Source organism: Solihabitans fulvus, assembly GCF_008386585.1.
GTDB classification, from domain to species: domain Bacteria; phylum Actinomycetota; class Actinomycetes; order Mycobacteriales; family Pseudonocardiaceae; genus Solihabitans; species Solihabitans fulvus.
On record NZ_VUOB01000086.1, the window covers coordinates 1 to 57,671 of the forward strand.

The following is a 57,671-nucleotide window of genomic DNA, read 5'->3' on the forward strand; positions in this document are numbered from 1 at the left end:
CGCGCGATCATCGACGCCGCCGCACGACACAAAACCGTGCTCCTGCAAACAGTACCCAGCATGCTCGACATGATCCTCGACACCATCACGCCCCACGACCACACCACCCTCACCCACCTCCGCAACACCGTCTCCAGCGGAGAAGCCCTACACCCCAACACCATCACCCGCTACCACAACACCATGCCAGGCACCCTCCACAACACCTGGGGCGCCACCGAAGTCTCCATCGACTCCACCATCCACACCTGCACCCACCACGACACCACCGACACCGGACCCACCGCCATCGGAAAACCCTTCGACAACAACCAAATCCACATCCTCGACCACCACCTCAACCCCGTCCCCCTCGGCACCACCGGCAACCTCTACATCGCCGGCACCGGACTCGCCCGCGGCTACCTCCACAACCCCACCAAAACCGCACAAACCTTCCTACCCAACCCCTTCCAACCCGGCCAACGCATGTACAACACCGGCGACCAGGGCTACCAACGACCCGACGGCACCCTCAAATACACCGGCCGCAACGACCACCAAATCAAAATCCGCGGCATGCGCGTCGAACTCGGCGAAATCGACACCACACTCCACAACCACCCCACCATCAAAAACGCCATCACCACCCACCACCAAGCCCCCAACGGACTCAAGCGGCTCATCAGCTACGTCACCCCGGCCGACCTCGATGTCACGGTGTCGCCGGACGACGTCCGCGCCTACGTCGGTGACCACCTGCCCGACTACATGACGCCGTCGCTGGTGATCGTGCTCGACCGGCTTCCACTCAACGCCAACGGAAAGGTCGACCGACTGCGGCTCCCCGAGCCGACCGACCCCGGGGCGCTCACCGGAACGGAGTTCGTCGCGCCGACCGGGCCCGCGCAGCAGGCCGTCGTCGCGATCTGGGCCGATCTGCTCGGCACGAACCGCATCGGGGCCCAGGACAACTTCTTCCACCTCGGCGGGCACTCCCTGCTCGCCGCCAAGTTCACCGCGCGGGTGCGCAGCAGGTTCGGGGTCGAACTGCCGCTCCAGGTAGTTTTCACCAGCCCCACCGTGCGGGCGCTGGCCTCGGAGCTCGAGTCCCTGCTGGAGGCCAGGATCAGGGACCTGAGCGAGGACGAGGCCCTCGCACTGCTCCGTGAACTCGCCTGAGCGCGACCGACAAGGTAAGGATCCACACCGATGCGCCCACTGACCTCCGAGGAGATCAGGAAGTCCTTCGTCAACTGCACCAAGAGCGAGGTCCGCTCCATGGTGCTGCCCAACGAGTTCGACCGGACCAAGTGGGACGAGCTGGACTTCCTCGGCTGGCGCGACGGCAAGGCCCCCAATCGCGGCTATGTCGTGCTCGAACGCGACGACACCGTCCTTGGCATCGGACTCGCGGCGAACGTCTCCTCGCGCAGCCGCCTGAAGAAGAACATGTGCGCGTTCTGCGTAACCACCCAGGACCTGGCCAGCATCTCCCTGTTCGCGGCGCGCCGGGCCGGCACGCCAGGCCGACAGGGCAACACCGTCGGCACCTACGCCTGCGCGGACCTGCGCTGCTGCGGCTACGTCGCCGGCACGGCCTCGCCGTCGGTCCCGCAGCCACACGAAACGCTGACCACGGAGGAGCGAGCCGTCCGGATGATGACGAACCTCGGCCGGTTCGTCGACAAGGTCCTTGGCACGGCATGAGAGCTGAACCGATCACCGCGCTGCGGGTCGCGACCGTCGCCGCGCTGGCGGACGTACCGGCCACGGTCTGGAACCCGCTGGCCGAACAGGCCGGCCTCTACTCGTCGCACGAGTGGCTGCGAACCGTCGAGGCCGGCACCCGAGGGCACTGCCGGTATCTCCTCGCCTACGACGGCGCGACGGCGGTCGGCGCGCTGCCGGTCTACTTCATGGCCGAGGATGCCGACGAGCACTACACGTCCCGATCGGTGTTCCGGAACCTGCCGCCCGCGGTCGACGGCGCCCCGGACTGCCTGGCGGGCAGCCGAAGCGGCTACCGGAACGAGCCGCTCCTGGCCGCCGGGCTGTCCGAGGCGCGGCGGCGCGAGACCGTCGCGGCCCTGCTGGCCGCGCTGACCGACCTGGCGGCTGGGGAACGCAGCGCGCACGTCTCCTTCCTGTACCTCAACGACCGGGGACTTGACCTGGTCGCCGAGGGCAGTGGCGCGCGACCGATGCTCAGCTACAGCGGAGACGCGTGGCTCGATGCGACGGGCAGGGACTTCGAGGACCGGCTCGGCGGGCTCCCTGCGAAACAGCGTTGGACCATCCGCACCGAGATGAGGCGGTTCGCCGCGAGCGGCCTCCGGGTCACCGTCGAGGACCCGGCCGAGCACACCGAGGAGATCGTCGCTCTGCTCGGCAACCTGAGCGAGAAGTACGACAGGACCATGTCGGCGCGGGACGAGACCGCCGCACTCGAACGACAGCACGACGCGCTGCGCGGTCGGGGCCGGTTGTTCTCCTGCCGCAGCGGTGGCGACATGGTCGGCATGGCCCTGGCTTACGAATGGGGCGAGTGGCTCTACGTTCGGCTGGCCGGGTTCGACTACGACCGGCTGCCCGGCGCCGCCGAGTACTTCAACGTCGTCATCCACGAGCCGCTGCGGCACTGCTACGACAACGGCCTGCGGGGCCTGCACCTCGGAACGGCCTCCCACCAGGCGAAGGCGTTGCGCGGGGCGCGGATCGACCCGCTGGCGTCGGTGGTGCTCCCGGTGCACGGCGCACCGGTCGACGACGCCGCGCCCGACGCGGCCCGGCGGGGTGTGCGCAGGTACTGGGAGCAGCAGTTGGCCGCGATGCCTCGGCATTTCGACCGGGACCGGTGGGTTCCGCTGCTCGATCTCTGTTGGCCGCAGGAAGTCCAGGAGGGGCGCTCATGAGCGGTCGTGTCGTGGTCATCGTCGAGCCGTACTCGTCGGGGGCGATGCTCGCGCCGGCATTGCGGCAGGACGGCCTCTCGCCGGTCGCCGTGACACAGGCGAAGCTACCGCCCTACGCCGACACCTTCCGGCCGGCCGACTTCGACGAGCACCTCTGGTGGGATGCGGACGCCGACCGGGTGCTCGCCCGGCTGCGCGCGTTGGAGCCGGTCGCGGTGATTGCTGGCGCCGAGTCGGGCACGCGGCTCGGCGACCTGCTGGCCGCCGAGCTGACGCCCGGCCTCGCGAACACGCCGGACCTGTCGTCGGCGCGCCGCAACAAGGGCGACATGGTCGCGGCGGTCGCGGCGCACAGCCTGGCCACCATCGGCAGCCTGTGCACCCGCGACCCCGCCGAGGTCGAGCCGTGGCTGGACCTGACGGGGTTGCGCGGACGCGATCTCGTAGTCAAGCCCGCCGAGTCCTCCAGCACGGACGGCGTGATGTTCGTGCCGGGCGGCCGCGACTGGCGCGCGGCCGTCGACGCGCTGCTCGGCGCGGTCAACTGCTACGGGCAGGTCAACGAGGACGTGATCGTGCAGGAGTACGTGACCGGCACCGAGTACGCGGTCGACACGTTCTCCTTCGAGGGCCGGCACACCGTCAACGACATCGCGCGCTACCGCAAGGCGCACAACGGCGGGCACATCGCCGTGTACGAGAGCATGGAGTTCCTGCCGTTCGACGGGCCGGGCCACGCCGAGCTGGTCGAGTACGTGCGGCGGGTGCTCGACGCCGTCGGTGTCAGGTTCGGCGCGGCGCACACCGAGGTGATGCTCACCGACCGGGGCCCGCTGTTGATCGAGACGGCCGCACGGCTCGGCGGGGGCGGGCAGCCGTGGACCTGTCAACTGGCCACCGGCGACAACGCGATCGACCGCCTGGTCCGGTATCTCGGCGGTGATCGGGACATCAGGGCGGACTACCCGCTCGAGCAGAGCGTGCTGGTGGCGTACTTCATGGCGCGGACGTCGGGGCGGGTCGGCAACCTCGTCGCCCTCGACGCGATCCGCGACCTGGAGAGCTTCTGCCATCTCCAGGTCAACGTCCGGGACGGGGACCACATCGCGCAGACCGCGGACCTGTTCGACTCGCAGGGTTTCGGGACGGTCGTGCTCGGACACGAGGACCCCGGCCAGGTCAGGGCCGACTACGCCGAGCTGCGCCGGATCGAACGCGAGGTGATCATCGAAGCCCTCGCCGGATGAGTGGCCGTGCCCCGGCCGGGCACGGCCACTCATCGTGTTAGGAGCGCATCGTCAGGTGCGGGAACTCCACCGACGTCAGCATGACCCTGGCCCGGTGGACCGAGTTGAAGTCCTCGCCCCTGCCGATCTCCGCGAAGATCTCCCGGCCCGTCTTCGTCCCGTCGGCCGCGTCCCACACCGCCCGCACCTCCGGCTCCGGCGCCCACTTCTGGAACTCGAACACGTGGGAGTTCAGCTCGTACTCCCCGTCTCCGTTCAGCACGTGCCGCTGCCGGGTGGCCGTTGGCCGAGCCAGCACGCTGTCCAGGAAAATACGGTTACGGTCCGCCTCCGACACTCTTTCCCCGGCGGGACGCAGATAGAACCACAGCATTGGCGACGAGTTCATGTGCAGCAGGTTCACCACCTGCCAGCGGGCCCTGTCGTCCAGCGAGAAGAATTCACGCAGGAGTTTCTCGTCGGTCAGGTCTAGCGTCCACAGGAACTGGTTGCGTCCCCGGTCGAACTGATTCACCTTCGGCGCGTCCACGGTGAGTCCGCACTGCTCGGCCATCGCCCAGAGCGCGTCGACGTCATAGGACTGCTCGCAGGGATTCATCCAGCTGTCGACCCAGGACGCCTCCGGCCGGTTCGCCGAATCGCTCAGGTATGTGGAGAGCGTGCTCTCGACCTGAATGGAGTCGGCCAGTGAGCGGGCGAAGGAAAGCCGCTCGTGATGGTCCCGTTCCTCTCCTGGAAGGAGAATCCGCAGCGCCTCCTGGAACGCGCTCTTCTCTCTCCGATGAAACTTGTTGTAGACCATCAGCTCGAGCACGCCGTGGCTGCGGAGCGCGGCCGACAGCCGGGCGAGACACCGGACGGGGTCGGGGTTGTGATGGATCACCCCGGTGCAGATGACCAGGTCAAACGCCTGCGCGTAGTCGGCCTGCGCGATGCCCTGCTGCACCAGCCGCAGGTTCGTGACGCCGAGCTTCCTGGCGTTCTCGGCACAGATCGCCAGGGACTGTTCCGAGACGTCCGTGCCGAGCACGGACGCCTGCGGAAACTGTAGCGCGGTGATCAGCGCCTGATTGGTTCCGCAACCCGCGACCCAGATGTCATCAAATGTGGCCAGGTCGCGACGCCCGGTTTCCTGTCGGATCAGGTCGCCGTAGAAGTCCGGATCGCTGACAACATCGAAATACATCGGCCGCCACGGATACGGAAACGATCCGTAGAACGAGGACACGATGCTTTCATGCCGGTCCAGCTGCTGTTCTACCGCCATACGGTCACCCCTGCCGAATCTCGATCGCCAGCAATCCCCAGAATCACACAGCTGCCGTGATCGGAATTACGCCGGACGCGTCACATTCCAACCGCAAAACTAGCTCCACCCTGCGCGATCTGTCAACATCGACAAGCGAGCCGGTCTAGGGGAAGAAGCGACTCCTGAGCCACCGACAGAATATTCGCCGCAGGGCTTGACAACTGGTCGACGAAGACAGCGGTCCCAGGAATACCTGCCGTTCCGTGGTTCGACGGGTTCAGTCCCGAACGGACAGTCCCACCTCGGCGGCCAGCTGCACGGCGATCGAGACGGCCTGTTCGGTGGTGATCAGCGCGCCGTGCAGCCGCGCGAGGCCGCGTGCGTCGGCCAGCCGCGAGGTGCGCAGGTCGCAGTCCTTCGCCCGCGTCGCCTCGAACTGCGCGCCGGTCAGGTCGCAGCCATCGAACAACACCGAGGACAGGTCGCCGGAGATCGTCGCGTCCTTGAAGGAGCAGCCGACGAACGCGACCGTGCCCCGCACGCGGTCGAAGTCGATCGTCGCGTAGTCGAACTGGCAGTCCTCGGCGTAGAGGTCGGCGGCGAGCTCGAAGGAGGCGCGCAGCCCGATCGCCCTGCACCGCACCAGTTCCACCGTCCGCGCGGTGAGACGCGTGACCGCCGCGTTGGACAGGTCGACGGCGGTGAGCACCGCATCGGACACGGTCAACGGGCCGAGCCGCGCGTCGGCCAGGTCGACCTGTTCCAGCATCGAGTCGGTCACCGAGCCGCGCCCTGCGGCCCCGGCGCTGTCGCCGGTCACCCGCGCGAGGTCGACGTCGAACTCGCCGGCGAAGTCGGCGGCCTCCGCCACCAGCTCGTCGGGGTCGATCGAGGGCCGCCGGACGGTGCGGCCGTTTCCCAGCTCTCGGAACTGCACGGGCCGAACCCTAGGCGATCGCCACGACAACGGCTTAGAGTTACCGACCGTCTGGACGGTCGGGAGGGAAGCCATGCGGGATCGAATACTGGACACCACCGAGGAACTGCTGGTCCGGGAGGGCGTGAACGCCATCCGGCTGGACGCGGTCGCCGCGAAGGCCGGCGTCAGCAAGGGCGGACTGCTGCACCACTTCGGCACGCGGCAGGCGCTCATCGAGGGGGTGGTGCTGCGACTGGTCGACGCGTTCGAGGCGTACCTGCCGCCGCGAAGCTCGCCGCCGGGCGCGTTCACCCGCGCCTGGCTGGACGCCACGATCCCGGCGACCGACGTGCCCGCGGACGGCCAGGGCGACCGGGTCGCGGTCGCGCTGCTGGCCGCCCTCTCCGGCGGCCCGGAGATGCTGACGCTGCTCCGCGGCCACTACCTGGTCTGGCAGGACCGGCTGGCGAACGACGGCCTCGACCCGGCGGCGGCCACCCTGGTGCGGCTCGCCGTCGACGGCTGGTGGCTGGCGCGGGTCACCGACCTCGCGCCGCCTGCCGGCGACCTGCACGTCCGGATCCGGGCCAGCCTCGACCAACTCGCCAGGACGGAGAACGACTGATGGACCGGCTGATGCGCGGCACGAAGGTCGCGATGCTCGTGACCGACGTCGGCTTCCTGGTGTACTGGGCCAGCACGATTGCCGGGCTGATCCCGCCCGAGTTGGCGTACAAGGACTACACCAACCCGATCCTGAGCGACTGGAACTTCTCGTTCCTCGTCCTCGACGTGGCCGCGAGCGTCACCGGGCTGCTGAGCCTGCGCCGGCCGGAGACCGGCCGCGCGCTGATGCTGGTGTCGCTCACCCTCACCAGCGTGGCCGGGCTCCAGGCCATCGCGTTCTGGACGCTGCGCGGGGACTTCGAGCTCACCTGGTGGCTGCCCAACCTCGCGCTGCTGTTGTTCCCGCTGCCCGCGATCCTCGTGCTGACCCGTTCGGTCAGGCCCGACCCGGCGCCGACACCGCCTCGACGGCCTGTTCCTCGCCCGGTTCGTCGCGGATTCCTGCGATGCCAAGGCGATTGAGCAGCGGTCCGGTGAGCATCGTGGTGACGACCGTCATCACCACCAGCATCGCGAACAGGTCGGGCAGGATCACGCCGAGACTCAGCCCGAGGTTCAGCACCACCAACTCGGTGAGGCCACGGCAGTTCATCATCGCGGCCAACCCGAGGGAGGACCGCCAGTCGTTGCCCAGCAGCCGCGCCGGCACCGCGGTGCCGAAGAACTTGCCGAAGATCGCCACCGCGACGATCAGCCCGCACACGCCCCAGCCCGCCGCGCCACCGAGGCCGCCGATGTGGGTCTTGAGCCCCACGGTGGCGAAGAACAGCGGCAGCATCACCCAGCCGGTGAAGCCCTGGATGCGGTGCGCCACCTCGTGCACCATGATCGCGTCGCGCGGCATGATCAGCCCGGCGATGAACGCCCCGAAGATCGGGTGCACGCCGATCCGCTCGGTGGCCAGCGCCGACACCAGTACGGTCGTCACCACCACGATCATCACGGCCTCGCGGCGGCCCGCGGCGGCCAGCGAACGCAACAGCCGCGCCAGCGGCGCGCGCACCACGAACTGCACGAACAGTCCGAAAAGGACGGTCCACAGCACGATGAACAGGCTGCCGGACAGGGACTGGCTGCGCACCGAGGCGACCACCACGGCGAGCAGGCACCACGCTGTCACGTCGCCGATGCCGGCGGTGGTGAGGCCGAGCACGCCGAGCCGGTGCTTGGCCAGGCCGCGTTCCACCAGGATCCGCGCCAACACCGGGAAGGCGGTGATGCTCAACGCCAGCCCGCAGAACAACATGAACGGCACCGCGCCGATGTGCTGCGGCCGGTAGCGCGAACTCAGGGTGCTGGCGAGCACGACACCGAGCAGCATGGGCGCGGCGATGCAGGCGTGGCCGAGCACCACGGCCATCGGGCCGCTGCCGCGCAACCGGGCGATCGGCAGTTCGAGCCCGGTGAGGAACATGAAGAAGATGACGCCGAACTGGGCCAACATGTCCAACGACGACGCGATCGACGGCGTGAACAGCCAGTGCTCCAGTTGGGGGAACAGCAGTCCGAGCGCGGACGGGCCGAGCAGGATGCCGAGGACGATCTCACCGACCACCCTCGGCTGGCCCAACCGCTTGAAAAGGGATCCGGCGCCGTAGGCGGCGGCCACGATCACGGCGACCGCCAGCAGCAGCTTGTAGACCTCCGGCGGCGCGACCAGGGTGACGCCGGAGGTGGCGCCCTGACCGGCCGTGCCGGCGCCGAGGCGACCTTCCTCCATTCGGACCACCAGGACTACCGCGAAGGCAGGCACCACCGCGAAGGCCAGGTACGTCAGCAGAGTCCGATATCGCTTGAGCAGCACGATCTTCGTTCCCCCTTCCCGAAGACACCCGTCAGCCGGCCACCGGCTCGCGCGGCGACAGCACCGGCAACACACCCGGCATGATCTCCAGAGTGAGGGTCGTGTCCTCCCGTGTCCATACCTCTCCGTCGTGTTCGAAACACAGCGGGTGTCCGTCGGTGCGCTCGATGGTGACCGACCGTCCCTGCGCGTAGGTGATGCCCGGCGTGCCGACGTGCGTGCCGGACATGATGCGCACCGCCGCGTCCTGGCGGGCCTGGTCGGTGAGTCCGCCGTCGACGGCGCAGACGTCCAGCAGCCCGTCGTCCAGCACGGACCTCGGCAGCACCTCGAAGGTGCCGACGCGGTGCCGCGCGCCGCCGAGGGTGACCATCGTCGTCATGCCCTCGTGCAGCACCGCGCCGTCGAGCAGCACCCGGCCGGGGTAGTCGCTCGGCCCGCGCAGCCAGACCCGGCCGAGCGCCTCGTGGTAGCGCTGCCGGCCGTCCACGGTATCGCGGAGGGTGCGCGCCTCGGCGGTCACCTCGGCGATGAACCCGGCGGACGCGCCGAGCAGCACGATGCGGTCCTCCCCGACCACGCGCAGCAGGTCGAGGAACCGGATCCTGGTCGGCTCGCCGCCGAGCACGGCGGGAATCACCTCCTGCCACGGCCGGTCGCCCCAGATCGCGCGGTGGCAGGAGTTCCCGGTGCCGGCCGGCACGATGAGCAGGCTCGTCGCGCCCCTGCGCACCGGGTCCGCGCCGGCGAATCCCTCGGCTACCTCGCGGACGGTGCCGTCGCCGCCGAGCGCCACGATCACGTCGGGACGCTCGTTCTCGGGCAGCGCCAACGCGTCGGCGACGATGCGGGTCGCGTGACCGACCCGATCGGTCCTGGCGACCGCCACCTCGGCCACCGCCGCGCCGCACTGCTCCTCGGCGACGCGCAGCACGTCGGCCGCGACCTGTCCGGCCGCGGGATTGGCCACCAGCAGGCATCGCCTCGGCGGCGCCTCGATCGCCGTCATGTGGCGGCGGTCGCCTCCTCGGCGACCACCTCCACGCCGTCGAGCAGACCGCGCAGGATCATCACGATGTTGTTGCGCAGCGTGGCTTCTGCGACCGGGTCGAGCAGTTCGGCCAGCGACGGGATGCCGAGGTCGAACGTGGCGTCGAAGGTGACGACGGCGCCGTCACCGTCCGGCTCGACCAGCCAGCTGCCCTCGAACGTCTCGAAGTCCCCCTTGAGCTGCGCGAAGGTGATGGTCCTCGTGTCGTGGTCGAAGTAGTCCCGCTCGGTCCACTGGAGCAGGCCCTTGCGGAAGTACACCGTCCACTCGGACACCAGGCCGCCGTCCGGCTCCGGCGGGTAGATCTCCACGTCCCGCACCGCGTCGGTGAGTTCCGGGTACCTGGAGAAGTCGCTGATTCGCTGGTAGGCGTGAGCCGCGGTGAACTCGGTCGTGTTGGCCCGCACAATGACGCGTCGCACGATCTGTCAAACCCCCATGTCGTGTCGGTAACTGGTTAGGCGCGCCCGACCAGCGCGCGCAGCGCGCCGCGCAGGGCGCTGTCGAACTCGGCGAGCTCGTGGTCGGCGAGCACGGCGGGCGGCGTGAGCCGCACGACCTTCGCCGCGTTGAGCGAGTGGTTCACCAGCACGTTCCGGTCGAGCAGTTCGAGCACCAGCTCCCCAGGATCGGCCTGGTTGGCGAACTCCAGCCCGATCAGCAGGCCGCGCCCCCTGATGTCGGCGACCAGCCCCGGCGCCTCCTCCTCGCACGCCTTCCTGATGTCCGCGAGCAGCCGATCGCCGAGCAGAGCGGCGCGCTCCACCAGGCCCTCCTCGCGGATCGCCTCGATCGCGGCCACGGCGGCCGAGCAGGCAAGCGGCGAGCCACCGAAGGTCGAGGTGTGCAGGAACGGGTCGCGGCCGAACGGCGCGTACACCTCGGCCGTGGCGACCACGGCAGCCACCGGCACCACACCGCCACTGAGTCCCTTGCCCACCAACAGCATGTCCGGCAGGACACCCTCCTGCTCGATGCCCCACCACGAGCCGAGCCTGCCGAGGCCGGTCTGGATCTCGTCGGCGACGAACATCGCGCCGTGCTCCCCGCACAGCCGCGCGACGGCGGCCAGGTAGCCGGGTGGCGGCAGCACGACGCCGCCCTCTCCCTGCACCGGTTCCAGCACCACGCAGGCGCGCCCCTCGGCGGCGGCGAGCGCGGCGCGCATCGCCTCCAGGTCGCCGTAGGGCACGTGCGTCACGTCGGGCAGCAGCGGCCGGAACGGGTCCTGGTACAGCGGCTTCGCGGTGAGGCTGAGCGCGCCCATGGTCTTGCCGTGGAAGCCGTTGTGCGCGGAGATCAGCGCGGTCTTCCCGTGCGCCCTCGCCAGCTTCAGCGCGGTCTCGGTGGCCTCGGCCCCGGAGTTGACGAAGTGCACGAAATCGAGGCCTGCCGGGGTGACCGAGGACAGTGCCTCGGCCGCCAGCGCGGTCACCGGTTCGAGGAACACCCGTGTCGCCAACGGATGCAACTCCAGCTGGCGGCGAACGGCCTCGACCACCCCGGGGTGCCCGTGGCCGAGGATGAACACGCCGTAGCCGCCGAAGTCGAGGAACTCGCGGCCGTCGGCGGTGGTGATCCTCGTGCCGGCCGACGCGACCTCCACGATGTCGCCGAGCAGGTGGCCCAGCGTCGCGCGCCCGCTGCCCAGATGCCGGCGGTAGCGCTCGACGACGTCCTTGGAGTTGGTGGTGACGGGTTCGGCGGCGGTCGCCGTCATCAGGCCACCGCCTCGCTGTCCTGGGGAGCCGGCAGGCGCACGCCGTTGCGCTCGCACCAGTACTCCATCGACACCCGGTAGGACTCGAACAGCGGGCCGTGGTCGATGGACAGGCCCGGCCGGATCTCCTCCATGGTGGTCGGCAGCACGGCCTCGTTCTGGAACAGCAGCATGAGCTGGATGAACTGCTCGAACCTGACGCGCTGGCGCGGCGGGATGATCTCGTCGAGCAGCGGCATCAGCAGCCGGTTGACCGCCTCGGTCGGGATCATCCTCGGCCGGTGCACCGGCTTTCCCGACCGCTCGGCCAGTTCCTGGCACACGTCGACCATCTCGCCGAGGGTCACCGACGCCGCGCCCGCGGTCAGCCAGTACTCGCCGTGCGTCACACCGTCCCGGACCAGCGCGCCGAGCGCCCGCGCCGCCACGTCCTGCGGGATGAAGTCGATCAGCGATTCGGCCAGCGCGGGCAGGATCGGCACCGCATTCTTGATGATCATGCCGGACAGCTTGTGCAGTCCCTGGAACGCCAGGATGTGGCCGTCAACGGAGTCGCCGATCAGCACGGACGGCCGGACGATCGCGGCCGGCACGCCGCTGTCCCGCACCGCCTGCTCCGCCGCGACCTTCGACGCGATGTAGGCGGCGGGCCCGCCGGGCGCCTTGGGGTCGGCGTCCTCGTCATGTTCCGGCGGCCGCGCGACGAACGCCGTGCTCACGTAGTACAGCGGCGCGCCGGCCGCCTCCGCGAACTCCAGCATGTTCCTTGTGCCGCCGAGGTTGGTGGCGAAGATGCTCTCGCGGCTGGACCGCCAGTTCGTGGCGGCCCCGCAGTGCACCACCAGGTCGACCTCGGCGGCGAGGTCGCGCAGTTCCGCCGTGCCCAAGCCGAGACCGCTCTCGGCCAGCTTGCCGGGCAGCTCACGCACCCGTGGGTCGTCGAGCGCGGTGCGGTGTCGCAGGCAGACGAGGTCGAAGTCGGGTGCCAGGTCGTCGACGAGCGCGCGGCCCATCACGCCGCTGGCGCCGGTGAGCAGGATGGTCTGGCCGGTGCGTGTCATCTCGTTTCTCCCTTTCCCGGCCCGTCAGGCGATGGCCAGCGGTTGGCCGAGCAGGTAGCCGGCGAGTTGGTCGGCCATCTTGTTGCGGGCCGGTGGGTGGAAGCCGAGGCCGTTGACGGCCGTGGCCAGGTAGGCGACGTCGTCGGAGCTCATGAAGCCGAGTCCGCCGAGCAGTTCCACCGCGCGGGGCACGACGCGGCCGATCGTGTCCTGGACGGCGTACCGGACGAACAGGCAGTCGGCGAGCAGCTGCTGGTCGCGGCCGGCGGCGGGCATCTGCCGCGCGACGTTCTCCAAGCCGGCCATGGCGGCCTCCAGCTCGCCGACCAGGCGCATCCGGTCGGTGGCCGGCACTCCCGCCTTGCCGAGCAGGCGCTCGGCGAGGGCGCTGGCCGCGCCGAGGTAGCTGGCGGACATCAGCAGCTCGAACCACACGAACCCGGCGATCTGGAGTTCGTCGAGGCGCTGTCCCGGCGGCACTTCGGTGCGCACGACCAGCTCGTAGGGCACCAGGACGTCCTCGAGGGTGATCTGGTCGCTCTCCGCGCCGGCCAGCGCGAAGCTGCCCCAGAACGGCGTGATGGTGATGCCGGGGCTGTCGGCCGGGATCAGCACGACGGCCAACTGCTCGCCGGGCTCGTCCTTGCGCGGCACGATGACGCTCGCGGTGAGCATGTCCATGGACCTGGACAGGCTGCACGGCTTCTTGACGCCGCTGATCCGCAGGCCGGTGTCGGTGGCGACGGCGGTCATCGTGGGTTCCAGGATGCTGGCGTCGGTCCTGCCCTCGGCGAAGCCGGAGGCGAGCAGCTTCGAGGTGGTGGCGATACCCTCCATCAGCATCCACTCGAAGCCGTTGCTGATCTCGCTGAGCACGATCAGGCTCGCCATGGAGAAGTGGTGCATCGTCGTGGCGACCGCGAGGGACGGCGAGCGGGCGCCGATGGCGCGCTGCACGCGGACCGCGTCCAGCGCGCTCGCTCCCGCGCCCGAGTTGCGTTCGGGCACCAGCAGGCCCGGGCCACCGCACTGGCGGAACTGCTCGATACCGGGGCTGCCCGGCCGTTCCAGTTCGCTGAGCGGTATGTCCGCCAACGCCTTGTCCAGGCCAGGCAGGAACTTGTTCGAGGCAAGCCTCTCCCGTTCCAGGAATTGCATTCCACTTTCCCCCAGTATCGCTACGTCGGTCGGCACTACGGCGGCGGTGATTTCGCTGGTGCTCACACGGCGTTGGTCAGGCGCAGCAGGCGCCAGATCGCGCCGAGTTTCGGTCGCCCCTGGAAGGCGATGTACTCGGGCAGCACCGCGTGCGGCGCCCACTTCTCCTTGTACGCCAACTGTTGGCGCGCGGGATAGACCGCATCGCCGTGCTCGGCGAGCAGCCGCACGATGCGGCTGACGAACCGGCTGGCGGACGCGACCTCGTGCTCGGGGTCCAGGCTGGTGAACGGCGTGAAGCCGAAGTGCAGCCACGGACTCTTCTCACTCTGGAAGGCCTCGATCGCGGTGACGTTGATGGCCTCCATGACGCCGGGCGGCACCTCCGGCCTGCGCCGGCTCAGGTCGTGCAGCCAGCCGGGCGTGCTGCCGAAGACCGGCGAGTAGCTGATGTAGCCGACGGCGACACCCTCGATGCGCCCGACGAACAGCCGACGGCGCTCGGCGAGCGGTCCCGACCGCTCGCCGACGAGGAAGTGCAGTTCCTTGACGTGGCGGCCTTTCGAGCGCAGCCACTGCGCGTCGATCTCGGCGAGGCCGGGCTCCTCGTCGGTCCCGTCATGTTCGGTCACCTCGAGGCCGCTGCGCAACGCCCTGGAGACCTTGTTGCGCAGTCGGACAAACTTCTTGCCCCGCAAGGAGAACTTCTCCAGGTCAACCGCGTAGGACGCGCCCATCTGGTTGACCGTGAAGCCGTTCGCCGCGTAGATCTCGGCGTCGGAGCGTTGCAGTTGGACACCGACCACGCGCTGCCGCCGCTGTTTGGCGAACTCCAGGAACCGCGCGAGCAGCTCCGGATAGTCGTCGGGGGGCGCGAACGGGCCGCCGAACTGGAGCAGGTAGCGGCCGGCGGACTGGAAGGCAACGACACCGCGCAGGCCGGCGTCGGTGAAGAACTCGTTGTCGGAGTTCAGTGCGAGGAACGCGCTCGGGTTCTCCCCGAACGCCTCGATCGCCTCAACTGTTGACGGCACGGCGCTGCTCCTCAGAGTGCTCCTCCTTCGGACCTGCCTCCTTCGGACCCGCCGCGACAGCTGGCGCTGGCGGGGCCGTCCGGTACTGCTGCTCGAACTCGGCGAACGCCCGGTGCGTCACCGGTTCGAACTGGACGCCGAAGGGCTTGAGGGAGTTGCCGAACAGGCCCCGGTCGCCGAACAGGTGGATCGGCACCGCGATCAGCGCCCACTCCGGACCGAACAGCAGGACCCACAGGCCGACGAGGACCGCGTTGGTCACCAGGCTGTGCATGGTGTTGTAGGCGACGTAGTAGCCGCGCGAGATCTGCCCGTTCTTGCTGCGCCGGTAGGCGATCGCGCCGGGGATGTAGCCGATGAGGTCGATGATCAGGAAGAAGCCGATAAACACCGGCCAGCGGATCGCGCCGAGGTGCATGAGCGCCAGGACCACCGACACGACCAGCGCGACGAACCACTCCAGGCGCAACAGTTGGAACGTCGTGCGCGTCTCGAACCGATTGTGACCGTCCACGCCTTCCCCTCTCGGCAGCCGGCGGACGGGGTGCGCGCCGGGTCACTGGTATTTACGGACGACCCGGTCCCTACCCTCGCGCGGAAATCCGGCACCTCGCCGCGCAAGGGCGAAGCCCATGACGCCGGCGCTGCGCGGTGTCATGGGCTTCGGTGGAACGTCCCTCAGGCGAGGCCCATGTAGGCCATGCGGGTCTGCTGCATGTCCAGCGACCAGCCGAGCGCCTTCTCGATGCGCTCCTCCGGCGTGGTCTCCACCAGCCTGCGGCCGGGCCAGATCTCGTAGTCGCCGACCACGTCGGTGTGCTGGAGCAGCCCCTCCTGGAAGAGGGCCTCCCTGCGCAGCAACATGTCCAGCACGGGGACGGAGCCCCAGAGCTCCTGGCCGCGCGCGATCAGCTCGGCCAGCCGAGGCTTCTCGTCCGGCCGGTCCTTGAGGTAGTCGCGGACGACGCTGCTGCCGACGGTCAGGTGCCGGATCTCGTCGATGCCGGCGCCGCGCTCGATCTCCGCCGCGGCCGGGTCGAGCTTGCGCCACTTGCGTTCGGACAGTTCGGCCGCCGGCGCGAGGACGCCCTCGACGAGGACGGTCAGCACGATGACGCCGCCGACGAAGTCCTTGGCCTGCCGCACCGGCTCGGAGAACTCCTCCAGCGGCACCAGCACCTGCGCGATGTCCTTGCCCGAGGTCGCCTCGATGGTCGCGGCCAGGTCCCGTTCCGGCACGCCCAGTTCGACCAGGTGGCCGCGGAACACCCTGGAGTGCCGCGCCTCGTCGATCAGCTGCGTCGCGTAGAACTCCATCGTGTCCAGGTCGGGCGCGATCGCGACGAGGTCGGAGATCGCCCTGGTCGCCTTCTCCTCGGCGATCGACCGGAACCCGAGCTCGGAGATCAGCGCGTCGCGCAGCGGGCCGGGCTCGCGCATGTAGGCGGGGATCTGCGCCTCGGGCCGGTGCCCGCCGACCAGGCCCTGGAGGGTGCCCTGCGCCACCGAGGTGATCCAGTAGTCCAGGTTGCACTGCTGCGGAGTCAGGTCGAGCGTCATCGCCCCGTCGATCAGGTTGGGCGCGCTGTTCCAGTCCGCTTCCGGCGAGGTGGGTGCGGTCACGTCTCCTCTTTTCTGGTCGGCCGAGGGTGGATGGGGTTTGGCGAGTGCCGGGCTGGCCGGCCAGTCGCGCCGGGCGACCGGGTAGGCGTCGTCGTCCGCAACGGTCACCCGCTCGACGGAGGGAAGCACGCGGACCCGGCCGCGCGCCGCCAGCTCGCTCGGGCGGTCGATGCGCACCGGCAGCCTGCGCGGCGCCTGCACGGGAATCGCCGCCTCGGCGGCGCTCTCGGGAAGGTCGGCGGCGCGCCGGTAGATCTCACACAGGCGGGCCCGACCTCTGGTGAAAGCGCTCTCTGCGGACTTCAGCGAGATCTGGAGGAACCGCGCGGCCTCCGCGGTGCTCATCCCGGCCGCCCTGGCCAGCATGATCTGCCGCTCGCGCCCGCGAAGTTCCCTTGCCTGGTCGAGGATCCACGCGCCCATGTGGTGTTCGACGACCGTCTCCTCCGGACTCGGCAGCGACTCGACGCACAGCGTCGCCCGCTGGCGCAGCCGGATCTGTCGGTCGCGGTCGCGATGGTGGTCGACGCACAGTCGGAGCACCACCACGGTGAGGAACTGGCCGACCCGCTTCTCGTCGAGGTCGCGGAACAGCGCGGCGCGCAGGATCGTCTCCTGCACGCAGTCCTCGGCGTCGTGCTGATTGCCCAGCCGACTTCTGGCTAATCGGAGCAGTCGCTCGTAGTGCGGTAGGAGCAGCTGCCAGCGACATTCGGTGGTCTCGTCGAGCATGGACCGTTGCGCGGTGGCGGGGCCGCGTTGAAGGAGACAGGTGCCTTCGCCAGTAATGTATTCGAGCAACATTCCCCCAGAATTGTTGCCGGCGCGTGACCATATCTAGTTGAGGAGCATAACCGCAATACTGTCACGCCGAGTACAATCCTGGCAAAGAAAGTCCACAAGGCGCATGATCAAACATTTCGCGGTCGTACCCCGATACGACCATCCCCAGCCTAGCTCTCAACCGCCAAATGTTAACACCGAGGAATCTGGACCGTCAACGGCCCGCGCAGCCCCAAAGGGCAGACCTGGTTATTTCCATATGACAGGTTGGTCACACGACCATTCGCCCTCGCCTGTAATTACCGACAGTCCTCCAATTTATGCGGCCGAACGGCCGCGCGCGAAATATCCTGTTTCGCGCGCGACCGGCCGCTCAGTCCGCCAGCGCACCCTGTCGGACGGCCTCGTCGATCTCGTCCCGACGCATCGCCATCTCGCGTTTCTCGTCGTCGATCTGCTCGGCCAGCTCCTCGTCGGACTCCATCATCCTGACCAGGTCGACGTTGGCCATGTCCAACACGCCCATGTCGTCATAGGCCTGGCGGACCTTCGGCCCCCACAGGCCGATGTCCCGCACGCAGGGCACTATTCGGGCAAACAACAGTGACCGAAAAGCCCTCGGTCGCGGACCCTTATCCACATATTCCATGCACTCCGCAAGGTCATAACCGAGGTTTTCGTAGACCTCCTGCATCCGGAATCGATCTCGCATGAGGTGGCAACCCTCGATGACAAATTCCTCACGCTCCGCTATCTCGGCGGCGGACAACTGCGCGTAGTAGTCGCGCAGCGCCAATCGACCGAAAGCGACATGCCGCGCCTCGTCCTGCATGATATAGGCGAGAATCTGCTTGGGCAGCGGCTTGTCGGTGCGGTCCCGGAGAATCCCGAACGCAGCGAGCGCCAGGCCCTCGATCAACACCTGCATGCCGAGGTAGGGCATGTCCCAGCGCGAGTCGTTGAGCGCGTCGTGCAGCAGCGCCTGGAGGCTGCCGTTGATCGGGTAGCTCAACCCGATCTTGTCCTGGAGGAACTTCGCGAAGATCTCCGCGTGCCGCGCCTCGTCCATCACCTGGGTCGCGGCGTAGAACTTCGAGTCAAGGTCGGGCACCGCCTCGACGATGCGCGCCGAACAGATCATCGCGCCCTGCTCGCCGTGCAGGAACTGGCTGAACTCCCAGGACGCCAGGTGCTGACGCAGCTCCTGGCGATCAGCGGGACCCAGCTTCTCCCACTGCTTGGAACCGTAGATCGCCAGGCTCTGCTCCGGGGTGCCCAGCACGTCGAACGGGTCGACCGCCAGGTCCCAGTCGATCCGCCGGACGCTGTCCCACTGCTTGTCCTTCCCCTTCTGGTACAGGGAAAGGAGCCGTTCGCGACCGTTGTCGTAGTGCCAGGTGAACCTGGTGTCGCCGGCAGCGGGAAACGCCCACTCGTCCGCTACCAGCGGGGCGACGTAGTTGTCCTCAGCCACTGTCTGCACTCCACAGCCTCGATGGTCACGGCGGGGGCCGGCACCGCGACGCGGCGCCAGCCCCCGCGCGCGCTCAGAACGGGTAGGTCCTCTGCAACTGCTCGGGCTCGAACTCGACGAAGGCGGGGTCGAGCGAGGCGAACCGCTCGTCCTCGCGCTCCTGCGGGATCCAGAAGTTGTAGACCCGCCGCTGCTCCGCCGGATACGCCGCGGCCGTGGCGTTGAGCGCCTCGGCGCTGGTGTCGCCCCACTTGCCGGTGCGGGCCCGCTCCTCGAGCAGGTCCAGGGCGGTGATCACCTCGGCCGGGCTGAACGCGCAGGTGAAGTTGCGGTCGATGTAGAGCTGCACCAGGCGATCCGGGTCGCCGACCAGGGCGACGCGGTCGGCCAGCGCGCGCTCGTGCTCGACCGGGGCGGCGCCGTCGCGCGTCGTGTGCATGGTGACCACGGGAACCGGGGTCAGGCCGGGGAAGCCCGCGGTGCGGATCAGGTACTCGGTCGCCTTGGGGTCGTTGGTGATCCTCGGGGCGGCGTTGAGCGCGTCGAGGTCGGCCTCGAGGTCCGCGCCTGCCTCCGCGTAGGCCTGCTTGACCAGTTCCTGCATGGTCGACCGCGCGAAGATCTCGCGGTAGTCGACGCCGTTGTTCCACAGCGGGTTGCCGCCGGCGCGGTCCTGGATGTTCCTGCGTGCGGGGCCGAAGGTCACCGACGCGTGCGACACCGAGACGATCCAGGCCAGGTGGGCGACGGCCTCCTTGGTGTCGGTGATCGCCCGGTTGCTGTGTCCCTCGGCCGAGGGCACCATGTTGCCGAGCGAGCAGGACAGGATCAGCCTGGCGTGCGCGAGCGCGTCGCCCTGGGCCGCGGCGCCGATGACGCCGAGCACCTTCTGGAAGTTGGCGTCCGGGTCGGTGATCGTCTCCAGTTCGAGGTTCTGCTCGCCCGCGAGCAGCGTCTTGATCCCGAAGCCGACGTCAAGGCGCAGGTTCATCTGGTTGATCACGCCGCTGGCGTCCGCGCCGAGCGACAGCGCGCCGTCGAAGCGGCGCGGGTGGCGCTGGGCCAGCACGATCGCCGCGAGGCCGCCGGGCGAGGTGCCCCACACGTAGGTGCGTTCCGGCTTGGCCACGTTGTCGATGAACCAGTCGTGCAGCAGGACCTGGTCCCGCAGCGTGTCCTCCATCATCCAACCGGTGGTCTTCGCCGTGCCCGCGATGGCGTACCCGCGCTCCAGCAGGATCTGCCGCATCGCGTCGCCGTCCAGCCTCGGACCGAGCTCGTCGTGGGACGGCACGACCAGCGCGGGGCAGGGCAGGCCGGGCATGCGGTAGTGGTGGCTGTAGAGCAGGAGGGTGCCGTTCCAGGTCGGCGGTACCTCGATGCGGTAGTCGGCGCCGTCGATGTCGCCGGTGTACACCCGAGGCTCCACCTGCGCTGAGCTGGTCACGCCGTTGGCGACTTCGCCCACGGTTGTAGCTGACATCGTCTCTCCCGAAAGCGTTGGTGGCTGTCCCGTCTAAGGGGTTACGGTCGACCGGGCCGTCAGCCCGCGCGACAAATCACGCAATGCCGCTGCGCCACTCAGGCATCGGCGTAGTACGGGGGTCGCAGCGCCTCCTCGACGAGCTCCGCGAGCCGGCCGGCAGGCAGGCGATCAAGGTCGGCCACCGCGTCCGCCACCGAGGGCGAGCCGCCGCCGCGCAGGAACTTGGCGCGGATCAGCTCGGGGTGGTTGGCCCTGGTGTGCGGGCCGGCGCCGCCGAGCGGGATGTCCTGTTGGCGCACGGCGGTCCGCCCGTCGCGCAGCCGCACGGTGACCCGCGCGCCGGTGACCTTCGTGGCGTCCTCGAAGGTCTCGCTCGGCGGCCCCAGCTCGGCGAGCAGGTCGCCGAGGCCCAGCGCCGTCACGTCCTGGCCGACCGAGCCGAACTCCCACTTCGCCGCCTTCGGCCCGGCCAGCCGCAGCGCCGCGCCGAAGGGCACGTCGGACCGGAAGGAGTCCCTGGTCAGCTCGGGGTCGTGCAGCACGCGCACGCGGTCGGCCAGCGCCCACCGCGCGGGGTCGGCCAGCCGCTCGCCGGCGAAGTCCGACGGCAGCAGCTCGCCGGTGAGCAGCGTGGTCGCCACCGTGTACGGCGTGGACACCACCAGGACGCTCAGCGGCGCGTCCGGCCCGGTGGCGAACGAGGCGATCCTGCGGTCCACGAACACCGTGTACCAGGAGGCGTGCACGACGACCTCGTCGACGTCCTCCTGCCGCAGCGGCCCCAGTTCCCTGGCGAGTTCCGCCGCGCAGTCCACCGCCGCGTCCACGCCCGGCCCACCGGGGTGCAGCTTGAACGACAGCGTGTCGGTGTGCCAGCGCTCCCCCAGCCCCTCGGTGACCGCCTCGGGCAGCGGGATGGAGGAGAACCGGGACAGGAAGCCGTCCGGGTGCTCGATCACGTCGAGCGCCCCGGTCAGCCCGGCCGAGGCCGCGTCGCAGGCATCCAGGCCGGCGCGCACCGGGGTGAACGCGTTGAACACCTTGGTGTCGCTGGCCAGGAACGCCGGCGGGATCACCCTCGGCGGCATGCCGAACGCGAGCGCCATGGCGTGCGCCCACTGCTGCCAGTCCGCCGACTCAAGGTGCGACCGGCCGGCCACCGCGCCGGCCAGGTGGGTGTAGGTCGCGCTCTGGCCCCGGAACGGCCCGAGGGTGGCGGCCGCGGTCAGCCGCGCGGCGCACTCGTTCGCGGCGATCACCGCCCCGAGCAGCTCGCGCCCGCTCGCGCCGCGCGCCGCCGCGTAGGCCAGCGGCACGTTCACCGTGGAGTTCGACAGGTGGCCGGCGTAGGCCGTGTCGTCCATCTGGAGCCACGCGGTGAGCCCGGCCAGCACGCAGGCCGACTGCTTGACGTCGGCCTGCGTCGGCGGCCCGAACGCCGTGACGACGGCGCGGCCGAGCGGGTGGCTCAGCCCGGCGCGGACGGCCGCGAGCTGGGACAGCACCTGGCTCTTCGCCAGTGCCACCACCCGCTCGGGCGCGTCCTCGACGGCCAGCTTGCTGGCCCAGGTGGCCAGCTCGGCCAGCAACGTCATGCCGTGGGCTCGCCGGGACGCCGCACGGTCACCAGGCCCATGTAGTCGTCCGGGCTGCAGTACGGATTGTCCTTCCCGTAGTTGCGGACGAGGTCGGTGACGCGGTTGGTCTCCACCAGCTCGAAGCCGGCGCGCTTGGCCGCGTCAACGGCCTGCTGCTCGGTGATGCCGAGCGTGTAGGGCTCGTTGCGGCGGCGCACGGACTGCGCGGCGCGGCGGGCGCCCCGGTAGCCGCTGGTGCCGTCGATGACCTCGGGGTCCATGTAGTCGAAGATCAGCACGCTGCCGGGGGCGCACACGGCGAAGATGCCGGCGAGTGCGCGTTCGAACGACTCCATCGTCAGGTAGTAGGACACGCCGAGCCAGGCGAGCACGGTTGGCTTGGCCGAGTCGAAGCCCGAGCCCTTGAGGCCGTCCTGGAGCGAGTCCTGCTGGAGGTCGACCGGGATGAAGGTGATGTTGTCGACCTTCGCGCCGATCCGGCTGAGCACCGACCGCTTGACCGCCTGCGTCGCCGGGTGGTCGACCTCGTAGAAGTGCACGTCACCAAGCTCGGGGTGGCGCAGCGCGGTCGAGTCGTATCCGGCACCGACCAGCACGACCTGGCGCGCGCCCCGATCGACGGCGCTGGCCAGCTGCTCCTCGAAGTACCTGCCGCGCAACAGGATCTCGGCGAGCAGACCGCCGAAGAGTCGGTCGAAGGTCCGCAGGCCGAACAGGGCCACGCGCGGCGTCAGGCGCAACAGCTTGTACCGGGGGTTGGACACGAAGTGCTGGGCGAAGGGATCGTCGACCAGGCGGCGGGCCGGGTGCAGGGTCGCATCGGCCGCGCGCATCTGGGCGTTGATCTCCGCAGTGGCACTGGGCTGCCCGGCGCGCAGTCGCGTCACCGTGGGTGGGGGCATCGGCGATGTCCTCTCGGCGTGTGGGTTGTCAGTGCAGATACGTGCCACGCGCGGCGATCCCTCGTTCTGTCGGGAAATCCGGACGAATCCGCCTGACCGGCTTCGATACGATGCGGAGAAGGAGGGCCGACGCCGGCCAGCGGCCTCCGCGCAGGGGGAACAGTGGAGTTTCGGATCCTGGGTCCGGTCGAGGCGATCGGCCCGGACGGTTCGGTGCGACTCACGCGCCCCAAGCAGCGGGCGCTGCTGTCCGCGCTGCTGCTGCGGGCCAACCAAGTGGTGCCGGTCGAGCAGCTCGCCGAAGCCATCTGGGACGGCAGCGCACCTTCGACTGCCGGTGCGGTGCTGCACACCTAATGTCTTTCGCCTGCGGCGCGCGCTCGCACAGGTCGAACCGGAGGGTGACCAGCGAATCGCCTTCACCACCGGATACCGACTGCGGGTCGAGCCCGGCGAGCTTGATCTGACGGTGTTCCGCGATCATGTGCGACGTGGCCGTGCCGACGCCGCTGCCGGCCGCCACCAGCGTGCGTCGACCGAGTTGCGGGCCGCCCTTGACCAGTGGCGGGGTTCGGCCCTGACCGGAGTGTCGGATCGCTACTTCGAGGCCGAGATCGTCCGGCTCGAGGACGAGCGTCTCGCGGCGGTGGAGGACCGGATCGAGGTCGACCTCGCACTCGGCGAGCACAGCGAGGCCATCTCGGAGTTACAGGACCTCACCGGGCGAAACCCGCACCGCGAACGACTGCACGGTCAACTCATGGTGGCGCTGTCGCGTGCCGGTCGGCAGGCGGAGGCACTACAGGTCTTTCGGAACCTCCGGCAGACGCTGATCGACGAGTTGGGCATCGATCCCGGTGCGCAGTTGCGAGAGTTGCACGAACGGGTCCTCCGCGGGGACATCGAACCGGTCGCTCCCCCGTCAGTCGACCGGCGAGTTCGACGCAACGACCTGCCCGCTGACGTCCTCGACTTCACCGGTCGCGAAGACGAGACGCAACGACTGCTGGCCACGCTGCCTGGCGATGGCACCGCCGTCGTGATCAATGCTGTCGACGGCATGGCCGGCGTGGGCAAGACGACGTTTGCCGTACATGTCGCGCATCGCCTCACCGACCTGTTTCCCGACGCACAGGTGTTCATCGACCTTCACGGTCACTCCACGGAACGCGAGGCCGTCGCCCCAGCGACAGCACTCGACCACTTGCTGCGCGCGCTCGGCGTGCCCAGCAGCGCGATCCCGCACGACCTGGATCAACGGGCGGCGCTCTGGCGAGCCGAACTCGCCGAGCGGAAAGCCCTGGTGGTGTTGGACAACGCGGCCAACGCCGCCCAGGTCAGGCCCCTGCTGCCCGGCGCAGCCGGCTGTCTGGCTCTCATCACCAGCCGGCGCCACCTTGCCGACCTCGAGGCAGCCCAGATCCTGTCGCTGGCGGTGCTTCCTCCCGATGACGCAGTCGACTTGTTCACCCGGATCGCTGGGCAGGAACGAATCGAGGCCGAGCCGGAGGCCGTCCGTGACGTGGTGAAGCTGAGTGGCTACCTGCCACTCGCTATCCGCATCGCCGCCGCGCGCTTGCGCAGCCGGACGACGTGGACCGTGAGTCACCTCGCGGAACGACTGCGCGAAGGACAACAGCGACTGACAGAACTAACCATCGGCGACCGCAGCGTCGCGGCAGCTTTCGCCCTCTCCTACAAGCACTTATCTGCCGAACAACAGCGCCTGTTTCGCTTGCTCGGCCTGCATCCCGGCGCCGACTTCGACGTCCATGCGAGCGCCAACCTCGCCGACCTCCAACCGGCCACCGCACAACTGCTGTTGGAGGACCTGGTCGACGTTCACCTCCTGCAGCTCTCATCGCCAGGGCGCTACCGGTTCCACGACCTGCTGCGCGAACACGCCCGCAGCACCGCCGAGGAGACCGACTCGGCCGCGCGTCTAGAGGCAAGCCTGACCCGACTGATCGACTTCTATCTACATACCAGCCTCACCGCCGTGTCGATACTGGATTCCGTCCTCCCAAAGGTCGAGGCCAAGCCTCCCGGCATCGGCCACCACCCTTTTCTGCTCGATGATGAGACGTCGGCGTGGCGGTGGTTCACCGTCGAAAACCAGAATCTGTTGGCAGCACAGCGGCTAGCACTCGGCAAGGGTTGGCATGCGCCGGTCTGGCAACTGGCCTGGGCACTCAATCCCTTCCACAACTGGAAAGGTCTCAACCACGACGCGCTCGTGGTGCGGCGAGCAGCGCTGGTTGCCGCCGATCAACTGGGCGAGACGGCAATTCAAGTTCAGACCCACCGACAGCTCAGCTACATCTACGCACGGACAGGGCACCACACCGTCGCTCTGGAACACCTTCATCAAGCCCTGCGCTTAGCTGAGGACGCTGGCGATCTTGAAGGTCAAGCCGCGACCCACCGTGCATTCGCTCGCGCCTACGAACTCCAGCAGCAGAATGATCGCGAGGCGTTGGCGCACGCCACTCAGGCGCTGAACCTCTTTGAGATCCTTGATCTACCGCGCATGGTAGGCAGACAGCACAGCCAGATGGGTTGGCACCACGCCAGACTGGGGAACCACGATGAGGCACGCACACATTGCGAAGCCGGTCTCATCGTGTCCCGTCAGCATCATGACCGAGTAGGCGCGAGTCTCGCATTCGACAGCCTTGGCTATGTCGCCTTCCTCAGCGGTCGGCACGAGCAGGCGGTGGACTACTACCAGCAGGCCGTCGAAGCGTACAACGATCTACACGAAGTCCATGAACAAGCTCACGCCCTTGAGCGGCTTGGGCAAGCAGAGCACGCCCTCAACCGTTATGCGCAGGCTCGGGCAAGTTGGCAGCGAGCACTGGACATGTTTCGAGTCCAGCACCTCGTCAAGGACGCCGAACGCGTTCAGCTGTACCTCGACCTTCTGGCCGACCGCTGAACAGGCCGTCGACGGATTCACGCGCGGGCGGCGGCGAGGTCTCTGGCGTGCTCCTCCCACGCGGCGGCCAGTCGGTCCACTGCGGACGCCAGGGTGTGCGGGGCCTCGGCGATGGACAGCCGGATGCCCGCGTGGTGTCGTCCGTCGACGCAGCTGGTCGCGCCCGGCGCGACGAGCACGCCGTAGCGGGCGGCCAGGTGCGCGTAGGTCTCGCTGTCGGCAACCGGCAATGTCGCCCACAGGGACAGGCCGGCAGACGGCCGGGTCGTCCGCCAGGCCGGCAGGTGCCGGGCGAGCAGGTCGAGCAGCAGGTCGCGGCGGGCGCGCAGCGCGCAGAGGAGGTCGGTCAGCCACGCCTCGTCGACGGCGCCGAGCAGCCGCAGGGCGAGGAGTTGGGCCGGTACGCTTGGCGCGAGGTCGCTCGCGGACCGCAGGCGCAGCAGGTGGCCGCGCAGGGCCGCCGGGGCGCGCAGCCAGCCGATCCGGAGGCCGGCCCAGAACATCTTCGACAGCGAGCCGATCGCGATGACGCCGTCCGAATCCCTTGCCGTGCCGGGTTTTGCCGCGGCGAGCGGGACGACCGGGTCGGCGGTCGGGTCCAGGCACAGGCCCGCCTGGGTCAGGTCCTCGACGATCAGCGCGTCGAACCGGCGGGCGGTGTGCAGCAGGGCGTTCCGGCGAGCGGCGCTCAGCACCGCGCCGAGCGGCGTGTGCGCGCTGGAGTCCACGTAGATCACCGGGGCCGGCAGGTGCGCGGCGGCGCGGTGCGCGGCGTTCGCGTCGATGCCGAGTTCGTCGGCCGGCACGGCGACGAGCCGGCCGCCGCGACCGGCGAGCGCACCCGCGAGCCCGGGATAGGTGGGGCAGCCGGTGAGCACGGCTCGTCCCGGCGACACGACCGCGCCGGCCACCAGCGTGAGGGCGTGCTGTGCGCCGGAGGTGATGATCAGCTGGTCCTCGGTGGTCGGCAGGCCGAGCCGCCGGGTGAGGTGGTCGGCCAGCGCGGCGCGCAGTTCGGGCAGGCCTGCCGGGTGCAGGCCGTGGTTGCCGACGGCGGCCAGGTCGGCGATCGTCAGGTCGGGCACGGCCGGCAGGTGGTCCACCCCCGCCGGCACGGACAGCGAGAGGTCGATGGTCTCCCGGTCGTCCACCATGCGGCGGCGCAGCAGCGCGGCGGCCGAGTTCTCCGCGGGCGTGTGCGTCCAGGACACCCGCCCGCGCACGAAGCTGCCGGCGCCCTGCCGGCGTTCGACCACGCCGGCGGCCACCAGCTCGTCGAACGACCGGACCACGGTGCCCCGGCTCACCGCGAGCGCGTCGGCGAGCGGGCGCTCCGCCGGTAGCCGGTCGCCCGCTCCGGCCAGGCCGTGTTCCACCGCGTCGGCCACGGCGGCGGCCACCCGCCGGTAGCGGGGCCCCGGCCGCTCGGCCCAGCCGTCCAGCGCGATCCGCACCCACCATCCGAGATCCTGGTCCACTTGGCCACATTGGCCCTGTTTCGTGTGGAGTTCAACCGTGAGGCTGACCGTCAGGTGGAGGTTCGCCAGGTAGAGGTCCATCGAGTCGAGGGAGAATGCGCGTGGAGCCGAGTCCGACGCTGGCCAGGCGGTTCTGGGAGGCGATCGAGCCGATCCACGCCGTGGCGTACTTCGCGCCGGAGCCGGCCGAGGTCGCCAGGGCGCTGGGGCTGCGGGGCTGGTGGATGGGCTACTTCGCCGGGCGGGTCGCGCCGCTGGGCGCGCTGGACGCGCCCGCCGTGACGGCGATGTTCTTCGGCTTCGCGCCGGGCATGGTGGCCCGCGCGCTGCCCGACGCGTGGGCGCACGCCACGCCGGACACGGTGCTGCGGACCCGGTTGGATGCCGTGCAGGCCGCGCTGGACCGGACGCTGCCGGCTGGTGACACCGGCGCGCTGCTCAAGCTGGCCGGGCTGCTGGAACGCGCCGCGCTCGGCTGCCGGTATGAGGGCAGGCCACTGGCCGCGGCCTGGTCCCGGGTCCGGCGGCCCGACGGCGACGCGGGGCGGGTCTGGCTGGCCGCGACCGTGCTGCGGGAACACCGGGGCGACGGCCACGTCATCGCGTCCGTGCACGCCGGGCTGCGCGGCATCGACACGACGCTCACGCACGTGGCCACCGGCGCGGTCAGCCGGGAGCTGATCCAGCGCAATCGCGGCTGGTCCGACGAGGACTGGGAGGGCAGCCGCCGTCGACTCGTCGCGCGCGGCCTGCTGGATCGCACGTCCCGGCTGACCAAGAGCGGCGGGGCGCTGCGCCGGCAGCTGGAGGACAGCACCGACCGGCTCGCGGCGGACCCGGTCGAGGCGTTGGGCGAGTCCGGGGTCGAGCGGGCGATCCGGCTGGCCGCGCCGATCAGCCGGCACCTGATCGACACCGGCGTCGTTCCGGTGCCCAATCCGATCGGCGCTCCGCGTCCGTAAATTCGTTGTTGTAGAAGGAGAATCCATGACAGTCCACTGTGGAGTTGAGAACGCCGTCGCGACCGTGACGATCGACCGGCAGGAGAAGCTGAACGCGTTGGACTACGCGACGATCGACGAGCTGTCGCGGCTTCTCGACGTGATCGAGGCCGACGAGACCGTGCGCGCGGTGATCCTCACGGGCGCGGGCAGGCGGGCGTTCAGCGCCGGCGCGGACATCAACGGCCTCGCCGACAGCGTGTCCGGCGGCGTCGACCGGGCGCTGCGCGAGTTCGTGCGGCGCGGGCAGGCGCTCACCGGGCGGATCGAGGCGTTTCGCAAGCCCGTCATCGTCGCCGTGAACGGCCTCGCCTACGGCGGCGGCTGCGAGATCACCGAGGCGGCCCCGCTGGCGATCGCCGCCGAGCACGCCACGTTCGCGAAGCCGGAGATCGCGTTGGGGATTCCGCCGGCGTTCGGCGGCACGCAGCGGCTGCCGAGGCACGTTGGCCGCAAGCGCGGCCTCGAGCTGATCCTGACCGGCGATCCGATCGACGCGGCCCGCGCCGCCGAGCTGGGCATCGTGAACGCGGTGGTGCCGGCCGACCGGCTGCTGCCGGCCGCGCGCGAGCTGGCCGAGCGGATCGTGCGGCACGCGCCGTCGGCGGTGGCCGCGTGCCTTGCCGCAGTCACCAGGGGGATCAACCTGCCCATCGACGAGGGACTCGCGGTTGAGGCGGCGTGGTTCGCCGTCACGGTGCCAACCGACGGCGTCCAGGAGGGGCTGCGGCGGTTCTTCGCGCGGTCGGGCCGGAGCGCCTGAGCTGTCTCGACAGCGCCGGCAGCGGCCCTAGTTCGCCCGGACGGCTCGGGGCACCCGAGCCGTCCCGACAGCGCCGGCAGCGGCCCTGGCTGCGTCCGTTCGGACCCGAACGGGCGCATCCGGGGTCCGCCGGTTGCCAGAACAGCACGGTCGTGCTGATAATGGCCCATGCGCAAGGGTGAGGAGACCCGACAGACCATCCTCGACGAGGCGGTCCGGATCGCCAGCACGGCCGGCCTCGACGGGCTGACCATCGGTTCGCTGGCGACGCAGACGAAGCTGTCCAAGAGCGGCCTGTTCGCGCACTTCCGTTCCAAGGAGTCCCTCCAGCTCCAGGTCCTCGACCACGCCGCCACCCGGTTCCTCAACGTGGTGGCCCTGCCGACGCTGGCCGCGCCGCGCGGCGAGCCCCGCGTGCGCGAGCTGTTCGAGCGGTGGATGGAGTGGGCGGGCGAGATCCTGCCCGGCGGCTGCCTGTTCATCACGGCCGGGGTCGAGTTCGACGACCGACCCGGCCCGATGCGGGACTACCTGGTCCGTCAGCAGCGCGACTGGCTGGAGACGATCGCCCAGGTGGTCCGCACCGCGGTGGCCGAGGGCGACTTCGACCCCGACCTCGACGCCGAGCAGTTCGCGCACGACCTCTACGGCGTGATCCTCGCCTACCACCACACGAAGCGGCTGCTGCACGACCCGGCGGCCGAGTCGCGGGCCCACCGCGCCTTCGGCGGACTACTGGCCGCCGCGCGCGAGCCGGGCCGCTGACCCCAGCGCCACATTCCCAGGAGACGCCATGACCAAGGCCGCTTCAGTCGCAAAGAAAAGCACGACCGTTCGGTCCTTTCGGCGGCTCGTGTTCGGCTCGGTCAGGCTCGCGTTCGCGGTGCTGGAGCGCGTCGCCCCCACCCTCGGCGGCTGGTGGGCGGAGCGACTGTGGTTCACCCCGCAGTCCAGCGGTCGCCGCGGCACGGTCGTGCCCTCGGCCCAGGGCCATCGGTTCGAGGTCTACGTGCACGGGCGACGGATGGTCGGCGAGAACTGGGGTGCGGGCCCGGTGGTCTACCTGCTGCACGGCTGGGGCGGCCACCGGGGGCAGCTCGGCGCGTTCGTGGATCCCCTGGTGGCCGCCGGCTACCGGGTGGTGTCCGTCGACGCGACCAGTCACGGCGAGTCCGCGCACGGCGACGCCGGGCCGGGCCGGAGCACCATCCTGGAGTTCACCGACGTCCTCGACGCGGTGTGCGTCGCCAAGGGTCCGGCGCACGCCGTGATCGCGCACTCGATCGGCTGCATGGCCACCGCGGTCGCCGTGCGCAACCGGCTTCGGGTGCGGCGCCTGGTGTTCATCGCACCGATGGGTGATATTCGCCCTTACACCAAGGAGTTCTCCCGCCGAGCCGGCTTCGGCGAGCGAGTCCGCGCGAACATGGTGCGGCGCATCGAACACCGCGTCGCGCTGCCGCTGTCCCATTTCGAGGTGGCCTCGATCGCCAAGGAAGTCGACACGCCGCCGCTGCTGCTCGTGCACGACCGCACGGACAACGAGACGAACTGGGCGGACAGCAGGGCCATCGCCGACGCGTGGCCGGACGCCCGCCTGCACAGCACGAACGACCTCGGCCACAACCGGATCCTCCAGGATCCCGACGTGGTCGCCGAGATCGTGTCCTTTGTCGTCGACACCGACGCAGCAGAGTCGCCAAGCGCCGGAGCCGCCGAGGGGCTGCGACAACTCGCTAGCCCTCGCACATTCACGCCAGAGCGCGACGTCCTCAGCGGACGTCGATGAGAAAGGGGACATGAGCGTGTCATCCGCATCCGAAACGGCCTCGCCAGGCACAGCGGTCAAACCTGGCTTGGTGCTGGCGTTGACCTCGGGCGCGACCTTCCTCGCGTTCCTCGACACGACAGTGGTCAACGTGGCCTTTCCCGCGCTTCGGGACAGCTTCTCCAGCGCCTCGGTGTCGACACTGTCCTGGGTGGTGAGCGCCTACGCCGTGCTGTTCGCGGCGCTGCTGACCCCGGCGGGACGGTTGGCGGACGTGTTGGGGCGCAAGCGACTCTTCCTGCTCGGACTGCTGCTGTTCACCGTGGCGTCCTTACTGAGCGCGATCTCCCCGAACATCGAGATGCTCAACATCTTCCGCGGTCTACAGGGCGCGACGGCCGCCGCGATGATCCCGTCGGCGCTCGGCCTCGTGCTGTTCGAGACGCCCGCGGAGCACCGGACGGCGGCGATCGGCGTGTGGGGCGCGACCGCCTCGCTGGCCGCGGTGGCCGGGCCGACGCTCGGCGGCGTGCTGGTCGACGTCTTCAGCTGGCGCGCGATCTTCCTGATCAACCTGCCGCTCGGCCTGTTCCTCGCGTTCGCCGGATTCCGCAACCTGCCAAAGGACCGGCCGACCGGGCACCGGCTGCCCGACATCATCGGCACGGTCGCCGTCACGCTCGGCATCGGCCTTGTCGTCGCTGGCCTGACGGAGGGCTACGGCTGGGGTTGGACCAACGTCAAGACGATCGGCGCGCTCGCGGTCGGCCTGGTGCTCGTGCTGTTCGGCCTGTTCCGGTCGCGCACCCACCCCGCCCCCGCGGTGGAGATCTCGTTGTGGCGCAACCGCACCTTCGCCCAGGCGAACCTGACCTCGCTGCTGTCGGGCATCGCGATGTTCGGCTGGCTGCTGTCCGGCCCGCTGTTCGTGTCGACGGTCTGGCACTACTCCGTGATCAAGTCCGGCGTGTCCGTGGTGCCCGGCGCGATCACCGGAGCCGTCGCGGCCATCATCGTCGGCAAGCGGTTGTCGTTGGCCGGCCAGCGCGCGTCGGTGTCGATCGGCATGATCCTGTTCGGCGCCAACGGCATCTGGATGTACTACGCGGTCGGCGCCGACCCGTCGTTCTGGTCGGTGTGGTTCCCGGCAGGGTCGATCGGCGGCATCGGGCTCGGCATGACCATGACCGGCCTGTCGTCGGTGGCCGCCGTGTCGGTGCCGCAGACCCGGTTCGCCACCGGCATCGGCCTGAACCTGACCGCCCGGCAGCTGGGCGGCGCGCTGGGTGTCGCGGCGGTCGCCGTCATCCTGTCGGAGAAGGGTTTGCGCGGCCCGCAGGGGTTCGACGACATCTTCCTGTTCAGCGGGATCGCCGCCGGTGTCGCGGCGCTGGCCGGGCTCATGCTGCTCCGCTCGCGGCCGGCCACCGCACCCGCCGGCGCGGCGACGGCGGCGGCGGGATCAGAGGGATGACCACCGCAGCACGCCTTCGGACGAAGGCGAGCATGTCCTAGACGGCCGGCGGTCGCCTCCGCACACCGGTGGAGGCGAGACGTCGGTACGGCCGATGGCCCCGTGGCGCGCGCCCGTCACGGGGCCATCGGCCTGTCCGGCTGCGTGGCGGGTTCAGGCGGACGGACCTATGCTGCACGTCTCGGCTCGCACGTCGGAAGCGAGGTCCGCTGTGGACACCTGGCAGCTCATCGCGACGGAACGCACCCGGTTGGCCGACTCCCTTGCCGGACTGGACGAATCGGCGTGGCGGTCACCGTCGCTGTGCGCCGGTTGGTCCAATCAGGACGCTCTGGCACATATCGTCGCGACCGCCGAGATCACGCAGGGCGGATTCTTCGGCGGCCTGCTCCGCAACGGCTTCAGCTTCCAGAAGATGGTGGCGGGCGACATCCACCGGGTCGGCGCGGCCGGCGTGCCGAGGATGCTGGAACGGCTGCGCGCCTCCGCCGGCAGCCGGAACCACCCGCCGGGCCCGGTCGCCTCGATGCTGCTGGAGATCGTGGTGCACGGCGAGGACATCGCCTTCCCGCTCGGCAACGCGGTGGACCACTCGCCGGAGGCGCTGGTCGGCGCGGCCGAGTTCGGCAAGTCCGCCCAGCCACTTGTCGGCTGCCGCAAGCGCATCGCCGGCCTGCGGCTGCGCGCGACCGACGCCGAGTGGTCGACCGGGTCGGGCCCCGAGGTCAGCGGGCCGCTGGTGCCGCTGCTGCTGGCGATGTGCGGCCGGAAGGCCGCGCTTGACTCGCTGACCGGCGAGGGCGTCGCCGCGCTCCGGGAGCGTCCCTAGGAGCTTCTGGCTGGATGCGGTCGACGCCGCGGGGGCAGGGACCTGGTCGGAGGGTTGGAGCGCGAGCAACGCGGTGCCCGCCGCCGACTGTCCCGGGCCGTGACTCAGTCGTAGGCTGCCCGGATGACTGACGGCGGCGGTTTCGAGGACGCGGTGCTGGCGCGGATCGACGAGATCGTGGCGTCTGCCGTGGCGCGGGGACAGGTGCCCGGCGTGGTCGCGGCCGTGGCCCGAGGCGACGCGGTGCATCTCGCGACGGCCGGGGTCATGGCGGTGGGCGGGCCGCCGATGCGGCGGGACACGCAGTTTCGGATCTCCTCGACCACGAAGCCGATGACCGCCGCGGCCGTGCTCTCGCTGGTCGACGACGGCGTGCTCGAGCTGGACGCGCCCGTCGACGAGCTCCTGCCCGAGCTGGCCGATCGCCGGGTGTTGCGCAGCCCGGACGGGCCGCTCGGGGACACGGTCCCAGCCCGACGCGCCATCACCGTGCGGGATCTGCTCACCTTCACCTGGGGATTTGGGATGCAGGGCGCCATGTTCATGGCGGCCGAACCGTGGCCGATCCTCGCCGCGACGCAGGCCCGGGAGCTGGCCACGTTCGGCCCGACGCAGCCGGACGCGATGCCGGATCCGGACACCTGGCTGGCCCGGCTCGGCGAGTTGCCGCTGCTGGCTCAGCCGGGCGAGCGGTGGCTCTACCAGTCGGGTTCGCAGGTGCTGGGGGTGTTGGCGGCGCGGGCCGCCGGGGCGCCCTACGACGAGGTGCTGCGGGCGCGGCTGTTCGGTCCACTCGGGATGGACAGCACCGGGTTCCACGCGACCGACATCACTCGGCTGGCGACCGCGTACGAGAGTCGGGACGGCCGGCTGGAGGTGAGCGACCCGCCGGGCGGCCAGTGGTCCCGTCCCCCGAGATTCCCCGACGGCGGCAGCGGTCTGGTCTCCACGGCCGACGACATGGTCGCGTTCGGCAGGATGCTGATGCGCGGCGGAGCTCCGGTGCTGATGTCGGACACGGTCGCCGAGATGACCCGCGACCAGTTGACCCCCGCGCAGCGGGCGAACGTCTGGCCCGGCTTCAGTTTTCTGGACGACCGCGGCTGGGGCTACGGGATGTCCGTGCTCGACGACGGCAGCTACACCTGGGAGGGCGGGTCAGGGACGGCGTGGACGAACGTGCCGTCGCAGGATCTCACCGTAGTCGTGCTCACCCAGCGCGCCGCGGACGCGACCGGGATGCCGGCCGTGTGCGCCGACGTGCTCGAGGCGGCCCGCGACGGCCTTCGCGAGCACGGGACGTCACCCGTTCGGTAAGCGGCGTTACCGCACGCATTGACACGCGCATGTGACCTGGGCCACCCTCAACGCTACCTACTGTCGAGTAGCAACCAGGAGCGAGGGCATTCATGCGCACGACCGTCGCCGGCATCGTCGCCGGTGTGTTGGCCTTCGGTCTGATCGGTGTCGGCCCAGCCGCCGCCGACCAGGCTCGCTATCCGGTCCCCTACGGCCCTGCAGGCATCGCCGCGGCCGCCGCCGCCGAACTCGCCCACCCCTACAGCGACCCGCCCGGCGCCAACAACTGGTCCTGCCGGCCGACCGCCGCGCACCCGCGCCCGGTGGTCCTCGCGCACGGGGCGAGCGCCAACATGACCGAGAACTGGCAGACGATCGCACCGCTGCTCGCCAACACCGGCTACTGCGTGTTCGCGCTGACCTACGGAGTACCGGCGGGCACCCCGTTCCCGTTCGACCAGATCGGCGGCCGCAACGTGATGGAGACCAGCGCGGCCGACCTGTCCGCGTTCGTCGACCGGGTGCTCGCCGCGACGGGCGCCGGCAAGGTCGACATCGTCGGACACTCCGAGGGCAGCCTGATGCCCGACTACTACGTCAAGTTCCTCGGCGGCGCGGCCAAGGTCGACCACTACGTCGCGCTGACGCCGCTGTGGCACGGCACCGACACCGCCGGACTCGCCAACGTGTACGTGCTGGCCAGGATGTTCGGGCTCGGGCCGGTGGTGGACACCGTCGTCGGCGGCGCGTTCCCCTCCGCGCTCCAGTTCCTGGCAGGCTCGGCGTTCCTCCAGAAGCTCGACAACGGCTCTCCCGCCGTGCCGGGCGTCAGCTACACCACCGTCATCACCAAGTACGACGAGGCCGTGGTGCCCTACACCAGCGGCATCCTGGACGCCCCCAACTCGACCAACGTCGTGCTCCAGGACCTGTGCCCGCAGGACTTCGGCGGCCACGGCATGGTCGCCTTCGACCCCAACGCGACCCAGGTCGTGCTCAACGCGCTCGACCCGGCGCACGCGCGCCCCGTCGAGTGCTCGTTCGTGCCTCTCGCCCCCTGAGCGCTCCCCTGTGCGTCCTCCCTGTGCGGACCCCGCGCGGTCGCCTTTCGAGGTGGCCGCGCGGGGTCCGGTCAGGGGACAATGCACCCATGTGCCGCAGCATCAAGACGCTCCGCCCGCCCTTCGAGACCGACGCCACCGAGGCCGACATGCGCGCGGCGGCGTTGCAGTACGTCCGCAAGGTGTCCGGCTTCCGCCAGCCCGCCGCGCACAACGCCGAGGCGTTCGAGCGCGCGGTCGCCGACATCACCGAGGCCACCGTGCGGTTGCTCGGGGCGCTGGAGGTACGGGGCGCTCAGAGTGCCTAGTAGCTGAGTCCTAGTAGCTGTCGCCGCCGACGAACTTCTCCTCCAGCTCGTCGGCCGAGCCCGCCACCAGGGTCATCGGGTCGACGAGTTCGTTGATGTCGAGGTTCTCCAGCGGCAGTGAGTGCCGCAGCACCACGTGGTCGCCCATGATCGCCGCGCCGCCGGCGACCGTGGTGTGGCCGACCTCCTCGAGCAGCTGCTTGAGGTCGACGTCGGCGACGAGCGCGCACGGCGAGGCGATCTGCACCCACTCGTGCAGCTCGTCGAGGACCTCGCGGGCGAGCACCACCACCTGGCTGCGGTCGTCGTCGAACTCGAACAGAATCCTGATCTCGTCGCGATCCTGCGCGATCACCTGATATTCGGCCCGCACATATGCGACAACATCTCCCCACGACGCCATTGTTCGTCCCTTTCCGCAGCCTGTGCCCCACGACCAAGATCCCCAGGAACCCAGAGCTTATCGCGGGCGGCCGGCGACATGCGGCCGGTCAGCTCAGCCGTAACTGGGAAGAAACAGCCGTCCGTAGGGTTATGCGCACCTGAGTATGGGATTACGTTCCGAACGAGTTCTCCTACCCTGCGGGAGGAACGCATGCGCAAGTACCGCATACCCATCTCCGGAGCGATCACCGCGGCAGCCGCCGCCGCGATTCTGCTGGTGCCCCAACTGGGTTCGGCCACCAACGTCGCGGCCGTCAACGGCGCACAGACCGGCGACCCCAGCTACGTCTACCGGATCGACAGCTCGGCCGGTCAGTCCGAGAAGCTGTTCGCGGACGGGTTCGACGTGCTGGAGCAGCGCGACGGCAAGGACCTGTTCGTGTTGGGTACCAAGGGCGACGGCGACCGGCTGCGGGGCTTCGGCTTCTCCCCCACGGTCGAGTCCGTGCTGCCGGCCCCGCAGTGGGCCCCGGTGCCCAAGCGCGCCGACAACGACCCCCTCGTCCCGGCCGACGTGAACGAGACGTACGACGGCGGCTACCACACCGTCAACGCGCAGTATGCGCACCTGGACCAGGTCGCCACGCAGCACCCTGACCTCGCCACCAACGTCACCTACGGCAAGTCCTGGCGCAAGAACCGGGGCCTGACCGGCGGCTATGACCTGCGGGCCATCTGCATCACCAAGAAGAAGTCCGGCGACTGCGCGCTCAACCCGAACTCCGCGAAGCCTCGGTTCTTCCTGATGAGCCAGATCCACGCCCGCGAGATCACCACGGGCGACGTGTCGTGGCGCTGGATCGACTATCTGGTCAACGGATACGGCACCGACAGCACGGTCACCTCGCTGCTGAACTCCACCGAGCTGTGGGTCGTGCCGATCGCCAATCCGGACGGCGTGGACATCGTGCAGAAGGGCGGCAACTCCCCGATCCTGCAACGCAAGAACGCCGACTACCTCAACGGCAACAACTGCGGCGTCTCCGCGTACAGCCAGGCCGGCGTTGACCTGAACCGCAACACCGGCAGCCACTGGGACACCAGCGGCATCTCGCACGACCCGTGCAGCCAGGTGTACGACGGCCCGCGCTCGGACTCGGAGATCGAGAACACCGCGCTGGAGGGCCTGTTCCGCAACCTGTACCCGGCCGTGCGCGGCTCGGGCAATAGCGCGCCAGCCCCGCCGGACACCAAGGGCGTCATGATCACCATGCACAGCGACGCCAGCATGGTGCTGTTCCCCTGGGAGTACGACTACACCGTGCACACCGGGAACGACGCGGCGCTGCGCGCGATGGGCAAGGCGATGGGGTCCATCACCGGCTACCAGTACGGCCAGGCCGGCGAGATCCTCTACAACGCCTCCGGCGGCACCGACGACTGGACCTACGACAAGCTCGGCGTCGCGAGCTTCACCATCGAGGTCGGCGACAACACCGGGCGCGGGTGCAGCGGCTTCACGCCGAGGTTCTCCTGCCAGGCCAGCTTCTTCTGGCCGAAGATGAAGCCGGCGCTGGTCTACGCGGCCCAGCACGCGCTCACGCCGTACCGGACGAAGTAACCGCACCGGACAGACCGACGCGGTTCGCAGGACAGCAGACCCTCGGATGCAGTCGCACCCGGGGGTCTCGTCTGTTTGTTGGACTCTGTTGCTTCTGACCGTCGATGTCGCGCTGTTCTGACAAAATCAGCCAACACTTGACATAAACCCCCACTTCGCGGTGTGATCTGAAACACTTTCGTCGCACTGAGTGCCGTCCCGTAACCCGAACCAACACCAACCCTGACGGTTGTTGGTGGATTTCGGCTGCCGTGGGGCGGCGCCTCGGGCCGAAGGTCAGCCGCAGGTTCGAGAAAGGTGTCGTGGTGAGGCAACTGAGATGGCCAGCGCTGATACTTGCGGTGCTGGCGGCAACCTGGACGGCCGGCCTCGCGCCGGCGCTGGCCGCCGCCCCGGCGGCCACGATGACGATCACGGTGGACGGCGCCTCCGGCGGCCGCGTCTTCGACGGGATCGGCGCGATCAGCGGCGGCGGCGGCAACTCGCGCCTGCTGCTGGACTACCCGGAACCGCAGCGCAGCCAGATCCTCGACTACATGTTCAAGCCCGGCTACGGCGCCAGCCTCCAGATCCTCAAGGTCGAGATCGGCGGTGACGCGAACTCGACCGACGGCTCCGAGTCCAGCCACATGCACACCTCCGGCGACCTCAACTGCGACCGCGGCTACGAGTGGTGGCTGATGGCCCAGGCCAAGGCGCGCAACCCGAACATCGCGCTGTACGGGTTGGCGTGGGGCGCGCCGGGCTGGCTCGGCGGCGGCAACTTCTGGTCCGCCGACACCGTCACCTACCTCACCAACTGGCTCGGCTGCGCCAAGTCGCACGGCCTGACCATCGACTACCTCGGCGGCTGGAACGAGCGCGGCTACGACAAGGGCTGGTACGAGAACCTGCACGCGGCGGTCGCCAACGCGGGCTACCCGACCAGGATCGTCGGCGCCGACTCGGGCTGGGACGTCGCCGACGCCATGATGAGCGACCCGGCGTTCAACGCCTCCGTCGACATCGTCGGCACGCACTACCCGTGCCAGGGCGACGGCGGCCCCGCCGACGTGTGCAGCACGACCGCGAACTCGCTCGCCACCGGAAAGCCTTTGTGGGCCAGCGAGAACGGCTCGCAGGACGACAACAGCGGATCCTTCGCGCTGATCCGCTCCATCACCAGGGGCTACGTGGACGCGAAGATGACCGCGTACCTCAACTGGCCGCTGCTCGCCGCGATCTACCCCAACCTCGGCTACAACACGACAGGGCTCGCGGTGGCCAACCAGCCGTGGTCGGGCAACTACGGCATCGGAAAGAGCACCTGGGCCACCGCGCAGGTCACCCAGTTCACCCAGCCCGGCTGGCGGTTCCTCGACTCCGCGAGCGGATTCCTCACCGGCAACCGCGCTGCCGGCAGCTACGTGAGCCTCAAGTCCCCCAACGGCCGCGACTACAGCAGCATCGTGGAGACCACCAGTGCGACCGCCGTTCAGACGGTGAGCTTCCGGGTCACCGGCGGGCTGTCCACGGCCCCGGTGCACCTGTGGGCGACCAACCTCAACTCCAGCAACCCCAACGACTACTTCACCCACACCGCCGACCTCACGCCGAGCGGCGGCGCCTACTCGTTCACCGCGCAGCCCGGCTACGTGTACTCGCTGAGCACGGTCGGCGGCCAGGGCAGGGGCACGGCGGCCAGCCCGCCGCGCGCCTCGCTCGCCCTGCCCTACGCGGACGACTTCGACGGCGGCACGCCGGGTCGCGAGGCCCGCTACCTCTCCCAGCAGAACGGCGCGTTCGAGGTCGCCGGGTGCGGCGGCGGCCGGGGCGGCCGGTGCGTGCGGCAGATGGCCCCGATCAGCCCGATCAACTGGGACAACGGGAGCGACCCGTACACGCTCGTCGGGGATCTGGGCTGGACGGACTACACCGTCACCTCGGACGTGCTGCTCGAACAGCCCGGCGCGGTGCAGCTGATGGGTCGCGTCACCACGCAGCACCCGTTCGCCGTCGCCGGCATCGACGCCTACTACCTCCAGGCGTCCGACACCGGCGCGTGGTCGATCGTCCGCAACGACACCAACGCGCAGCTGACGACGCTGGCGAGCGGGACAGTCGCGGCGCTCGGCACCGGGCGCTGGCACACCCTCGCGGTGTCCTTCCAGGGCAACACCATCACCGCGAAGATCGACGGCGCGACCGTCGGCAGCGTCGCCGACTCGACCTATCCGACCGGGCAGGCCGGGCTCGGCGTGCGCGGCTACCAGACCGACGAGTTCGACAACCTCGCCGTCACCCCGGCCGGCGCGCCGCCGGCCACCAGCTCCTACCGGCTGGTGAACCGCAACAGCGGCAAGGTGTTGGAGGTCGCCGGATCATCCACTTCGGACGGTGCACTCGTCGACCAGGCCACCGACACCGGCGCGCCGGCCCAGCAGTGGCAGCTGCTCGCGGACGGCAGCGGCTCGCTGCGGCTGACCAACGCCGGCAGCGGCAGGGCGTTGGACCTGCCCGGCCAGGCCGCCGGCACGCAGCTGGACCAGCGCGCTCCCACCGGAGCGCAGGGCCAGCAGTGGCAGCTCCAGCCGACCGCCGACGGCTACTACACGATCCTCGGGCACGGTAGCGGCCTGGTCGCCGACGTGAGCGGGGCGTCGACCGCGGACGGCGCGCCCGTCATCGGGTGGCCGGTCAACGGCGGGGCGAACCAGCAGTGGCGACTCCAGGCCGTGCCCACCGCGAACGTCACCTACCAACTGGTCAACCGGGCCAGCGGGTTGGTCGCGGACGTCAGCGGCGCGTCCACGGCGGACGGCGGGGTGGTCATCGGGTGGCAGCCCAACGGGGGCGGCAACCAGCACTGGCGGCTCGCGCCGTCCGGCGGCAACTACACGCTGATGAACTCGGGCAGCGGCAAGGTGTTGGACGTGCCTGGCGCCACCACCACGCCGGACACCCAGCTGGAGCAGTGGACCTACAACGGCGGCGCGAACCAGCAGTGGCAGTTCCGGTCGACCGGTGACGGCTACTACCAGTTGGTTGGCGCCGGCAACGGGTTGGCGGTGGACATGCGGGCCGGCTCGACCGCGCAGGGCGCGGCCGTGGTGCAGAACCCGGTGTCGACCGCGCCGAGCCAGCAGTGGCAGCTCGCGGCGGAGTGACCAGGTGACGGCCGAACCCCCGGGGGGATCTCCTCCCGGGGATTCAGCCGTCCGCGTGCCGGCGGCTGTGCCTGGCGACCCTGACCCGGTTGCCGCACACCGACGAGCACCACTCCCGGCGCGAATGGGTCTTGAGGAAGTACAGGATGCAGCCGGGCGCGGCGCACGCCCGCAGGTGCTCGCGGTCGGGCCCGGACAACAGTTCCACGGCGGCAACGGCGACCTCGCCCGCCGCGATCCGGTAGGGATCGGGCTCGGTCCAGCGCCGGGTGATCGCCGGAGGGGCGCCGTCGCCGAGTTCGACCCAGCCCGCCGCGCCCCGCGCGGCCCGGTTGACCTCGGCGCGGGCTGCGGCCGGCGCTGGTTCGCCGCCCTGCTGCTCGGCCAGCAGGGCGCGCAGGGCCGCACGCAGGTCGAGGAAGGCCGCGAGCCGCCGGTCGGTGGCCGACTCCTCGACGAGCCGGTCGGCCAGTGCCGGCCCCAGCCTGGACAGCCGCGCGGCGAGCCAGTCGTCGAGCTGCGCCGGGCTGCTCATGGCGTCGACGAGCACGCCGCGCAGCCCGCCGTGGATGAACGTGGTGTTCACCAGGTCCAGCGGCAGCGGCTCCCCCTGCACCGGCATCGGCAGCGCGTCGACGGAATCCATGACTAACGGTAACACCCCTTGCCGCCCATTAGCTCGGGCTGGCACACTACGACCGTTCCGGGATCTAATGCTTATCGATTCCTGTCACCATTAGTTGAGGAGTGCACCATGGCCGAGGCCACGACGGGCCAGGCGATCGACGACGCGCCGGCCTCCGCCGCCCCGTGGTATCGCAGCAAGGCGCCGGCCCGGCTGGGCTCGGTCAAGCTCACCGTCGCGACCGCGACCAGCGTTGCCGCCCTGACCGCGCTCGTCGCCGGCGGCCTCGCGCTCGGCAAGCCGCTGCTCATCCCGCCGCTGGCCGCGAGCATGGCGCTGGTCGCCGGCGCGCCCGCGCTGCCGCTCTCCCAGCCGCGCAACGTGATCGGCGGCCAACTGCTCTCCGCGCTCACCGGCTTCGTGTGCCTCTGGCTGCTCGGCGGCTCGCCCTGGGTGGCCGGCCTGGCCGGCGGCCTCGCGCTCGGCACCATGCTGGTCGCGCGGTGCGCGCACTCCCCCGCCGCCGCGACGGCCGTGATCGTCGTCCTCACCCAGCCGGGGGCCGTGTCGTTCCTGCTCCTGCTGTTGCTCGCCACCGCGATCTCGGTGCTGGTCGGCATCGTCGGCGCGCGCGCCGGCAACAACACCTACCCCGTCTACTGGTGGTGACCTCCGGAACGCGCGGATCCGACTCTGGACCGAGCAAGCGCTAGGGCAACGGTGAACGGCGCCGGACCCGTTTACTCCCGACCCGGCTTGTGCTAACCCTGTGCACAGGGCCGATTCTGGCCCCGCAGCGGCACTGTGGCCGGTCGGCTCCGGCCCCTCGACCGCGCGACACCGGCGCACGGTGAGGAGTCGCCGCATGGAGTCCTCCGACAACAGCACGCGGGGAAGCCTGTCCCGGCGCCGGTTCCTCGGCGCGTCGGCGGCGGCGGGCCTGTGGATGTCCGTCGGCCGGCTGGCCGCCGAGGCGGATCCGACCGCGCCGCAGGACTTCCCGCCCACCGTCGAGCTGTACCGAGAGCAGTTCCAGAACTGGGACGGTGCGATCAGCACCGACCCGCTGTGGACCTGCGCGCCGCGCACGCAGGACGAGGTCGTCGCGGTCGTCAACTGGGCGCACACGCACCAGTACCGGGTGCGCGCCTCGGGACACCGGCACTCCTGGTCGCCGCTGACCGTGGTCGACGGGCAGGCCGACGCCGTGCTGCTGGTCGACACCACCAGGAACCTCACCGCGCTGAGCGTCGTCTCGACCGCGCCGGCCGCCGTCCGGGCGCAGACCGGCGCGTCCATGGAGTCGCTGCTGACCTTCCTCGAGGACAACGGTTACGGCGTGACCGCGACGCCGGCGGCCGGCGACATCACGGTCGGCGGCGTGCTCGCCGTCGACGGGCACGGCAGCGCGGTGCCGGCGAGCGGCGAGGCCCGCATGCCTGGCCACACCTACGGATCGCTCAGCAACCTCGTCACCTCGCTGACCGCCGTGGTGTGGGACGCGGCCGCCGGCCGTTACGTGGCAAGGACCTTCGACCGCGCCGAGCCGGACTGCGCCGCGTTCCTCACGCATGTCGGCCGCGCGTTCCTCACCGAGGTGACACTGCGCGTCGGCGCGAACTACAACCTCCGCTGCGTAACGCGCACCGACGTCCCCGCGAGCGACCTGTTCGCGCCGACCGAGGGTCCCCGCTCGCTGAGCGGCTTCCTGGACGAATCCGGGCGCGTCGGCGTCATCTGGTTCGCCTTCACCGACAACCCGTGGATGCAGATCTGGACCGTGACCCCGCACCGCCCGTTCCTGTCCCGGCCGGTGTTCGGGCCGTACAACTACCCGTTCGCCGACAACCTGCCGCAGCCGGTCGCGGACCTGGCCGCCAGGATCGTCAAGGGCGAGACGGCGCTCGCGCCGATCTACGGCCAGCTCCAGTACACCGCGACCGTGGCGGGGCTGACCGCGACGCTGGCCCGCGACATGTGGGGCCCGTCCAAGAACTTCCTGCTCTACGTCAGGCCCACCACGATGCGGGTCACCGCGGGCAGCTACGCCATCCACACCAGCAGGGGCGAACTCCAGCACGTGCTCAGCGAGTTCGTCGCCGAGTACCAGGGCCTGCTCGCGCAGTACCGGGCGCGCGGGCTGTTCCCGATCAACGGCGGCGTCGAGATCCGGGTCACCGGGCTCGACCACGCGGCGGACGTCGGCGTGCCCGGCGCGCAGCCGCCCGCGCTGTCGGCGGTGCGCCCCCGCGAGGACCACCCCGAGTGGGACGTGGCCGTGTGGCTGGACGTCATCACGTTCCCCGACACCCCCGGCTCGCACGCGTTCTACCGCGACCTCGAGGACTTCTTCCACCGCACCTACACCGGCTCGCGCGCCACCGCGCGGGTGGAGTGGTCCAAGCGGTGGGGACACACCGAGGCCGGCGCGTGGACCGACCAGACCACCATCACCCAGCGGATTCCCGACTCGTTCCGGCAGGGGCCCTCGCCGACCTGGGACCGGGCGGTGGCCACGCTCAACAGCTACGACCCCGACCGCGTGTTCGGAAATCCACTGCTGGACGTGTTGTTGCGCTGACGTCGGAAGATCGTGCCCGAACTTCCCCGAGGGAGAGCGCTCCGTAGCGACGTAAACACGGTGGAGCATCATCACCCAAGCTAGGGGGCCAGATGACAACCACCGAGTCAGCACGCGAGGACACCGCGGCACGACTACTCGCGGCGTCCGCCCGCCGCTCCTACGATCCCGCCGTCGACATCGACTGGAACGCGCCGCTGCCGGAAGGCATGTACCACTGGCCGCCGGAGCGGATGAGCCTTTACGGCACCGCGCTGTGGGACGGCCTCACCGAGGAGCAGCGCGTCGAGCTGTCCCACCACGAAGCCACCAGCATGGCCTCCACCGGCATCTGGTTCGAGATGTTCTCCATCCAGATGCTGATCAGGTACGTGTACCGGTTCGAGCCGACCGAGGCCCACCCGCAGTACGCGCTCACCGAGATGGGCGACGAGTGCCGGCACATCGTGATGTTCGGCCGGTCCATCGAGGCGGCCGGCGCCAAGGCGTACCGGCTCAGCCACCTGGCCAGCGTGATGGGCCGGATCATGGCGCACACGGCGTGGGGTCCGTCGCTGCTCGCCACGATCCTCACCGCGGAGGAACTGACCGACACCTTCCAGCGCGAGACCATGGTCGACGAGCGGCTCCAGCCGATGGTGCGCGGCGTCGGCCGGATCCACGTCGTCGAGGAGGCCAGGCACGTGCAGTGGGCGCGTGAGGAGGTCACCCGCCTGATGGCGCAGACCGGCTGGTTCGGCCGGGCCGTGCACCGCGTGGTGCTGGCCGGCGCGGCGTTCGTGGTGGCCCGCGGCCTGATCAACCCGCGCGTGTACGAGTCCGTCGGGCTGTCGCGGCGGAAGGCGCGCCGGGCCGCGCTGGCCAACCCCAACTACGCCGCGACCCTGCGCTGGGCCGCGGCGAAGGTGGTGTCCTACCTCGACGAGGTCGGCCTGATCGGCGGGCCGTCCAAGCTCATCTGGCGCCTGGCCCGGCTGATCTAGGCAGCTGATCTAGGCAGCTGATCCTGGCGTCGCGACGGGTTCGCGCATCGTGGCGAGCAGGCCGGCGACCAGCACCAGGCCGCCGGCCTGGACCAGGCACAGCACCTGCGGGGCGACGGTGTCGCCGAGCGCGCCGAACCCGAGGAACGCCACGGGAAAGGTCAGGCTCACCGCGGCCTGGAGCGCCGCGAAGAACCTGCCCTTCACGCCGTCGGGCACCACGCGCTGGAACAGCGCGGTGAACTTGACGTTGGACATGCCAAGACACGCGCCGCCGACGGCGAGCGCGACCAGGTACGCCGTGCTCGCGTCGACCAGCCCCGGCACGCCGAGGCACAGCGCGAACGCGGCGATGCAGGCCGCGCCGAACCTGGCCGTGCGGCCGCGCACCCGCACGTGGCCCGCCGCGAACGCGCCGACCAGCAGGCCGAGCCACAGCGCGGTCTCCAGGCGGGACAACGTGTCCGCCCCGGCGTGCAGCACCGACCTGGTGTACAGCGGGAGGATCAGCAGCGTCGGCGTGGCGAAGAAGTTCGCCGCGGCGAAACAGCCGAGCAGCGGCCGGACACCCGGCAGCGACCCGAGGAACGCCCAGGTGCCAACGGGTTCCCCCGTTCCGGAGCCGGATTCGGCCACACCCTGCGCGGCGGCCGGCACCCGCCGGAACCGCGCCACCCACAGACAGCCCGCGGCCAGCGCGTAGGTGACCGCGTTGAGCGCGACCGCGCCGGCGAAGCCGATCGTGGCCAACAGCACCGCGCCGAACGCGGCCCCGGCGAAGTTCGCCACCGACTGCGTCGACGCCTCGAAGCCGACCGCCCGCTCGATGTCGGCCTCGTCGACCAGCTCGGGCACGGACTTGCTCAGGCACGGGTCGAACACCGCCTGGCACACGGCGAGCACCAGGCCGACCGGGTACACCGCCCACAGCGCGACGGAGTCCGCGAACGCGAACAGCGCAAGCACGGTCACCACCGCGCAGGCGACCAGTTCGGCGCGCAGCATCACCCGCCTGCTCGGCGCGCGGTCCAGCAGCCGGCCGATAGGCCGCACCAGCAGCAGCGACGGCAGCGCGCCGACCACCAGGAACGCGCCGGAAGCGAGGCCGCGCGCGTGCTCGGGCAGCTGGCCGAGCAGCCACCACAGCAGCCCGATCTGGTAGACCCTGGTGCCGCCCTGGGCGAACACCTGGCCGAGCCAGACCAGCGCGAAGTCCCTGTTGCGCAGCAGCAACGGTCCCTGGCGGGTCAGTGGCGCGGTCACACCCGCTCGTCGATCAGCCGGACCAGCTTGCCGGTGCGCGGGTTGACCCGCAGCTCGCCCGGGCGCACCCACTCCACGGCCAGCGGGTGAATCTGGCCACGCTCGACCTGCTCGGTGAACATCGGCCTGGCGCGGGCGAGGCCGGCGGCCAGCGCGTCGTTCAGCGCGTCGATGCCGCTCGCCGTCCCGGACAGCCGCAGCACCAGCTCGTCCCTGGCCTCCCGGTGCCGCAGCACCACCTGCATGCCGCCGACCCGGCCGCCGGTGTCGGCCGACTCCACGATCTCGCGCAGGTCGTCCAGGTAGACCGTGACCAGGCCGACCCGCGCGCCCTCCTCGGCGCGGCCGAGCAGCCGGAACGTGCCGGCAGCGACATCGACCCACTCGGCCAGGTCGCCCACGGGGTACCGGATCACCGGCAGCAGCCGCCGCACCAGGTCGGTGACCAGCACCCGGCCGGGCCTGCCTGGCTCCTCGATCGGCTCCCCGGTGTGCTGGTCCACGATCTCCACCAGCTTGTCCGGCGCGAAGGCCTGGTGCACCCGCGCGTCCGGTTCGCCGGCCACCGGGGCGCCGAGGATGCCGGCGTCCACGCTGGCGTAGCCGATCGAGCGCACCTCGGCGTTGGGGAAGGCGGCCGCGAGCAGCGCGCGCTGGTCGGCGTAGAACGCCTCGCCGCTGAACAGGATCAGCCGCACAGACGGCACCGCGCCGACCGCGTCCGCGACGTGCTCGGCGAGCCGGCACAGCGAGGTGGGCGGGGCGGCCAGCACGGTGGCGGCGAAGTCCTGCACGGCGCGCAGCACGAAGTCCGGCGCCGCGCTGCCCGCGATCGGCAGCTGCACGGTGGGGATCGTGCAGTCCTGGAGGCAGTTCAGCGTGAACACGAAGCTGGAGTACAGCTCCCCGGCGTAGAACAGGTTCGCCACCCGGTCGCCCGCGCGCAGCCCTGCGGCGGCCAGGCCGGTGCCGAAGGTGCGGCTCATCGCCCGCCACTCGTCCCTGGTGTACAGCGAGACGCGCGGCGCGCTGGTGGTGCCGCCGGTCTTGAAGACGATGCCGTCCTCGTGCGCACCGGTGAGCAGGCGGTTGTCGTGCAGGTCGTTCGCGGCCCAGAAGGCGCTGTGGTCGATGATCGGCAGGTCCGCGACCCTGGTGACGGGGTGCGGCAGCGCGGCGTAGAGGTCCCGGTAGAACGGGGAGTTCGCCCTGGCGAAGGCGACGAGTTCGGCGAGGTTATGGCCGGCGGCCACGGTGTTCCCTTCCTGGTCGGGTGTTGGGCGCGCTCAGCTGTTGTGCGGGCGGCGGTCCACGACGGCGCGCAGCTTGCCGCTGCTCGGGGTGCGCTCGAAGGCGTCCCGGCCGACGTGCTCGATGTGCAGCGTCACCAACCGGTCTCCCTGCACCGCGGCCGCCAGGTCGTGGTACCCGGCCAGCAGGAACCGTTCGAGTTCCGCGCCGCGCCGGTCCTCTTCCAGCCGCACCACCAGCCGCTCGGCCGGGTCGCCCTCCTCCAGCACGATCTGGAGCGCGCCCGAGTAGTCGATGGCGTCCTCGGCGATCGCGGTGAACCTGCGGTAGTTCAGGAAGTGCCCGCCGCTGCGGAAGACGTCGCCGGAGCGGCCGAGCAGCTCGAACCTCGGGGTGCGGCGGCCGCAGGCGCACTCGCCGGGCACCCAGCGGCCGAGGTCGCCGATGTCGTAGCGGTCCAGCCGCTGTCCCCTGCGGGTGTGCGAGGTGAACACCAGCCGCCCGGTCTCGCCGGGCGCGGCCGGCCGGTCATCGTCCACCGCGAGGATCTCCAGCGTTTGCAGGCCGTCGAACAGGTGGTGCACCCGCGCCTCGGCCTCGGCGCACTGGTAGCCGAGCGGGCCGGCGTCCACGCTGCCGTACGCGCCGGACCTGACCACCTCCACGCCGAACTCCTCGGCCAGCCAGCACCGCTGCCGCTCGCCGAGGTGCTCGCCGCCGAAGAAGATCTTGCGCACGCCCCGGTACCCGCGCAGCACGTCCGCTCCCTCGGCGAAGACGCGCAGCAGGTAGTTGGGCATGCCGAGCAGCGTGTCGACCTGATGGTCCACAATGGACTGCGCGACGGCCGCGTGGTCGTCCTGCGCCGCCATGGGGAACTGCACCGCGCCGAGGTTCTCCAGCACGGAGAAGAAGCTGAGGAAGCCGCCGTAGAGCTGGCCGCCGAAGAACAGGTTCATGGTGCGGTCGGTACGCGGGTCGAGGCCGGCCGCGAGCAGTCCCTCTGCGCCGAACCGCATGTGTTCGCGGTAGTCGTCCCAGGTGAACGCGGACAGCTTCGGCGCGCCGGAGCTGCCGCCGCTGCGGAAGAACACCTCGGCGCGGTCCGCGTCGGACTGGAAGGTCTCGAAGTCGGCCTTGCCGGTGACCGGGACGTCCGGCGGCGCGAGCTGCCGCGTGCCGATCAGGTCGTCGAGGCTCGCGTCGGCGGCGAACCGCGCGTCCAGCTGCACGTCCACCCTGCGGCTGTACCGCTGGAGCGCGTACACGCCGTCGTGCGGCTCACCGTCGTAGCTGGTCAGCATCTCGCCGGGCACGGTGACGCGCTGCGCACCAGCGGTGAGCACCGCGCGGGCCAGCTCGGCGGTGTCCGCCCGGTCCGCGGCGAGCCCGACGGTCTGGAGGTACTGCCGCATCGGGCGCAGCGTCTCGACGATTCGCCTGCGCGGCAACGGCTTCACCCACACCGTGCGGTACAGCGGCGAGGCGCGCAGGGCCGGGCGAGTGTCCGCGACGACGTGCCAGCTGCCGTCCCGCGCGGCGTGCACCCTGGTCAGCCCGAGGTGTTCCTCCAGCGCCGCGACCAGGATCGTGTTGGTGATCTCGGCCCGCTCCTGCTGGCTCGGCTCGCGCGGGTCGAGGCCGGGCACCACCTCGGCGAGCACACCGGCGAAGCGCTCGGCGAACGCGAAGACCTCCGCGTCGTCCTCGGTGTCCAGGTAGACGACCTGCGGGCTGGAGCACGCCTGCTGGTCGAGGCGGCAGATGTCGGCGGCGACCCCGCGCAGCACGTCCGGCGCGGACCAGTGCCCCTCGGTCAGGTAGGCGAAGGACAGCTTGGGGCCCCAGTCGACCAGCCGGCAGCCCGGCGGCAGCAGCGCGGCGACGCCGGCCACCGCCTCCTCGCCGCCCCACGCGGCGACCGCGTCGGCCGGGGCGAGCAGCCGGGCCAGCCAGTCGGCCTTGGCCGAGGAGAAGCGCAGCACCACGAGGCGGGCGGCGAGCTGCCCGGTCGGGTCCTGGTCGGCGAGGGCCGCCAGCAGCTCGTGGGTGAACAGCGGGTCGTCCGCGCTGGTCTTGACGACGTTGACGTTGCCGGCCAGCAGTCCCTCGATGGCGCTGAGCGCGCCCGCCGCCGGCGCGTTGCCCGGCGCGACGTGCGCCAGCACTCCGATCGGCACCCACGCCTCGAAGATCTCCCTGCGGAAGTCGATCCTGGCCAGCCTGCCAGGATCGACGCCGCCGAGTTCGCGCACCAGCTTCTGCTCCAGCGCCTCACGCCCGAGCGCCTCGGCCACGTCGACGAAGGTCCGGTCGATCTCGTCGGCCGGCACCCGACCGGCGAGCAGCCGCTCGGCGAGCCTGGCGCGCACCGGGTGCGCGGGGTCGAGCAGCGTCGCGGCGAGCCGGTCGCAGGCGGCGATCACCAGCAGCGGGCTGAGCCGGTCGCCAAGCGCGGCCCGCGCGAGCGCGTCGAGGTCGTCGAGCCTGCGGTCCGCCTCCGCGTCGTCGACCCATTCGCCCTGCCAGTAGTGCGAAAACTCGTTCATCACTTCCCCCTGAGGAGTTCGGCCGCGGCGATGGCGCAGCTCTTGTTACGGCTCACGCCGGCCCGCCCGTGCACCTGGAACCACGGCGTCGGCAGCCCGCAGCCGCACTCGTCCGGCCCGTGCAGCGACGCGAGGTCGCCCATCAGCACGCTCTGCGCCGGCACCGAGGTGATGTAGGGCGACAGGAACTGGAGGTAGCCGCGTTCGCCGAGCGGCAGCGGCTCCAGGGTGCGCACCGAGCGGATCAGCACCCGTGCCCAGGTCGGCACGTGCAGGTTGTGCCGCTCACACTCCAGGTACAGCACGGAGTGCTCGACCGAGCCGTAGCCGTCGCGGATCCGGTCGTCCGGAATGCCGAGCTGGTCGTTGATCCTGCGGTACAGCTCGGCCTTGCCGATCTGCCTGTCCGCGTTGCCCTTCCAGCCGCCGCCGAACACGATCAGCGAGCGCGGCGATAGCGTGACCGGCGGCAGGCCAAGCTCCCGCATCCGGTCCAGGGTGAAGGACAGGAACGCGGGGAAGCCGAGGATCCGCACCGGCGAGCCCTCCTCGGCGAACCGCAACAACGCCCGCACGCAGCCGAACACGTCGAACTCGTGGCTCCCCGCGCCGGTGTTGGCCAGCGCGTACTCCACCGAGCGCACCGGGGCGAAGTCGCACAGGTACTCGTCGGTGAACGAGGTGCCGAGGTTGAGGCCCGGCCTTGGCTGGTAGCTGTAGAGCAGGTAGTTCACCGGCTCGGTGTCGTCGATCCAGCCGTAGTGGTCGAAGGTGCGCGCGACCATCCGCTGCCCGCAGCCCAACGTCCAGTCGTCGAAGAACATCTGCGACTTCTGCCCCGTCGTGCCCGAGGAGGTGACGTGCACCCGCACGTCGTCCCTCGGCACGGACAGCACCTCGTGCATCTTGAAGAAGTTGGCGTGCACGAACGGTTGCCGAGGCAGCTCGTCGATCGAGGCGAGGGGCCGCTGCCCGGCCCCGCTTTCCGTCAACAGGCTGGCGAAGAACGGCGAGCGCGCCGCGTGCCAGGAGTTCGACTCGTTCATGGCGCGCACGAACAGCTCGTCGCTGTCGGCGCCCCACGCGTAGGGGTCGGCCACGTCGAGCAGTCGCTGCACGTGGCGAAGTGCCGAGGGGTCCGGCACGGTGACCGGGTCGAGGTACTTGCTCACCGGAACACTCCGTGTGTGTTGAGGTACTTCTGTTTCCACAGGTCGATGTACTGCTCGGCGTAGGGCCGGAAGGCCTCGTCGATGGCCAGCCCCCGGAAGTCCAGCGGCGCGGTGGTGCGCGCCATGACGACGTAGTCGCGGAACAGCTCGCCGTCCCTGCGCATCGCCGGGTACGCGGCGGCCGGCAGGAATCCGTGTGCCAGCAACAGGGACAGCTCGTCGTGGCAGTCCATCGGCAGCAACGTCTCCACGTAGGACGCGCCGAACTCGCCGAGCCGCGCCATCAGCTCGTCGAGGTGGTCGGCGACCGCCAGCAGCCCGGGCGACGCGCCGATCAGGGCGCAGTACCCGTCCGAGCGGCTCAGGTGCGCGTAGACCTCGTAGGCCGAGTCTGCCGAGTTTGCCGGGTCTGCCGAGGCGAGCAGCACGTTGGGCTCGTGGAACGGGTAGAACCGCCGCACCGGGTCGGTGACCACCTCGTGGAACCGGCCGAGCACGAACCTCGGCGCGTCCACCAGTTCGATGGTGTGGCCCGACACGGCCGGACGCGGTTGCGGCGCAACGGGTTCCGCGACGATCTCGGGGCGGGTGGACCAGCCGACCGTGCCGTCGAGCGACTCGACCAGCCCGGCGAGGCCGGCCGGCACGCTCGGCACGAGGTGGCGTCGGTCCAGCACGCCGTCCCGATACCTGGCCAGCAGCACCATCGTCTCGTGTCGCGCGGCCTTGCGCAGGTTGGGGAAGATGCCCAGCGCCCGGAAACCGTTGCGCAGGCACACCCGCTGCGGGACCGTCGAGGTCGTGCGCGCCGTGGCGTAGATCGAGTCCACCGGCTGGTCCTCCGCCAGCAGCAGCTCGCTGACCAGCTCGATCGCCCGGTGCGCGAGGCCGCCGCCCCGGCAGTCGGGGTGCACCACCAGGCCCTGGAGCTTGCCGAGCCGGTCGGCCGGGTCGACGGTGGCCACGATCGAGCCGACCACCCTGCGCCCGACCGGTTCGCGCACGACCAGCCAGGTGGTGCCCGGCGCGGCGATCTCCGCCGCCATGACCTCGGGATCGGTGCCAAGCGGCAGCGCGTAACTCCGGCCGTAGACGCGCCGGTACAGGCCGATGAGCTCGTCGACGTCATCGAGCCCGGCATGGTCGAAAACCGGTTCCAACTCGCTCCTCTCCTCGCTCGACGGCAGGTTTCTGCCGATGATTTCGAACAAATGCGCGCGCCAATATCACGGCCGCCGCAGAAAGACACGGAGCCGCCGCGCGGGACGACAGTTGAATGGTTAAGGATCTTCGGGGTGGCGCTCAGCCATGGGGTCGAGAACCAGCAACCAGAAGCAACTCTCCGACCAGACGAAATCAGCGTGACACATCAGGTTTACGCGCCGACGCTACCTCGCGTCACGACCCCGTGCGCCGGCCCCCGGCCCGTGACGAGCGGAAACAGGGCGACACAGAGAGCATGATCACAATGCCATTGGACCGAATGTCGCAACGGTTCACACGGATGGCCTCACGAAAAACACACTCGACCGATCCAGCCGTTTTCTATATTCCACGCACGCCCGCTTCGGCAATACCCGGACCGCCACTCGGGATATCCCCAGAGTTTCCGGCGGCGCGCGTGACGGCGCGCACAGTCGCCGAGCGCGGCCCCCGCCGCACACACCGACGGCCGGCATAGACCTCGTTTCGTCCTGTTCACGCAGCCTTCGCCCGGTGTTGCCGGACACGCGCGCCGGGTCGACATCCTGGCTGCCTAGCGTGCCGGTCGCCGCCAGCACGCAACGGAGGAACAGTGACCCCACCGCACGACCGCCGATCGTTCCTGCGCGCCACCGGGCTGGCCGGCGCCGGAGCCGCCGTTCTCGGGCTCGCCGGCGTCGCGCCCGCGTCCGCCGAGGACCAGTCCGCCGACAGCTCGGGCCAGTCGTGGCGGCCCGACCAGGACAACCCGCGCTTCACCCTCGCCGTCATGCCGGACACGCAGTACCTGTTCGACCAGGACAGCATCCATCCCGCCCCGGTCGAAGCCTCCCTCCGCTACCTCCTCGACCGGCACCGCGACGAGAACATCGTCTTCCTCGCCCACCTCGGCGACCTGACGCAGAACGGCCAGGCCGGCGAGTTCGACCGGATCGGCAAGGCGTTCGAGATCCTGGACCGGCGCGGCGCCTCGTACAGCGTGCTCGCCGGCAACCACGACATCTCGTCGTCCACCACGGACCAGCGCGGCGACTCGGCGTACCTGCGCACGTTCGGTCCCCGCAGGTTCGCCCGCTCGCGCGCCTTCGGCGGCGCGACCCCGGACGGCTACAACACCTGGCACCGGTTCCGCGCCGGCGGGCGGGACTGGCTGCTGCTCGCCATGGACTGGCGGCCCTCGCCCGGCGGAATCGCCTGGGCGCGCACGGTGCTCGCGCAGCACCCGAACACGCCGGTCATCCTGACCACGCACGAGCTGGTGTACGCCGACGACGGCAGCGGGCAGGCGCAGCTGTCGGACTTCGGCAGGACGCTGTGGGACCAGCTGATCAACGACAACGACCAGATCTTCCTGACCCTCAACGGCCACTACTGGCCGCCGGGGCGCACGACGCTGCGCAACAAGGCGGGCCACGACGTGCACCTGCACATCACCAACTACCAGAACCGTTTCTACGGCGGCGCGGGGATGATCCGGCTGTACCGGTTCGACCTGGCGCGCAACACCATCGACGTCGAGACCGTCTCGCCGTGGATCCTCGGTCAGCCCGCCGAGCGCCGAAGTGCGCTGGCGCGTCAGGAGATCGAGCTGACCGGGCCGGCCGACCAGTTCGCCGTGCCGATCGACTTCACCGAGCGGTTCGCCGGTTTCGCGCCGGTGCCGGCCCGGCCGCCTCGCCCCGTCCGCGACCTGCTCGTGCCGGGCACCGTGGCGTACTGGCGCTTCGACGGCGGGCAGGCCGACGGCGCGCCGTTCCCCGAGTCCGGCACGGTGGCCGACCTGTCCGGCCACGGCAACGACCTCGCCAAGGTCGGCGTGCCGGGCAGCGGGCCGGACGCGCTGAGTTTCTCCCGCGACCACCACCCCGACCAGCCGGGCCACGGCAGCCTGTCCTTCGCCGGCAACCAGAACCCGTTGCGCGGCGCGTACCTGCGCACCGGCGCGAAGGCGCCGCTGAACGCGGCCACCTTCCGGTCCGGCTACACCGTCGAGGCGTTCTTCTGGCTGCCGACGGACTGGAGCAGCGACCAGAACGCCTGGTCCGCGCTGCTCAGCCGGTGGGGCATGAGTTCGGAGGCGCACAAGACCAACGGCGATCCGCAGGAGCCGGTCGCCACGCTGAGCCTGTCCGGCGGACGCGAGCTCCAGTGGGCGATCTACCCGCTCAACCTCAACGGCTCGGTCACCAACTGGGGCCACGAGTTGCCGCTCGGCGCGTGGTGGCATGTCGCGGTCGTCAACGACGGCCACCACACCACCATGTACGTCGACGGCTGCGAGGTGGCGCGCAACCCCTCGACCGAGTCCGTCGGCATCAGCACGCTCGGGCAGCCGTGGCTGCTCGGCGGGTACGAGTACGGCGGCACGCTCAACCAGGTCTTCCACGGCCGCATCGGCGACGTGCGCATCGTGGACCGCGCGCTGCCCGTCGAGCGGTTCATGAACGCGAGGTGAGTGTCGCGAGTGGATGTCGGCAACTCGTGTCGACATCCACTCGCGCGCGGTTAGCATCCCCGCGTGACGAAGACCGCGGCCCGCCAACCGATGAGCGTCGGGCGACTCGAGGCGTTCAGCGACGGCGTGTTCGCCATCGCGATCACCTTGCTGATCCTGGAGATCCGGCTGCCCGGCGAGCCGGAGTCGGACCAGGCGCTGCTGCAGGAGCTGGTGCGGCTGTGGCCGTCGTACCTGTCCTATGCGGTCAGCGTCCTGCTGATCGGCATGGTGTGGATGAACCACCACCGGATGTTCCACCACATCCGCCAGGTGGACGGCTTCCTGCTGCTGCTGAACATCCTGCTGCTCGCCTCCGTCACGTTCCTGCCGTTCCCGACGCACGTACTCGCGGAGGCGGTGCACGTGCAGCGGGGCGAGCACACCGCGGCGGTGTTCTACGGCATGGTGCTGGTGATCGGCGGCGTGTTCTACAACGCCCTGTGGTGCTACGCCTCCATCGGCCACCGGCTGCTCGGCGACACGATCACCCCGGCCGAGGCCGCCGCGCTGCGGATCCGCTGGGGCATGGGGCCGGTCGTCTACCTGGTGGCCGCCGCAATCGGCCTGTGGAGCGCCGTGGCCAGCCTGGTGTTCTACGTGCTGCTGCTCCTGTTCTACTTCCTCGACCTCCGGCCCCGCCGCGCGGACGTGCAGTGAAGCTCACAGTGAGTTGACATTGCCGGGCCGCCGGATGACGATCCGGGGCGACAACTGCATCCGCGCCCGCACGGGGGAAGACCGGTCCGACTCCGGCGCTGACCCGCAACGGTAGGCCGTCCCAGCCGGGGCGGCGAGCCCGAACACCCGTCGGACGCGAGCTCCCCACACCCGTCGAGGACAGCGGGTCGGAGCCTGGGCATCGTTCCCGGCGCCATCGCGCCCGGGGGTGCGCTGCTGCCGGGATTCCGTTCGCGCCTTGCACCCGGAAAGGCGTACCTCATGTTTCGTGGCCCACGGCCCACGAGATCCCGCGTACTGGCCGGTCTCGCGCTGGCCGGCGTGCTGACCGGCGCGGCCGTCGTGCCGGCCGCCTTCGCCGACACCCCAACGACTCCGGCCGCCGCCGCGGCGGGCTGGCTGGCCCGCCAGCTCGTCGACGGCGACCACTTCGAGACCACGGCGGACAACAAGAACTACCCGGACGCCGGGCTCACCGCCGACGCCGTGCTCGCCTTCGACTCGGCCAAGGTCGCGCAGGACGCGGCGACCAAGGCCACCGCCTGGCTCGCCAAGCCGGACACGCTCGCCGGCTACGTCGGCGACGGCGCCAAGGAGTTCTACGCCGGGGCGCACGCCAAGCTCGCGCTCGTCGCGCAGGCCCAGGGCCAGGACCCGGCCGCGTTTGGCGGCCGCGACCTGCTGGCCGCGCTGCGCTCGTTGCAGGCCCCGTCCGGCCGGCTCAGCGACAGGTCCGAGTACGGCGACTACAGCAACGGCATCACCCAGGCGTTCGCGGTGATCGCGCTGCAACGGGCCGGCGACAGGCCGGTCGCAGCGGCCAACTACCTGGTCGGCACGCAGTGCCAGGACGGCGGATTCCCGCTGTACCTGGAGAAGTCGCCGTGCGCATCGGACGTGGACACCACCGGTTTCGCCGCGCAGGCGCTGCTCGCCGTCGGTAACAAGACTGCGGCGGGCAAGGCGCTCGACTGGCTGGCCGCCGGGCAGAAGAGCGACGGCGGCTTCGGCGGCAGCGGGCCGACCTCCGGCGAGAACGCCAACAGCACCGGGCTGGCCGCGCAGGCGCTGCGGGCAGGCGGACGCGCGGACGCGGCCGACCGCGCCTCGGCGTACCTGACGTCCTTGCAGGTCGGCTGCGGCGACCCGAAGACCGCGGGCGCGATCGCCTACGACGGCAAGGGTTACGTGGCCGGCAACGCGGTGCGGACCACCGCGCAGGCCGTCCCCGGCCTCGGCAGCGCCGGCCTGGACACGGTCAGCGCCAAGGGATCGCGGGCCGAGGCCCCGACTCCGAACTGCCCAGCCACCAGCACCAGCGCGACCCCGACTTCCGCCAGCACCGCGCCGACCTCCGCCGGCGCGTCCTCGGCCGTCGCCGTGCCCCCGGCCACCGTCCCGACCACCGGCGGCACGCCGGCCGAGGCGACTCCGGCCGGCAACGACAGCGCTCCGGTCAACACCGCCGCCACGGCGACCCTGGCCGACACCGGCGTGAACGCCGGGCCCCCGCTGACCATCGGCGCGCTGCTCATCCTCGCCGGGGCCGCCGCGCTCGTGCTGGCCCGGCGCCGCGCCGGGACACAGGGGTGAAGACGGTGACCGGGCTCGCCGCGACCGGCCCGAGCCGCCGAAGGAAGCTCGCAGTGCGGGCGATGGCCAGGCTCGCCGCGGCGCTGGCCGTCGTCCTCGGCGCGGCGACCGGGCTGCTGGTCGCGCCGCAGGCGCAGGCGTCCGGCTGCGCCGGGGTCACCGTCGTGGTCGACTTCGCCTCGCTCGGCGGCGGCGTGCGCACCGGCTGCGCCGAGGGCACACCGGCCAGCGGCCTCGACGCGTTGCGCGCCGCCGGATTCAGCTACGCCTTCGTGCCGCGCCAGCCCGGTTTCGTGTGCCAGATCAACGCGCTGCCCAACCCGTGCAACCGCGCGCCGGTCACCGCCTACTGGTCGTACTGGCACGCGCAGCCCGGCGGCTCGTGGGCCTACAGCGACACGGGGGCGGGCGGTCACGTCCCGCCGGTCGGCAGCGTGGCGGGCTGGGCCTTCGGCGGCGGTGTGGCACCCGGCGCGAATCCGTGATTCTGCGTAGAGCGCTGGCCGGACTGGCCGTCCTGGCGGCGACCGGCACCGGACTGCTGGTCGCCGCCGCGACACCCGCGGCGGCCTCGGG

50 protein-coding genes (1 of these 50 running past the window's edge) are annotated in these 57,671 nt (G+C 70.5%); 27 read left to right on the forward strand and 23 right to left on the reverse strand.

Translation table 11 applies throughout. The annotated features are described in order from the left end of the window. The 4 genes from F0L68_RS38225 to F0L68_RS38240 form a co-directional block, all read left to right on the forward strand. The coding region (locus F0L68_RS38225; RefSeq protein WP_149854810.1) for a non-ribosomal peptide synthetase at positions 1-1,161 on the forward strand (1,161 nt) is incomplete at its 5' end. Positions 1,162-1,191: 30 nt separating this feature from the next. Next, positions 1,192-1,689 (forward strand): FBP domain-containing protein, encoded by a 498-nt coding sequence (locus F0L68_RS38230; protein ID WP_149854811.1) that lies wholly within the window; start codon positions 1,192-1,194, stop codon positions 1,687-1,689. After that, a complete protein-coding gene (locus F0L68_RS38235; protein ID WP_149854812.1) occupies positions 1,686-2,894 on the forward strand; it encodes a GNAT family N-acetyltransferase in 1,209 nt (402 codons plus the stop codon). Before F0L68_RS38230 ends, F0L68_RS38235 begins: the two co-directional genes overlap by 4 nt. Continuing rightward, positions 2,891-4,141, forward strand: coding sequence for an ATP-grasp domain-containing protein (locus F0L68_RS38240; RefSeq protein WP_149854813.1), 1,251 nt, complete (start codon positions 2,891-2,893; stop codon positions 4,139-4,141). The genes F0L68_RS38235 and F0L68_RS38240 overlap by 4 nt, the downstream gene beginning before the upstream one ends. A 37-nt stretch (positions 4,142-4,178) precedes the next feature. Here the strand turns inward: F0L68_RS38240 and F0L68_RS38245 are convergent, their stop codons facing one another. Together F0L68_RS38245 and F0L68_RS38250 are read right to left on the reverse strand one after the other, a co-directional pair. After that, positions 4,179-5,408, reverse strand: coding sequence for a class I SAM-dependent methyltransferase (locus tag F0L68_RS38245; protein ID WP_149854814.1), 1,230 nt, complete (start codon positions 5,406-5,408; stop codon positions 4,179-4,181). A gap of 259 nt (positions 5,409-5,667) precedes the next feature. After that, positions 5,668-6,327 carry a pentapeptide repeat-containing protein gene (locus F0L68_RS38250; protein WP_149854815.1) on the reverse strand — a complete coding sequence of 220 codons (660 nt, stop codon included), beginning with the start codon at positions 6,325-6,327 and terminating at the stop codon, positions 5,668-5,670. A 73-nt stretch (positions 6,328-6,400) separates the two neighbouring features. On the opposite strand from F0L68_RS38250, the gene F0L68_RS38255 reads away from it, so the two are divergent. Together F0L68_RS38255 and F0L68_RS38260 are read left to right on the forward strand one after the other, a co-directional pair. Beyond that, the gene (locus F0L68_RS38255) at positions 6,401-6,934 is read left to right on the forward strand and encodes a TetR/AcrR family transcriptional regulator (RefSeq protein ID WP_149854816.1); all 534 of its coding nucleotides are present in this window, start codon (positions 6,401-6,403) and stop codon (positions 6,932-6,934) included. Beyond that, positions 6,934-7,398, forward strand: a complete 465-nt coding sequence (locus F0L68_RS38260) for a DUF5360 family protein (RefSeq protein ID WP_223199514.1) — start codon at positions 6,934-6,936, stop codon at positions 7,396-7,398. Before F0L68_RS38255 ends, F0L68_RS38260 begins: the two co-directional genes overlap by 1 nt. Here the strand turns inward: F0L68_RS38260 and F0L68_RS38265 are convergent. The 13 genes from F0L68_RS38265 to F0L68_RS38330 all read right to left on the reverse strand — a co-directional run bounded on the left by F0L68_RS38265 (position 7,313) and on the right by F0L68_RS38330 (position 22,630). Continuing rightward, complete coding sequence (locus tag F0L68_RS38265; protein WP_149854817.1) at positions 7,313-8,740, reverse strand: cation:proton antiporter; 1,428 nt, start codon at positions 8,738-8,740, stop codon at positions 7,313-7,315. The two genes, F0L68_RS38260 and F0L68_RS38265, sit on opposite strands and share 86 nt — an antisense overlap. Before the next feature lie 31 nt (positions 8,741-8,771). Further along, entirely contained in the window at positions 8,772-9,749 is a 978-nt protein-coding gene (locus F0L68_RS38270) for a diacylglycerol/lipid kinase family protein (RefSeq protein WP_149854818.1), read from the reverse strand. After that, positions 9,746-10,213 carry a type II toxin-antitoxin system RatA family toxin gene (locus F0L68_RS38275; RefSeq protein WP_149854819.1) on the reverse strand — a complete coding sequence of 156 codons (468 nt, stop codon included), beginning with the start codon at positions 10,211-10,213 and terminating at the stop codon, positions 9,746-9,748. Before F0L68_RS38275 ends, F0L68_RS38270 begins: the two co-directional genes overlap by 4 nt. A gap of 35 nt (positions 10,214-10,248) precedes the next feature. After that, positions 10,249-11,511, reverse strand: a complete 1,263-nt coding sequence (locus F0L68_RS38280) for an aspartate aminotransferase family protein (protein WP_149854820.1) — start codon at positions 11,509-11,511, stop codon at positions 10,249-10,251. Then, on the reverse strand, positions 11,511-12,572 hold the full coding sequence (locus tag F0L68_RS38285; protein ID WP_149854821.1) for an SDR family oxidoreductase: 1,062 nt from the start codon (positions 12,570-12,572) through the stop codon (positions 11,511-11,513). The genes F0L68_RS38280 and F0L68_RS38285 overlap by 1 nt, the downstream gene beginning before the upstream one ends. Positions 12,573-12,596: 24 nt before the next feature. Then, positions 12,597-13,730, reverse strand: coding sequence for an acyl-CoA dehydrogenase family protein (locus tag F0L68_RS38290; RefSeq protein ID WP_149854822.1), 1,134 nt, complete (start codon positions 13,728-13,730; stop codon positions 12,597-12,599). Between the two features lie 62 nt (positions 13,731-13,792). Further along, on the reverse strand, positions 13,793-14,764 hold the full coding sequence (locus F0L68_RS38295) for a bifunctional lysylphosphatidylglycerol flippase/synthetase MprF (protein WP_149854823.1): 972 nt from the start codon (positions 14,762-14,764) through the stop codon (positions 13,793-13,795). Continuing rightward, the gene (locus F0L68_RS38300) at positions 14,748-15,278 is read right to left on the reverse strand and encodes a hypothetical protein (RefSeq protein ID WP_223199515.1); all 531 of its coding nucleotides are present in this window, start codon (positions 15,276-15,278) and stop codon (positions 14,748-14,750) included. Before F0L68_RS38300 ends, F0L68_RS38295 begins: the two co-directional genes overlap by 17 nt. A gap of 164 nt (positions 15,279-15,442) precedes the next feature. After that, positions 15,443-17,119, reverse strand: a complete 1,677-nt coding sequence (locus F0L68_RS43960) for an RNA polymerase sigma factor (protein WP_223199516.1) — start codon at positions 17,117-17,119, stop codon at positions 15,443-15,445. A 424-nt stretch (positions 17,120-17,543) separates the two neighbouring features. After that, positions 17,544-18,644: a ferritin-like domain-containing protein gene (locus F0L68_RS38315; RefSeq protein ID WP_149854824.1), complete on the reverse strand. Its 1,101-nt coding sequence runs from the start codon at positions 18,642-18,644 to the stop codon at positions 17,544-17,546. A 73-nt stretch (positions 18,645-18,717) separates the two neighbouring features. After that, positions 18,718-20,127 carry an alpha/beta hydrolase family protein gene (locus F0L68_RS38320; RefSeq protein WP_149854825.1) on the reverse strand — a complete coding sequence of 470 codons (1,410 nt, stop codon included), beginning with the start codon at positions 20,125-20,127 and terminating at the stop codon, positions 18,718-18,720. 98 nt (positions 20,128-20,225) lie between these two features. Next, a complete protein-coding gene (locus tag F0L68_RS38325; RefSeq protein WP_149854826.1) occupies positions 20,226-21,725 on the reverse strand; it encodes an MmgE/PrpD family protein in 1,500 nt (499 codons plus the stop codon). Continuing rightward, on the reverse strand, positions 21,722-22,630 hold the full coding sequence (locus F0L68_RS38330) for a class I SAM-dependent methyltransferase (protein WP_149854827.1): 909 nt from the start codon (positions 22,628-22,630) through the stop codon (positions 21,722-21,724). The genes F0L68_RS38325 and F0L68_RS38330 overlap by 4 nt, the downstream gene beginning before the upstream one ends. A gap of 162 nt (positions 22,631-22,792) precedes the next feature. Between F0L68_RS38330 and F0L68_RS42885 the strand changes: the two genes are divergently transcribed. Beyond that, entirely contained in the window at positions 22,793-22,987 is a 195-nt protein-coding gene (locus tag F0L68_RS42885) for an AfsR/SARP family transcriptional regulator (protein WP_188317052.1), read from the forward strand. Continuing rightward, positions 22,968-25,568 (forward strand): AfsR/SARP family transcriptional regulator, encoded by a 2,601-nt coding sequence (locus tag F0L68_RS38335; protein WP_188317053.1) that lies wholly within the window; start codon positions 22,968-22,970, stop codon positions 25,566-25,568. The genes F0L68_RS42885 and F0L68_RS38335 overlap by 20 nt, the downstream gene beginning before the upstream one ends. Before the next feature lie 17 nt (positions 25,569-25,585). Here F0L68_RS38335 and F0L68_RS38340 read toward each other — a convergent pair whose 3' ends face one another. Then, positions 25,586-27,046: an aminotransferase-like domain-containing protein gene (locus F0L68_RS38340; protein ID WP_188317054.1), complete on the reverse strand. Its 1,461-nt coding sequence runs from the start codon at positions 27,044-27,046 to the stop codon at positions 25,586-25,588. Positions 27,047-27,147: 101 nt separating this feature from the next. On the opposite strand from F0L68_RS38340, the gene F0L68_RS38345 reads away from it, so the two are divergent. The 9 genes from F0L68_RS38345 (at position 27,148) to F0L68_RS38385 (ending at position 35,549) form a co-directional block, all read left to right on the forward strand. Beyond that, positions 27,148-28,008, forward strand: a complete 861-nt coding sequence (locus F0L68_RS38345) for an SCO6745 family protein (RefSeq protein ID WP_223199517.1) — start codon at positions 27,148-27,150, stop codon at positions 28,006-28,008. A 25-nt stretch (positions 28,009-28,033) separates the two neighbouring features. Next, a complete protein-coding gene (locus tag F0L68_RS38350; RefSeq protein WP_149854831.1) occupies positions 28,034-28,810 on the forward strand; it encodes a crotonase/enoyl-CoA hydratase family protein in 777 nt (258 codons plus the stop codon). 168 nt (positions 28,811-28,978) lie between these two features. Beyond that, positions 28,979-29,575: a TetR/AcrR family transcriptional regulator gene (locus F0L68_RS38355; RefSeq protein WP_149854832.1), complete on the forward strand. Its 597-nt coding sequence runs from the start codon at positions 28,979-28,981 to the stop codon at positions 29,573-29,575. A 28-nt stretch (positions 29,576-29,603) separates the two neighbouring features. Further along, on the forward strand, positions 29,604-30,599 hold the full coding sequence (locus tag F0L68_RS38360) for an alpha/beta fold hydrolase (protein WP_149854833.1): 996 nt from the start codon (positions 29,604-29,606) through the stop codon (positions 30,597-30,599). A 70-nt stretch (positions 30,600-30,669) separates the two neighbouring features. Continuing rightward, the gene (locus F0L68_RS38365) at positions 30,670-32,052 is read left to right on the forward strand and encodes a DHA2 family efflux MFS transporter permease subunit (RefSeq protein WP_188317055.1); all 1,383 of its coding nucleotides are present in this window, start codon (positions 30,670-30,672) and stop codon (positions 32,050-32,052) included. A gap of 211 nt (positions 32,053-32,263) precedes the next feature. Then, positions 32,264-32,881, forward strand: coding sequence for a maleylpyruvate isomerase family mycothiol-dependent enzyme (locus F0L68_RS38370; RefSeq protein ID WP_188317056.1), 618 nt, complete (start codon positions 32,264-32,266; stop codon positions 32,879-32,881). Between the two features lie 123 nt (positions 32,882-33,004). Then, positions 33,005-34,198, forward strand: coding sequence for a serine hydrolase domain-containing protein (locus F0L68_RS38375; RefSeq protein WP_149854836.1), 1,194 nt, complete (start codon positions 33,005-33,007; stop codon positions 34,196-34,198). Positions 34,199-34,290: 92 nt separating this feature from the next. Next, positions 34,291-35,241 carry an esterase/lipase family protein gene (locus F0L68_RS38380; RefSeq protein ID WP_149854837.1) on the forward strand — a complete coding sequence of 317 codons (951 nt, stop codon included), beginning with the start codon at positions 34,291-34,293 and terminating at the stop codon, positions 35,239-35,241. 89 nt (positions 35,242-35,330) lie between these two features. Continuing rightward, entirely contained in the window at positions 35,331-35,549 is a 219-nt protein-coding gene (locus F0L68_RS38385) for a DUF2277 domain-containing protein (RefSeq protein WP_149854838.1), read from the forward strand. A gap of 10 nt (positions 35,550-35,559) precedes the next feature. Here the strand turns inward: F0L68_RS38385 and F0L68_RS38390 are convergent, their stop codons facing one another. Beyond that, on the reverse strand, positions 35,560-35,952 hold the full coding sequence (locus tag F0L68_RS38390; protein WP_149854839.1) for a type III secretion system chaperone family protein: 393 nt from the start codon (positions 35,950-35,952) through the stop codon (positions 35,560-35,562). Positions 35,953-36,144: 192 nt separating this feature from the next. On the opposite strand from F0L68_RS38390, the gene F0L68_RS38395 reads away from it, so the two are divergent. Both F0L68_RS38395 and F0L68_RS38400 read left to right on the forward strand, forming a co-directional pair. Further along, the gene (locus tag F0L68_RS38395) at positions 36,145-37,554 is read left to right on the forward strand and encodes a M14 family zinc carboxypeptidase (protein ID WP_149854840.1); all 1,410 of its coding nucleotides are present in this window, start codon (positions 36,145-36,147) and stop codon (positions 37,552-37,554) included. A gap of 305 nt (positions 37,555-37,859) precedes the next feature. Then, positions 37,860-40,700, forward strand: coding sequence for an RICIN domain-containing protein (locus F0L68_RS38400; protein WP_149854841.1), 2,841 nt, complete (start codon positions 37,860-37,862; stop codon positions 40,698-40,700). A gap of 43 nt (positions 40,701-40,743) precedes the next feature. Here the strand turns inward: F0L68_RS38400 and F0L68_RS38405 are convergent, their stop codons facing one another. Further along, complete coding sequence (locus tag F0L68_RS38405) at positions 40,744-41,346, reverse strand: CGNR zinc finger domain-containing protein (protein WP_149854842.1); 603 nt, start codon at positions 41,344-41,346, stop codon at positions 40,744-40,746. Between the two features lie 108 nt (positions 41,347-41,454). Between F0L68_RS38405 and F0L68_RS38410 the strand changes: the two genes are divergently transcribed. The 3 genes from F0L68_RS38410 to F0L68_RS38420 all read left to right on the forward strand — a co-directional run bounded on the left by F0L68_RS38410 (position 41,455) and on the right by F0L68_RS38420 (position 44,889). Then, positions 41,455-41,994, forward strand: coding sequence for an HPP family protein (locus tag F0L68_RS38410; protein WP_149854843.1), 540 nt, complete (start codon positions 41,455-41,457; stop codon positions 41,992-41,994). Positions 41,995-42,190: 196 nt separating this feature from the next. Further along, on the forward strand, positions 42,191-43,906 hold the full coding sequence (locus tag F0L68_RS38415; RefSeq protein ID WP_149854844.1) for a cholesterol oxidase substrate-binding domain-containing protein: 1,716 nt from the start codon (positions 42,191-42,193) through the stop codon (positions 43,904-43,906). 92 nt (positions 43,907-43,998) lie between these two features. Beyond that, positions 43,999-44,889, forward strand: coding sequence for an AurF N-oxygenase family protein (locus F0L68_RS38420; RefSeq protein WP_149854845.1), 891 nt, complete (start codon positions 43,999-44,001; stop codon positions 44,887-44,889). Positions 44,890-44,898: 9 nt separating this feature from the next. On the opposite strand, the gene F0L68_RS38425 is transcribed toward F0L68_RS38420, so the two are convergent. The 5 genes from F0L68_RS38425 to F0L68_RS38445 are packed head-to-tail and all read right to left on the reverse strand — an operon-like array spanning position 44,899 to position 52,284. Then, complete coding sequence (locus tag F0L68_RS38425) at positions 44,899-46,152, reverse strand: MFS transporter (protein WP_188317057.1); 1,254 nt, start codon at positions 46,150-46,152, stop codon at positions 44,899-44,901. After that, the gene (locus F0L68_RS38430; RefSeq protein WP_149854847.1) at positions 46,149-47,405 is read right to left on the reverse strand and encodes a phenylacetate--CoA ligase family protein; all 1,257 of its coding nucleotides are present in this window, start codon (positions 47,403-47,405) and stop codon (positions 46,149-46,151) included. Before F0L68_RS38430 ends, F0L68_RS38425 begins: the two co-directional genes overlap by 4 nt. Before the next feature lie 33 nt (positions 47,406-47,438). Then, complete coding sequence (locus F0L68_RS38435) at positions 47,439-49,952, reverse strand: acyl-CoA reductase (RefSeq protein WP_149854848.1); 2,514 nt, start codon at positions 49,950-49,952, stop codon at positions 47,439-47,441. Further along, positions 49,952-51,124: a LuxE/PaaK family acyltransferase gene (locus F0L68_RS38440; RefSeq protein WP_149854849.1), complete on the reverse strand. Its 1,173-nt coding sequence runs from the start codon at positions 51,122-51,124 to the stop codon at positions 49,952-49,954. Before F0L68_RS38440 ends, F0L68_RS38435 begins: the two co-directional genes overlap by 1 nt. After that, a complete protein-coding gene (locus F0L68_RS38445) occupies positions 51,121-52,284 on the reverse strand; it encodes a GNAT family N-acetyltransferase (protein ID WP_149854850.1) in 1,164 nt (387 codons plus the stop codon). Before F0L68_RS38445 ends, F0L68_RS38440 begins: the two co-directional genes overlap by 4 nt. A 635-nt stretch (positions 52,285-52,919) precedes the next feature. Between F0L68_RS38445 and F0L68_RS38450 the strand changes: the two genes are divergently transcribed. The 5 genes from F0L68_RS38450 to F0L68_RS38470 form a co-directional block, all read left to right on the forward strand. Beyond that, positions 52,920-54,782: a LamG-like jellyroll fold domain-containing protein gene (locus F0L68_RS38450; RefSeq protein ID WP_149854851.1), complete on the forward strand. Its 1,863-nt coding sequence runs from the start codon at positions 52,920-52,922 to the stop codon at positions 54,780-54,782. A 63-nt stretch (positions 54,783-54,845) separates the two neighbouring features. Then, positions 54,846-55,481, forward strand: coding sequence for a TMEM175 family protein (locus F0L68_RS38455; protein ID WP_149854852.1), 636 nt, complete (start codon positions 54,846-54,848; stop codon positions 55,479-55,481). 282 nt (positions 55,482-55,763) lie between these two features. Further along, a complete protein-coding gene (locus F0L68_RS38460; RefSeq protein ID WP_149854853.1) occupies positions 55,764-57,095 on the forward strand; it encodes a peptidase in 1,332 nt (443 codons plus the stop codon). Then, positions 57,092-57,580: a hypothetical protein gene (locus F0L68_RS38465; protein WP_223199518.1), complete on the forward strand. Its 489-nt coding sequence runs from the start codon at positions 57,092-57,094 to the stop codon at positions 57,578-57,580. Before F0L68_RS38460 ends, F0L68_RS38465 begins: the two co-directional genes overlap by 4 nt. Next, on the forward strand, positions 57,577-57,671 hold the 5' portion of the coding sequence (locus F0L68_RS38470) for a hypothetical protein (protein WP_223199519.1). It continues 754 nt past the right edge of the window; the window shows 95 of its 849 coding nt (coding positions 1-95); its start codon is at positions 57,577-57,579; the stop codon falls past the right edge of the window. Before F0L68_RS38465 ends, F0L68_RS38470 begins: the two co-directional genes overlap by 4 nt.

Excerpts from the sequence above, each read along its gene's own strand:
- F0L68_RS38235 (WP_149854812.1), top strand. The coding sequence starts at position 1,686 with ATGAGAGCTGAACCGATCACCGCGCTGCGGGTCGCGACCGTCGCCGCG.
- F0L68_RS38385 (WP_149854838.1), top strand. The coding sequence starts at position 35,331 with ATGTGCCGCAGCATCAAGACGCTCCGCCCGCCCTTCGAGACCGACGCC.
- F0L68_RS38360 (WP_149854833.1), top strand. The coding sequence starts at position 29,604 with ATGACCAAGGCCGCTTCAGTCGCAAAGAAAAGCACGACCGTTCGGTCC.
- F0L68_RS38415 (WP_149854844.1), top strand. The coding sequence starts at position 42,191 with ATGGAGTCCTCCGACAACAGCACGCGGGGAAGCCTGTCCCGGCGCCGG.
- F0L68_RS38280 (WP_149854820.1), bottom strand. The coding sequence starts at position 11,511 with ATGACGGCGACCGCCGCCGAACCCGTCACCACCAACTCCAAGGACGTC.
- F0L68_RS38375 (WP_149854836.1), top strand. The coding sequence starts at position 33,005 with ATGACTGACGGCGGCGGTTTCGAGGACGCGGTGCTGGCGCGGATCGAC.
- F0L68_RS38350 (WP_149854831.1), top strand. The coding sequence starts at position 28,034 with ATGACAGTCCACTGTGGAGTTGAGAACGCCGTCGCGACCGTGACGATC.
- F0L68_RS38270 (WP_149854818.1), bottom strand. The coding sequence starts at position 9,749 with ATGACGGCGATCGAGGCGCCGCCGAGGCGATGCCTGCTGGTGGCCAAT.
- F0L68_RS43960 (WP_223199516.1), bottom strand. The coding sequence starts at position 17,119 with ATGCTCGACGAGACCACCGAATGTCGCTGGCAGCTGCTCCTACCGCAC.
- F0L68_RS38290 (WP_149854822.1), bottom strand. The coding sequence starts at position 13,730 with ATGCAATTCCTGGAACGGGAGAGGCTTGCCTCGAACAAGTTCCTGCCT.
- F0L68_RS38320 (WP_149854825.1), bottom strand. The coding sequence starts at position 20,127 with ATGTCAGCTACAACCGTGGGCGAAGTCGCCAACGGCGTGACCAGCTCA.
- F0L68_RS38435 (WP_149854848.1), bottom strand. The coding sequence starts at position 49,952 with ATGAACGAGTTTTCGCACTACTGGCAGGGCGAATGGGTCGACGACGCG.
- F0L68_RS38405 (WP_149854842.1), bottom strand. The coding sequence starts at position 41,346 with ATGGATTCCGTCGACGCGCTGCCGATGCCGGTGCAGGGGGAGCCGCTG.
- F0L68_RS38460 (WP_149854853.1), top strand. The coding sequence starts at position 55,764 with ATGTTTCGTGGCCCACGGCCCACGAGATCCCGCGTACTGGCCGGTCTC.
- F0L68_RS38260 (WP_223199514.1), top strand. The coding sequence starts at position 6,934 with ATGGACCGGCTGATGCGCGGCACGAAGGTCGCGATGCTCGTGACCGAC.
- F0L68_RS38395 (WP_149854840.1), top strand. The coding sequence starts at position 36,145 with ATGCGCAAGTACCGCATACCCATCTCCGGAGCGATCACCGCGGCAGCC.
- F0L68_RS38355 (WP_149854832.1), top strand. The coding sequence starts at position 28,979 with ATGCGCAAGGGTGAGGAGACCCGACAGACCATCCTCGACGAGGCGGTC.
- F0L68_RS38390 (WP_149854839.1), bottom strand. The coding sequence starts at position 35,952 with ATGGCGTCGTGGGGAGATGTTGTCGCATATGTGCGGGCCGAATATCAG.
- F0L68_RS38380 (WP_149854837.1), top strand. The coding sequence starts at position 34,291 with ATGCGCACGACCGTCGCCGGCATCGTCGCCGGTGTGTTGGCCTTCGGT.
- F0L68_RS38330 (WP_149854827.1), bottom strand. The coding sequence starts at position 22,630 with ATGCCCCCACCCACGGTGACGCGACTGCGCGCCGGGCAGCCCAGTGCC.
- F0L68_RS38240 (WP_149854813.1), top strand. The coding sequence starts at position 2,891 with ATGAGCGGTCGTGTCGTGGTCATCGTCGAGCCGTACTCGTCGGGGGCG.
- F0L68_RS38420 (WP_149854845.1), top strand. The coding sequence starts at position 43,999 with ATGACAACCACCGAGTCAGCACGCGAGGACACCGCGGCACGACTACTC.
- F0L68_RS38410 (WP_149854843.1), top strand. The coding sequence starts at position 41,455 with ATGGCCGAGGCCACGACGGGCCAGGCGATCGACGACGCGCCGGCCTCC.
- F0L68_RS38245 (WP_149854814.1), bottom strand. The coding sequence starts at position 5,408 with ATGGCGGTAGAACAGCAGCTGGACCGGCATGAAAGCATCGTGTCCTCG.
- F0L68_RS38285 (WP_149854821.1), bottom strand. The coding sequence starts at position 12,572 with ATGACACGCACCGGCCAGACCATCCTGCTCACCGGCGCCAGCGGCGTG.
- F0L68_RS38230 (WP_149854811.1), top strand. The coding sequence starts at position 1,192 with ATGCGCCCACTGACCTCCGAGGAGATCAGGAAGTCCTTCGTCAACTGC.
- F0L68_RS38255 (WP_149854816.1), top strand. The coding sequence starts at position 6,401 with ATGCGGGATCGAATACTGGACACCACCGAGGAACTGCTGGTCCGGGAG.
- F0L68_RS38325 (WP_149854826.1), bottom strand. The coding sequence starts at position 21,725 with ATGACGTTGCTGGCCGAGCTGGCCACCTGGGCCAGCAAGCTGGCCGTC.